Source organism: Okeania sp. SIO2F5, assembly GCF_010692685.1.
GTDB classification, from domain to species: Bacteria; Cyanobacteriota; Cyanobacteriia; order Cyanobacteriales; family Microcoleaceae; genus Okeania; species Okeania hirsuta.
Genome location: NZ_JAAHGU010000014.1, coordinates 57,672 through 110,517, shown reverse-complemented (window position 1 = coordinate 110,517; position 52,846 = coordinate 57,672). Strand labels below are relative to the sequence as shown.

The 52,846-nt window shown below is 35.9% G+C and carries 41 protein-coding genes and 2 pseudogenes (1 of these 43 running past the window's edge); 22 read left to right on the top strand and 21 right to left on the bottom strand.

Going from position 1 to position 52,846, the window contains the following annotated elements; genetic code table 11:
* Positions 1-242 precede the first annotated feature (242 nt).
* The 3 genes from F6K27_RS08580 (at position 243) to F6K27_RS08570 (ending at position 4,451) form a co-directional block, all read left to right on the top strand.
* A complete protein-coding gene (locus F6K27_RS08580) occupies positions 243-509 on the top strand; it encodes a hypothetical protein (RefSeq protein ID WP_375339671.1) in 267 nt (88 codons plus the stop codon).
* 493 nt (positions 510-1,002) lie between these two features.
* On the top strand, positions 1,003-2,796 hold the full coding sequence (gene mrdA / locus F6K27_RS08575; protein ID WP_287275302.1) for a penicillin-binding protein 2: 1,794 nt from the start codon (positions 1,003-1,005) through the stop codon (positions 2,794-2,796).
* Between the two features lie 425 nt (positions 2,797-3,221).
* Entirely contained in the window at positions 3,222-4,451 is a 1,230-nt protein-coding gene (locus F6K27_RS08570) for a bifunctional sterol desaturase/short chain dehydrogenase (RefSeq protein ID WP_287275300.1), read from the top strand.
* Positions 4,452-4,661: 210 nt separating this feature from the next.
* On the opposite strand, the gene F6K27_RS08565 is transcribed toward F6K27_RS08570, so the two are convergent.
* From F6K27_RS08565 to F6K27_RS08540, 6 genes are all read right to left on the bottom strand, one after another.
* On the bottom strand, positions 4,662-5,267 hold the full coding sequence (locus tag F6K27_RS08565; protein ID WP_287275298.1) for a Uma2 family endonuclease: 606 nt from the start codon (positions 5,265-5,267) through the stop codon (positions 4,662-4,664).
* Positions 5,268-5,434: 167 nt separating this feature from the next.
* Positions 5,435-6,355, bottom strand: coding sequence for a hypothetical protein (locus F6K27_RS08560; RefSeq protein WP_287275296.1), 921 nt, complete (start codon positions 6,353-6,355; stop codon positions 5,435-5,437).
* 237 nt (positions 6,356-6,592) lie between these two features.
* A complete protein-coding gene (locus F6K27_RS08555; RefSeq protein ID WP_287275294.1) occupies positions 6,593-7,183 on the bottom strand; it encodes a hypothetical protein in 591 nt (196 codons plus the stop codon).
* 472 nt (positions 7,184-7,655) lie between these two features.
* Positions 7,656-8,789: a type II secretion system F family protein gene (locus tag F6K27_RS08550; RefSeq protein WP_287275292.1), complete on the bottom strand. Its 1,134-nt coding sequence runs from the start codon at positions 8,787-8,789 to the stop codon at positions 7,656-7,658.
* 396 nt (positions 8,790-9,185) lie between these two features.
* Positions 9,186-10,289 carry a type IV pilus twitching motility protein PilT gene (locus F6K27_RS08545; RefSeq protein ID WP_287275290.1) on the bottom strand — a complete coding sequence of 368 codons (1,104 nt, stop codon included), beginning with the start codon at positions 10,287-10,289 and terminating at the stop codon, positions 9,186-9,188.
* Between the two features lie 60 nt (positions 10,290-10,349).
* The gene (locus F6K27_RS08540) at positions 10,350-12,521 is read right to left on the bottom strand and encodes a GspE/PulE family protein (protein ID WP_287275289.1); all 2,172 of its coding nucleotides are present in this window, start codon (positions 12,519-12,521) and stop codon (positions 10,350-10,352) included.
* Positions 12,522-13,481: 960 nt separating this feature from the next.
* Between F6K27_RS08540 and grpE the strand changes: the two genes are divergently transcribed.
* Both grpE and dnaK read left to right on the top strand, forming a co-directional pair.
* The gene (gene grpE / locus F6K27_RS08535; RefSeq protein ID WP_287275288.1) at positions 13,482-14,192 is read left to right on the top strand and encodes a nucleotide exchange factor GrpE; all 711 of its coding nucleotides are present in this window, start codon (positions 13,482-13,484) and stop codon (positions 14,190-14,192) included.
* A 628-nt stretch (positions 14,193-14,820) separates the two neighbouring features.
* A complete protein-coding gene (gene dnaK / locus F6K27_RS08530; protein ID WP_287275286.1) occupies positions 14,821-16,854 on the top strand; it encodes a molecular chaperone DnaK in 2,034 nt (677 codons plus the stop codon).
* Positions 16,855-17,543: 689 nt separating this feature from the next.
* On the opposite strand, the gene F6K27_RS08525 is transcribed toward dnaK, so the two are convergent.
* Entirely contained in the window at positions 17,544-17,765 is a 222-nt protein-coding gene (locus tag F6K27_RS08525) for a hypothetical protein (RefSeq protein ID WP_287275285.1), read from the bottom strand.
* A gap of 258 nt (positions 17,766-18,023) precedes the next feature.
* Here F6K27_RS08525 and dnaJ point away from each other — a divergent pair, with 258 nt between their 5' ends.
* The 4 genes and pseudogenes from dnaJ to F6K27_RS08505 all read left to right on the top strand — a co-directional run.
* Entirely contained in the window at positions 18,024-19,151 is a 1,128-nt protein-coding gene (gene dnaJ / locus F6K27_RS08520; protein WP_287275283.1) for a molecular chaperone DnaJ, read from the top strand.
* Between the two features lie 383 nt (positions 19,152-19,534).
* The gene (locus F6K27_RS08515) at positions 19,535-19,804 is read left to right on the top strand and encodes a sulfurtransferase TusA family protein (RefSeq protein ID WP_287275281.1); all 270 of its coding nucleotides are present in this window, start codon (positions 19,535-19,537) and stop codon (positions 19,802-19,804) included.
* Positions 19,801-20,922: a small ribosomal subunit biogenesis GTPase RsgA gene (rsgA, locus tag F6K27_RS08510; protein ID WP_287275279.1), complete on the top strand. Its 1,122-nt coding sequence runs from the start codon at positions 19,801-19,803 to the stop codon at positions 20,920-20,922. The genes F6K27_RS08515 and rsgA overlap by 4 nt, the downstream gene beginning before the upstream one ends.
* A 249-nt stretch (positions 20,923-21,171) precedes the next feature.
* Positions 21,172-21,350, top strand: a pseudogene (locus tag F6K27_RS08505) (IS1 family transposase); the annotation flags it as partial.
* Between the two features lie 558 nt (positions 21,351-21,908).
* Here F6K27_RS08505 and F6K27_RS08500 read toward each other — a convergent pair.
* A complete protein-coding gene (locus F6K27_RS08500) occupies positions 21,909-24,902 on the bottom strand; it encodes a PAS domain S-box protein (protein ID WP_287275277.1) in 2,994 nt (997 codons plus the stop codon).
* Positions 24,903-25,250: 348 nt separating this feature from the next.
* On the opposite strand from F6K27_RS08500, the gene trpD reads away from it, so the two are divergent.
* Complete coding sequence (trpD, locus tag F6K27_RS08495; RefSeq protein ID WP_287275310.1) at positions 25,251-26,318, top strand: anthranilate phosphoribosyltransferase; 1,068 nt, start codon at positions 25,251-25,253, stop codon at positions 26,316-26,318.
* Positions 26,319-26,580: 262 nt separating this feature from the next.
* Here trpD and F6K27_RS08490 read toward each other — a convergent pair whose 3' ends face one another.
* Positions 26,581-27,213, bottom strand: a complete 633-nt coding sequence (locus tag F6K27_RS08490) for a TIGR02281 family clan AA aspartic protease (protein ID WP_287275275.1) — start codon at positions 27,211-27,213, stop codon at positions 26,581-26,583.
* Between the two features lie 292 nt (positions 27,214-27,505).
* Between F6K27_RS08490 and carA the strand changes: the two genes are divergently transcribed.
* The 5 genes from carA (at position 27,506) to F6K27_RS08465 (ending at position 32,092) form a co-directional block, all read left to right on the top strand.
* Positions 27,506-28,666: a glutamine-hydrolyzing carbamoyl-phosphate synthase small subunit gene (gene carA, locus F6K27_RS08485; protein WP_287275273.1), complete on the top strand. Its 1,161-nt coding sequence runs from the start codon at positions 27,506-27,508 to the stop codon at positions 28,664-28,666.
* A gap of 159 nt (positions 28,667-28,825) precedes the next feature.
* Positions 28,826-29,203, top strand: coding sequence for an STAS domain-containing protein (locus F6K27_RS08480; RefSeq protein WP_124142647.1), 378 nt, complete (start codon positions 28,826-28,828; stop codon positions 29,201-29,203).
* Between the two features lie 259 nt (positions 29,204-29,462).
* The gene (locus F6K27_RS08475; protein WP_192901016.1) at positions 29,463-29,855 is read left to right on the top strand and encodes a Mini-ribonuclease 3; all 393 of its coding nucleotides are present in this window, start codon (positions 29,463-29,465) and stop codon (positions 29,853-29,855) included.
* A 788-nt stretch (positions 29,856-30,643) separates the two neighbouring features.
* Complete coding sequence (rlmB, locus tag F6K27_RS08470; RefSeq protein ID WP_287275271.1) at positions 30,644-31,507, top strand: 23S rRNA (guanosine(2251)-2'-O)-methyltransferase RlmB; 864 nt, start codon at positions 30,644-30,646, stop codon at positions 31,505-31,507.
* A 300-nt stretch (positions 31,508-31,807) separates the two neighbouring features.
* Positions 31,808-32,092 carry a DUF1816 domain-containing protein gene (locus tag F6K27_RS08465; RefSeq protein WP_287275269.1) on the top strand — a complete coding sequence of 95 codons (285 nt, stop codon included), beginning with the start codon at positions 31,808-31,810 and terminating at the stop codon, positions 32,090-32,092.
* Between the two features lie 464 nt (positions 32,093-32,556).
* Here the strand turns inward: F6K27_RS08465 and F6K27_RS08460 are convergent, their stop codons facing one another.
* Entirely contained in the window at positions 32,557-33,375 is an 819-nt protein-coding gene (locus F6K27_RS08460; protein WP_287275267.1) for an alpha/beta fold hydrolase, read from the bottom strand.
* A gap of 454 nt (positions 33,376-33,829) precedes the next feature.
* Between F6K27_RS08460 and F6K27_RS08455 the strand changes: the two genes are divergently transcribed.
* A complete protein-coding gene (locus tag F6K27_RS08455) occupies positions 33,830-34,402 on the top strand; it encodes a sugar O-acetyltransferase (RefSeq protein ID WP_287275266.1) in 573 nt (190 codons plus the stop codon).
* A gap of 645 nt (positions 34,403-35,047) precedes the next feature.
* On the opposite strand, the gene F6K27_RS08450 is transcribed toward F6K27_RS08455, so the two are convergent.
* Positions 35,048-35,215 (bottom strand): hypothetical protein, encoded by a 168-nt coding sequence (locus F6K27_RS08450; protein ID WP_161564282.1) that lies wholly within the window; start codon positions 35,213-35,215, stop codon positions 35,048-35,050.
* A 3-nt stretch (positions 35,216-35,218) separates the two neighbouring features.
* Positions 35,219-35,320, bottom strand: a complete 102-nt coding sequence (locus F6K27_RS08445) for a HEAT repeat domain-containing protein (RefSeq protein WP_287284230.1) — start codon at positions 35,318-35,320, stop codon at positions 35,219-35,221.
* On the opposite strand from F6K27_RS08445, the gene F6K27_RS08440 reads away from it, so the two are divergent.
* Positions 35,321-35,800: a hypothetical protein gene (locus tag F6K27_RS08440; protein WP_124142640.1), complete on the top strand. Its 480-nt coding sequence runs from the start codon at positions 35,321-35,323 to the stop codon at positions 35,798-35,800.
* Between the two features lie 525 nt (positions 35,801-36,325).
* Positions 36,326-37,600, top strand: coding sequence for a DNA cytosine methyltransferase (locus F6K27_RS08435; protein WP_287275265.1), 1,275 nt, complete (start codon positions 36,326-36,328; stop codon positions 37,598-37,600).
* 386 nt (positions 37,601-37,986) lie between these two features.
* Here the strand turns inward: F6K27_RS08435 and F6K27_RS08430 are convergent, their stop codons facing one another.
* The 6 genes and pseudogenes from F6K27_RS08430 to pgl all read right to left on the bottom strand — a co-directional run bounded on the left by F6K27_RS08430 (position 37,987) and on the right by pgl (position 44,030).
* Positions 37,987-38,403 (bottom strand): FHA domain-containing protein, encoded by a 417-nt coding sequence (locus tag F6K27_RS08430; RefSeq protein WP_287275263.1) that lies wholly within the window; start codon positions 38,401-38,403, stop codon positions 37,987-37,989.
* A 171-nt stretch (positions 38,404-38,574) separates the two neighbouring features.
* Positions 38,575-39,539, bottom strand: a pseudogene (locus F6K27_RS08425) (IS5 family transposase).
* Between the two features lie 135 nt (positions 39,540-39,674).
* Positions 39,675-40,571: a PRC-barrel domain-containing protein gene (locus F6K27_RS08420; protein ID WP_287275261.1), complete on the bottom strand. Its 897-nt coding sequence runs from the start codon at positions 40,569-40,571 to the stop codon at positions 39,675-39,677.
* Positions 40,572-41,319: 748 nt separating this feature from the next.
* Positions 41,320-41,448 (bottom strand): hypothetical protein, encoded by a 129-nt coding sequence (locus F6K27_RS08415; protein ID WP_287275259.1) that lies wholly within the window; start codon positions 41,446-41,448, stop codon positions 41,320-41,322.
* Between the two features lie 500 nt (positions 41,449-41,948).
* A complete protein-coding gene (locus F6K27_RS08410; RefSeq protein ID WP_124142636.1) occupies positions 41,949-42,755 on the bottom strand; it encodes an FHA domain-containing protein in 807 nt (268 codons plus the stop codon).
* A gap of 567 nt (positions 42,756-43,322) precedes the next feature.
* Positions 43,323-44,030: a 6-phosphogluconolactonase gene (pgl, locus tag F6K27_RS08405; RefSeq protein WP_287275257.1), complete on the bottom strand. Its 708-nt coding sequence runs from the start codon at positions 44,028-44,030 to the stop codon at positions 43,323-43,325.
* Between the two features lie 592 nt (positions 44,031-44,622).
* On the opposite strand from pgl, the gene F6K27_RS08400 reads away from it, so the two are divergent.
* A complete protein-coding gene (locus tag F6K27_RS08400; protein WP_287275255.1) occupies positions 44,623-45,759 on the top strand; it encodes a hypothetical protein in 1,137 nt (378 codons plus the stop codon).
* A 568-nt stretch (positions 45,760-46,327) separates the two neighbouring features.
* On the opposite strand, the gene F6K27_RS08395 is transcribed toward F6K27_RS08400, so the two are convergent.
* Positions 46,328-48,109 (bottom strand): hypothetical protein, encoded by a 1,782-nt coding sequence (locus F6K27_RS08395; RefSeq protein WP_287275254.1) that lies wholly within the window; start codon positions 48,107-48,109, stop codon positions 46,328-46,330.
* A gap of 331 nt (positions 48,110-48,440) precedes the next feature.
* On the opposite strand from F6K27_RS08395, the gene F6K27_RS08390 reads away from it, so the two are divergent.
* A complete protein-coding gene (locus F6K27_RS08390; protein ID WP_287275252.1) occupies positions 48,441-48,815 on the top strand; it encodes a hypothetical protein in 375 nt (124 codons plus the stop codon).
* A 379-nt stretch (positions 48,816-49,194) separates the two neighbouring features.
* Here the strand turns inward: F6K27_RS08390 and F6K27_RS08385 are convergent, their stop codons facing one another.
* Both F6K27_RS08385 and F6K27_RS08380 read right to left on the bottom strand, forming a co-directional pair.
* On the bottom strand, positions 49,195-50,373 hold the full coding sequence (locus F6K27_RS08385; protein ID WP_287275250.1) for an LptF/LptG family permease: 1,179 nt from the start codon (positions 50,371-50,373) through the stop codon (positions 49,195-49,197).
* Between the two features lie 599 nt (positions 50,374-50,972).
* Positions 50,973-51,353, bottom strand: coding sequence for a Uma2 family endonuclease (locus tag F6K27_RS08380; protein WP_287275248.1), 381 nt, complete (start codon positions 51,351-51,353; stop codon positions 50,973-50,975).
* Positions 51,354-51,548: 195 nt separating this feature from the next.
* Here F6K27_RS08380 and F6K27_RS08375 point away from each other — a divergent pair, with 195 nt between their 5' ends.
* Together F6K27_RS08375 and F6K27_RS08370 are read left to right on the top strand one after the other, a co-directional pair.
* Positions 51,549-52,025 (top strand): hypothetical protein, encoded by a 477-nt coding sequence (locus F6K27_RS08375; protein ID WP_287275247.1) that lies wholly within the window; start codon positions 51,549-51,551, stop codon positions 52,023-52,025.
* A 156-nt stretch (positions 52,026-52,181) separates the two neighbouring features.
* A protein-coding gene (locus F6K27_RS08370; protein WP_287275309.1) for a HEAT repeat domain-containing protein crosses the window boundary here: on the top strand, positions 52,182-52,846 show its start. 2,416 nt of this gene lie beyond the right edge of the window; only the first 665 of its 3,081 coding nucleotides appear in the window; it begins with the start codon at positions 52,182-52,184; the stop codon falls past the right edge of the window.

The following is a 52,846-nucleotide window of genomic DNA, read 5'->3' as shown; positions in this document are numbered from 1 at the left end:
ACTGCTCCATGGCCTCTGGAGTCAGCCAAAAAGTGAGACTCCCTCGCTGCTTTAAGGAGGCATCATACTCAGACCAGTTTTTGAGTCGATACAAGGACTTGGAGTTGGATTTAGACTTACTCTTACTCATATCTGCTGAGTGTAGTTTCGTGTACCATCTTGACTTCTTTATTTTTACCCTAAACATCATCTTTTGTGCAACAAAGCCATTCCGCCACGAAAAAATGCGGTGATTTGGCAGCATGGCAACTGTAGAGGTACTCCCCATCCTAGAGATAAAAACCTTAGACGCATTGGTATCTGTGGGCGAAAGAAGTGGAAAGGTGAAAGTGGCTAGCACAGGCGTTCTCGCTTCAGAAACTACAATGTTTAGACTCAAAGCTCTATTTGGAGGAAAGTTGAGAAGAGGATTATTTAACAACCAAGCGGTGGAGTTATTCATTCAATGCACTATACTTAACCCCATGATACATAATGGTAAACTCGAAAGTTATCAAGTAGACATCTAGTCTCCCCCTCTTGTGGGAGTAATTTGTGATTCCGGAACGGATCGCGGAGCGAATCGCAACTTTCATGCAACAAAGCCTAATACTAATGCTATCCAAATCTCATATTGCTTTCTCCTCCAAGAGCCATAGTTACTCTCAACTCTTTAGCAGAGTAAAAATATCTTTGATTCCTTCTGCTGTGTTTCCTCTAACTTTTTTGTATAGCAGAAGGAAGAAATAAGTAAGGAAAATGTTGCGTTGTCTGAGTTTTAAGCTTTTGATATGTCAAATGTAGTAATGGCTACTGCTATAACTATTCATTTTTAACTCATGGTAAAATGTAGTGAAATATACAATTAACTATAACCCGAAAAGATATAATTGAACAAATAATTAATCACAATTTTTTAAAGGTACATCTACTACTACATCTACTACTAAAAGTGGTTAATATTCCGGACAAAAAGCAGGGTGTAAAGAAAAATCAACAAGATGAAACACTTATGCAATTATAATGACTCAAGATATTGGTTTATATTCTAAATCTCCTCACCTTGCCAGAAGTGCTGGGCAACAAATTGTATCGAAACGTAGTCGCTTGGTGCAAGCATTCACAATGATGCTACTGATCACTAGCTTAATTGGCATCAATGCTTATCGTGTAGTACAACTACAATTAGTTCAGGGAAAGTATAACCGGGAACGTGCAGAAAACAACCGCATTCGTCTAGTTCCAGTGGCAGCGAGTCGTGGTACAATTTATGACCGCAAAGGTAAAATCTTAGCGGGTAACAAGCTGTCTCGCTCCGTATATTTGTGGCCTCAAGAATACTCAGCTGCAGAGTGGTCAGAACTTGCAACCGAATTAAGTTCAATTTTAGACATTTCCGCTAGCGATATTATCAACAAATTAGAAGAAGTTGGCTATGATTCACCCCTAGGAGTTAGAATCTTTTCTAATCTCGATCCCACTACCTTCATAGCATTAGCAGAAAAAACTGGTGAAACACGAGGACTAGAAGTGCGTACTGAAAATATTCGCTACTATCCTAATGGCAGTTTAGCAGCTCATCTGATTGGATATACTGGCGAAGCAACCAAAGAAGAATTGATATCTAACCCCAAATACCCAATGGGAATGATTGTTGGTAAAATGGGGATAGAAAGTTCCGCAAACTCTACATTGGAGGGAGTTTGGGGTAATCGTTTGATTGAAGTTGACGCTAAAGGTAACAAAATCCAGGAACTGGGAGCCAAAAATCCGACATCAGGCAAATCAGTCAAATTAACCTTAGATATCGATATTCAAAAAGCAGCAGAAAAAGCACTAGGAAACCGTCGGGGTGTGGCAGTTGCCATCAATCCCAAAACAGGGGAAATCTTAGCAATGGCAAGCAGACCTACATTTGACCCTAGTCTATTTACTGGTAAGATGACAACCTCAGAATGGCAACGTCTGCAAGGTGCAAGTAAGCCCTTTTTTAATCGTGCGCTCCAGGGTTATCCGCCAGGAAGTACTTTCAAAACAGTTGCTTCTGTTGCAGCACTCCAGTCTGGTAAGTATTCTCCTAACTCTAGAGTGAGAACTTATAATGCTGTCACTATTGGTGGCATCACTTTTAACGAACATAGTGGAGGTTATGGGTTAATTGGTTTTAGGGATGCTTTAGCTTACAGTAGCAATACATTTTTCTATCAAATGGCTGTGAATATTGGCCCGGAAGTAATTTCTAAGTGGGGGCGAGAGTTAGGTATTGGTGGCAGTATTGACTTAAAACTATTGGGGATAGATGGTAATCATGGTCAAATTCCCACTCCTAAAGAAAAAGAAGAGATTTATGGAGAACCTTGGCATATTGCTGATATTGTGACTATGGGTATAGGTCAAGGTTTGGTGTTGGTAACTCCTTTAGAATCATCAGTGATGGTCAGCACGATCGCTAATGGTGGGTATCGAGTAAAGCCTCATTTATTGGCATCTCAAACTGGCACTGCAGCTACTAAATCAATTAAAACTGGTCTAAAACCTTCAACTATTAATACAGTGCGCGAAGGATTAATTGATGTGGTGAGGAAGGGTACTGGTCGGAGTTTGAATGATGGTACTATTCCATTATCTGGAGGAAAGACTGGCACGGTGGAACTTCCTGGGCAGGCAGATAATGCGATGTATATTGGGTTTGCACCTGCTTATAATCCTGAAATCGCTGTAGCAATTGCAGTTGAGGAGGGTGGTTACGGTTCGGTAGGTGCGACACCAATTGCTAAAGCTATTTTTGATACTTATTTTGCTAATAAAGGAAAATAGTATAGCAGAAGGAAGAAGGAAGAGGGAAGAGGGAAGAAGGAAGAGGGAAAAATTTTACCTTGTCTGAGTTTTCAGCTTTTGATCTGTCCGTCCTCTTTCCTTAGACTCCTATAGTATTATGTCCGGCTAAATAGACATAGGCGTGATAATCAAAAATCAAAAAATTATCAATTATTTCTCCCTGTTCCCTGTTCCCTTATAACTAAATTATTGTTTTAACCAAAAGACGTAGTGCTTTTTTTATGAAAAAAAATTCTTCATTCTTCCTTCTCTGCTGACTTCTGACTCCTGACTCCTGAATCCTCCGTCGCTTTTTATAAGTATTCAACCGGACATGATATAACTTTAAGACTTCCTATCAGAAAAGCAATACTTCTAATGTTAATTTAAAGTATATTTATATAACATATTTGATAGTGAGGTTTATGGAGTTTTATCTGGTCAACCCTTGGATAGCCAACATTTGTTGGGTCCTGGGTTCTATATTATTTGTGGAACTGGTGCGAGATACTTATCATGTGGTTTCTCATATTTGGTCTCCTTTGTATAAATGGCACGGTTGGCATCATCGTGTTTTCCGCCCAGACTTGACTCCTGTCAGTACAGAGGTTTATCAAAAAGCTACTTGGTATCACGATGTCCCAGAATCTCTGGTAATGTTGACTTTTAGTCTGTTACTCTGGGCACTAACTTTTGTTTGGATACCTTCTTATCATTGGGCTACTTTAGCAGGTTCTGTTTATACTTTAAGTTTCTTGCTTCCGGCGATCGCTCGTGGTATTGGTATTCCTCATGCTGACCAACTTACAGACCTCAATCATCTTCCTGGTGCATTCTCAGAGCCTCCCACTTATTGGTTTGTTAACCGTTCTTATCATTGGCGACACCACTTCGATAATCAAAATGCTTATTTTTGCGGTACTCTGAGTCTGGTAGATAAACTTATGGGTACAGCTCTTTCTCTCAAAGGTAAAACTATTGCTGTTACAGGTGCTTCTGGCAGTTTGGGGCGATCGCTCCTCCAACACCTTCACAAAGCAGGTGCAAAAGTCATTGCCCTTACTTCTGGGAATCAAACTATTACCTTGAATATAGATGGTAAAGACTTAGAAATTGATACCATAAATTGGCAAATAAGTCAAGAAAATAATTTAGTAGATTTATTTGAAAAAGTAGATATTTTAGTCTTAAATCATGGCATTAATGTACATGGAGAAAAGACAGCAGAAGCAATCGCTAAATCTTACGAAATTAATACTTTTTCTAGTTGGCGAATGTTAGAAATATTCATCAAAACTGTAAGAACAAATTCTGATATTGCTTGTAAGGAAGTCTGGGTTAACACATCAGAAGCAGAAGTTTCTCCCGCATTTAGTCCTCTATATGAACTCACAAAAAGAACTCTTGGAGATTTAGTTACTTTACGAAAATTAGATGCTCCCTGTGTCATTCGGAAATTAATATTAGGTCCGTTTAAAAGTAATCTTAATCCCATTGGAATTATGTCTGCGGATTGGGTGGCAAAACAGATAGTAAAATTCGCAAAAGCAGATGTTAGAACAATTATTGTCACAATTAATCCTTTAACTTTTGTAGCAATTCCTATCAAAGAATTTTTAGTTTATACTTACTTTAAATTATTTACTTCTAAATAAATTTAGTAGGGGGGTTTAGTCTTCAAACTATTCTGTAAAATGTAGGGTTTTGGTCTCCAAAGCCTTCCATTCTTATGAGGAGATTTTAATATATAGACTTTAAAGCCAGCTTTTATAGTAAAATTTAATTCTCACTCAATTAGTAAAGCCTTTATCTAGAACTAAAAAGAAGCAATAGCTGATAGCTGATAGCTGACGGCTGAATGCTTACTAAGCATTTAAAATTTCTTCTGCTGTTAAAGACAATTCTGGAAAAGTCAAAGGCACAATTTTTTCATTACTTCTAAACTGAGTCATGTTATATTGACTTTCTTGATTTAAAATATAAACAAATACACTCGGAAATTTCGGCTTTCCCAAATATTTTCTCCCACCAATAGCTAAATAATAAACAATCCAATACTCTAAAATTCCCAAACTTTGATATTCCTCAAATTTATCAACATAATCATCTTCCCAATTAGTAGAAACTACTTCTACAGCTAATTGAATTGGTTCGTCTAAAGCAGCATAAGTAGCACGGTTAGCACGCCAAACATCCCGATTAATTACACTTACATCAGGTTTTCTTCCTTGTTCAATTTTATCTACAGTTAAAGTTTTAATTACTGCCGTATTTTTCACCACATAATTTAGATTCAGACGTTTAATTTCTTCCTTAAAAGAATCAGCGATAAAGTCTGCCACATCATCATGGTTTCTTGTCGCCCTCATTTCCACAATTTCTCCATTCACCAATTCATAAAACTTACCATCATCAGGATAATTCTCTATAAATTGGTCAAAAGTTAATCTTTGTTTTGTTATTGTGTTCATAGTTGACTATTTGCGTTTAAGTAAGCATTCAGCCATTAGCATTTAGCAATCAGAATTTTGTGGTACGGAATGTGGGTTATAACAGAAACTCAACTATTAAAATACCCATAAAAATTCAGGTATTTCCCAAATATAAACATTTTTAATTACCAATAAATATTGTGAATTTAACGCTTTCCATTATTTAGTAAAGATGTTAACCAATTTTTAACCAATCGCTGCCTTCTGATGATAAAGCCATACCACTTTTGCTCTTGTTCTAGCCGCTTAACTATTGCCAAATTTTGTTCAAAAAAGGGAGCGTAAGGAAGCTGCTGAATTTTTTCATATTTCTTCATTATCTTGATCATTTCCTGAGAATTATGCAAAGTATAATCTTGAAATTTCTTCTTATTTTTCTTCCAATTTCCGTCTTCCCCCACATGAAAAGTAAGATATAAATCTTTAAACTGAGCAAACTTATCTGAATTTAATAAACAGTTTATATAAAAACATTTACCAATCCAGATAGTACCAATACAAACCAAACCTAAATTGAACTTAGGATATAAACTTCTCTTAAAAACAAAACAATCGTGACCAGGATGAGGCTGCCCTTTTTCAGCATACATTAAAGGTATATCTGCGACACTTTTATATGAATCAGATATAGTCCGTCGATTAATCGCAAAAGAATCATATCCTTGTTCAATAAATTTAGCTACGTCTGTATAAAAATGAGGTTGTAAAGCAATATCTACATTTGTATAAATTAAATAATCTGCATTTGGAGAAGCTTCATACAGTCTGTCTAATATATCCTTAATTAATGGCAGTTTTCTAGGAACTGCAAATTTTCCCACATCCAGCACAGAAGTTTCCAAATTTGGAGTTTTAACAAAACCATCAGGAACTATAGATTCATCTTCAGGATACTGAGCTGAATATAAAGTCACATTAACTTTTCCTTGTGCCTGAGCTTGAGCATTTTTCATAGTCTGAAAAGTTATTGGTTGTGCCACAAATAAATCGGAAGATTCAGGTACAATCACAGGATTAATCATGTGAGCTAAGTTTAAAGTCTTTTGGTTTTCTCCAATTTTTGCCATAATTAAACTCTAATCAAATACTCATATTATTATATGTCAGTGGGTAAATTATTAAACAATAATCCTTAATTTAGCATCTGTTTTTCTGAGGTTGCACATTATGGAATGATACTACCAAAAATTAGTTTAGACTTTGACTAAAAAAAACCATTAATTAGTCATTCTAGTAATTATCAAATCCAAAGTCCTATTAATCAAAAATATAAAATCATTCATCACTGTGCAACGCCGTTTTTCTTAACCATCATTAATCCCATCATCCATCTGAGATAACATTGTCTGTATCTCAATATTCGACTCCTCAACTTCCATTTCTATCGAGTCAAAAGTAGGCTGTACAACAAAAGGTAAAGCTGCCCCATTCAATCCTCTTTTAATCCTTTCTGGAGTCTCTGAAAATAAAACAAATAAAGGATAAACTTCTTCCGCTTCTTGAGAATAGATATGTTTATAACCTTGAGGCATTTCCCATTCATATTCCTTATTTAATAAAATCTGAGTTTGTCGCCAACGACTAAGTAGATCGGAAAAGTCTTCTTGAGGTCTATAAATAAAAATAAAAATTTCTACTCCTGTCTTAACCTTCCACTCAGGGTCACACATAAAAATTCCTAAATCGCAAGGCAAAGGAACAGTTTTTCCTGACTCATCACCCTGTTTTCTTAACCGAATAATAGGTAGAGGAATCACAATTAAACTATCTTCTGGACGACGCATACTGGGAAGCATTTCTAAGTATGGTCTATGTTGTTTAAGTAGTGCAATTGTTGCTTGTGAATTACTATATTCTGCTAGTAATGCTTCGTAATCTGATTTTTTTATAACCATAATAATTTTAATATTTTCTTATATTTAATATAATGTCCGGTAGCATCCGTATTAGACCTCTCCAGAAAAGAGGGAGTAGGGAGTAGGGGAAGATAATTGATAATTTCTGTGTGATAATTGATTTGATTTTTGATGATCACGCCTATGTCTATTGTATAGCAAAGGTAGGGAACAGGGAACAGGCAAAAAAAGCTTAAGAAAGAGCAAGAAAAAAACTTAAATTCCCTGTAGATATTCACGCTAACTTTTACACAAATGATACCAACAGACATGATATAACTTATAATTTTTCTACTATTTAAAATAGAGCTAGTTTATCTATAAAATTAGGATAGGAGTAGGGAATACAAGTTGTTATAGTAGTCGAAGGAAAGGGTGCAGAAGTTCAAAAGTTTAAAACTCAGACAACGTAAGTTTTTTCCAACTTCGGTCCTTTCTTCTTCCTTCTTCCTTCTTCCTTCTTCAATTCACTCTACAAATCTTCAAATACCTTAAACATAGGTAAATACATAGAAAGCAAAATCGCACCAACCATCGCACCAATAACAACAATCATTAAAGGTTCCAACATACTTGTCAAAGATTTTACGGCTTCTTCAACTTCTTGTTCATAAAAAGCACCCACCTTCATCAACATCGCATCCAACTCACCAGTTTCCTCTCCAATAGCCATCATTTGCACTGCTAAAGAAGGAAAAACTTTCTTTTCTTGCAGAGCTAAACTAATCATTCCCCCACTTTGAATTTCTTGCCTTGCATACTCAACAGACTCAGCGATCGCCGCATTTCCTGCCACATTTCTCACAATTTCTAGAGACTTCAACATTGGTACACCGGAGCGAGTCAAAGTACCAAAAATCATACAAAAGCGAGCCACTGCCGACTTCTCAATAATATCTCCAAAAATAGGAAGTTTCAGAAATATTTTGTCAAAAAATAGCCTACCTTGCTCTGTTTTATAAACCATTGTATAAACAACGTAAATAAAAATAATTGTGCCTATTGCCGTTACTTGAGGAATAGGAGGCCAAGTTCTACAAAAAGCACTAATACCTAACATAAAAACAGTAAAAGCAGGCAACTCAGTACCAATTTCTTCAAAAATTTTGGCAAAGGTTGGTAATAGAAAAGTCGTCATACCAAAAAATACTGCCAAAGCAATAAACATAACAGTTTTTGGATAAGACATAGCAGACTTAATTTCACTCAAAGTCTTAGCATTTTTCTCCAACATTACTGCCAAACGCTCAAGCACTTCATCAAGGACACCACCCACCTCTCCAGCAGCCACCATACTCAGAAATAATTCATCAAAACAAGCAGGATGTTTCCTCATTGCTTCTGACAATTCAGTACCTTCTTCCACTTCTGCACTAATCATTTTTAGAGCATATTTAATCTTATAATTAGAGCTTTGTTCTTGTAATACTTTAAGACACCTGACCATCGGCACACCTGCATTAAACATCGCAGCAAACTGACGTGCAAAAACAGCTAAGTCCTTAACAGTAATCGTAGCAAGGGCGACGTTTAATTTTTCTTCAAATGCTTTTAATTGTTCCTCTAATCCACCTTTAGATTTTTTCCTGGCTAAATTGCTAGTCATAGTTTATTTTCCTCATTTTTTTAATCTTTAACAAACAACTATTTGCTTAGGTGGCGTGATTTTAAATTGCTTTTGAAAAAGTTTTTAATTATCATTAGCTTTACTCTGTTTCCAAATCAGACCTTAAGCGAAAAAACCTCTTTGATCAAAATAATTGGGTCGCGCAACCCTGCCTTTTAAGGCGAAATGTTTTCGGAGGCTTACTCAAATCCCCGTTACAAAAACAACTTCTGACTTCTGACTTCGTTAACTATCACCTACCACCTCTCAAGAAGTTTGTTTTTCATACGATTGTCAAAAGTACTTTGCTCAGTAGAATGGAGAAAGGAAGATTGTATGAAGTTCTTCTAATACTCCTGACTCCTCTACTACCGACAACTGATCGCCCAATAATATCTAACGACGAGCCTTAGTTTTTTCTCCCTTCACTTTAGGTTCTGGACCAATCAAAGCTTCTAACTCATCTGGCTTTACCGCTTTAGCCATCACATTAGCCCAAGTAGCCTTTCCTTCTTTATATAAATCGGCAAGAGACATTTCCATAGTCTGCATACCCAACTTTTTACCCATCTGAATTTGAGAATAAAGTTGAGCATTTTTAGATTCCCGAATTAAGTTAGCGATCGCCGGAGTATTAATCAAAATTTCCTGAGCAACACAGAGACCCCCACCAACTTTTTTCACCAAGTTTTGACTACAAATACAAACAATAGAATTAGCCAACTGCGACCTAATTTGAGGTTGTTGTTCTGGAGGAAAAACATCTAACATCCGGTCTACCGTACTAGAAGCAGAATTAGTGTGTAAAGTCCCAAATACCAAGTGACCTGTTTCTGCTGCGGTACTAGCCAAAGCAATAGTTTCCAGGTCTCGCATTTCTCCCACCAGAATAATATCCGGGTCTTGACGAAGTGCCCCTTTCAGAGCATTAGAAAAACTTTTTGTATCTTCTCCCTTTTGCCGTTGATGAAACAAACTCTTAACGTTAGGAAAAACATATTCTATAGGGTCTTCAACAGTGAGAATATGTTCAGAACGGGTACGGTTAATCAAATCTAGCAAAGCCGCCATAGTAGTTGTTTTTCCAGATCCAGTCGGCCCTGTCACTAGAAAAAGTCCCCTTGGTCGCTCAGTCATCTCCCGTAAAATCATCGGGAATCCAAGCTTATCAATATTAGGAATTTGAGAAGCCAAAGCACGCATACAAGCTGCCCAACTACCTCTCTCCCGATAAACATTTAAACGGAAACGAGCCAACCCCTTAACACCATAAGCACTGTCAAGTTCCCAATTTTGCTCCAAATGCTTACGCTGCATATTGTTGAGCATTTGGAAAATCAGATTTTGCACTTCCAGTGGGTCAAGATTTTCTCCAAACTGTGGCTGAGGCGTAAGTTGGCCAGTAATTCTAAAAAAAATAGGAGCGCGAGCTTGGATATGTATATCTGAACCGCCCTGCTCTACAAGGGACTCCAACACATCTTCAATCATAAAAGACATAATTTCAATCTCCCGAAAAACGTTGCATTTGCTATACTTAAAAAGTTAATTACTCCTCAACTACTCAAAGCGGGGTGTCATACAATATGGACAATATCGCCATTCTGCCTCTAATTCAGCATTACAAGACTTACAAACTAGATTCTGTTTAGCTTGGCGTTTCATTTCTGCCTCCAGACCAGAGTCAGTAAATGTTACCCGCTCCACCTCTTCAAAAGTGGTATAACCTTGTCGGACCAAATCCAAGCTATACTGCAATAAAGTAGTCATTCCTTCTTCAACTGCTACTTCCTTAATTTGCTCTGTAGGTGCTCTTTGAGTAATTAGAGTTTGTAGTCGCTCTGTAGACTTCATAAATTCATAAACACCTACACGACCTTTGTAACCTAGACCACCACATTTTTTACAAAGTTCGTCCCTTTCTGCCAATACCCTGCGGTCTTCAACTGGTATAGTATTTGCTCTGTAGAAAGTATAATCCTGCTCCTGAGAAGGAACTAAACCATAGCGAGTCAACTCCTTTGGTTCAGGAGTATAGGGAATTCGACATTCACTACAAACCCTACGCATTAGACGTTGTGCCAAAACACCCAACAAAGCAGCAGAGACCATAAAAGATTCAACTCCCATCTCATCAAGTCGAGCGATCGCCCCTGCTGCATCATTAGTATGTAGGGTTGTTAAAACTAAGTGTCCAGTTAATGCCGCCTCAATAGCCGTTTTTGCTGTTTCCTTATCCCGTGTTTCACCCACCAGTAGGACATCAGGGTCTTGTCGTAGAAATGCCCGGAGGATATTAGCAAAAGTTAAGTCTTTTTCTCGAATCACTTGACACTGAGTAATCCCAGGTAAAGCATATTCAATGGGGTCTTCTGCAGTACTTATATTAATACCCGGATCGTTTCGTTCTGCCAAGACAGAATATAGAGAAGTAGACTTACCAGAACCTGTTGGCCCCGTCACCAGAATTAATCCAAATGGACGACTAGCAGTTTCCCTCACTAAAGCCAAAGTATCCTGGTCTGTAATTAACTTATCCAACCCTAGTTGGGTACTAGAGCTGTCCAAAATCCGTAAAACAATCTTTTCACCATAGCGACTAGGTAAACTATTTACCCTAAAGTCAATAGTACGTCCCTTAAATACTTTACGAATACGACCATCTTGAGCTTGCCGTCGTTCAGCAATGTCTAAGTTAGCAATAATTTTGAAGCGGGAAGTAATAGCTGGGATAACTTTTTTCGGAAACCGAAAATATTCTTGCAATACCCCATCTTTACGCATCCGAATTCTGATAAATTCCTCTTGGGGTTCCACATGAATATCTGATACTCCCTCAGTCAGAGCTTTCACTAAAATTACATTAACAGCCTTAATCACAGGAGCATCTTCAGCTTCAGAGATGCTTTGTGCTATGTCCTCTACCGCATTCTCATCTTCAGCTTCTTCTAATTGCTGAGTCTCAAAAAATCCTGACTCCAGCTCTAACTCTTTTTCTTCTGCCTTTTTCGCAGCAACAGCGTCCTTTTTCGTTTGCTCGTCTAAGTAGTAGTTAATTAGGTGTTGATAATCTTCTGGAGTAATGACCAGACGCTGTAAAGTTAATCCACGATGTCTGAGAATTTTATTTTTCAGTTCATCTAAAGCTTGGAGGTTATCAGGATCGGCCATTGCTACCATCACAAAGGGTTGCTGTTTTTCATGTTCATTCAGCAAATTTGACGGCAGTGAATCTCCAGCAAACTTCTCTAATTCCTCAACGAATGTACCTTGTGAACCAATTCTTTGAGTCAAAACTTTTAACATTTGGTTTTTATCTATTTTGCCAGCTTGGACTAACTGATTTGCCAAATGAGTTTCGTGGCTAAATAGTGGTATAATTCGGTTACGACGACAAGTTTCTATCGGAATTACTGTGTCAATGAGATAACATACTTGTTGTGGTGGAATTTGAGTTATTTCTGGGTCAAAGGCAGCTACACCATAGAAAATCATTAGTTCAAATAGCTGCTGCTTTTTGTAATGCCTCAGTAATTCTGGAGGTAAAGCTTGTCCTGTTAGAGCTTGGAGCAGATCTGTCAAAGATTTACCGGTTTTACGGCTTTCAACTTGACATTTTTGGAATTGTTCAATGTTGACATAGCCTGCTTGAACCAGTTTATTCCCAAAAGGAGAAAGATTGCTAAGGGCAACTATAGCGGTGCGTGAATTCCGTGAAGAGGTTTGGGCCATGACTGATAAATTAAATTCTCCTGAATCTAAGTATTCCCTAAGTTTTTGATGAAATTTACACCAGCTTAACAAGTCGTTAACTTAGTTTACTGATTAAGTATTTCCTGTTTCCTGGTTTAATATTGTGTCTGTGAGTATTTGAATAGCTTTAGTTAAGTTAATCTAGGGATAGTCTACAATTATACAAAACTCCTAAATTAGAATTAAGGCCAGTAATTACCATGTTACTGTAAAAACCCTAGCAATTTAATTCACATAGCATAGAAATACTTTCTCTTTTGTTTGATATAGCAGCTACAATCAGCTATAGCCAGTAAAAATATCGACCAGAAAAATGTCTTGGTTAATATGAAATAATTCGGTATAATCTGAAACTAGAGTCAAGAAATCTCCAGGGACACAATGTTTACGAAAAACATCAGGCCATAGAACTAGGAAAGCCTATTATTTATTGTTGAGGTCTCAGGAACTACTTCAGAGTGACTGAGATAGTATTGCAATCTATGTTAATTTTAAAGAATATCCTAACTATTACATAATAAACTAATGTTAATGGTTGACCAGTCCAACAACCTTAACCTTTTCTAGTTTAAAATCTGTAAAAGAGTCTTTGTCTTTAGTATAACTAAGTTTTTTCCTAGTAATAACCATAATTTTATTTGTGACATAGACTTAATTAGTAATATTAGCAAATTTTTAGCAAAGAAATTGGTTAGGTATTTTGCTAAAAAATCAAGTACCCTATAATTTCTATAAACTACTATAATTGCTAATATTTGCTAATATTAAGCTTATAAGCTTGGCGCTAAAAACCTGATAACTAATAAGTTTAAAGGTGGTAATAATCATATAGCGCAGTTAAAAATCAGTGTTTCCATAGTGCTTTTTATTCTGAATAAATCAGAGGAAAAAAGCAAAATTAAAAGCAGTAACAACCGTCAGTATCCAGGAGAAAATTAAATGGTAGGAGAGATACCATCAGCAGAAACAACAAATCAAGAAATACATGAAAATATGGAAGTGGTTGAGGCAAACGCAGAATTAGACTCATCTCAAAAACTTGAAAATATTGAGGAAGTATCTGAAGATAATGGTTCTATAAATCAACAGAGCTTCGAGCAAATGTCACAGAATATAGTTCTTTTAAAAGAGGCAAATGAATCTCTGCAAACTCAGGTAGAAACTACCAAAGTTCAGCTAGAAGAGAAAGATATTCAATACAAAAGACTAGCCGCAGACTTTGAGAACTTCCGTAAACGTACACAAAAAGAAAAAGAAGAACTGGATGTACAAGTCAAGTGCTCGACAATCATCGAATTATTACCAGTAATTGACAATTTTGACCGTGCTCGTTCTCAAATTAAACCAGCTAATGATGGAGAAATGAATATCCACAAGAGCTATCAGACTGTCTATAAGCAAATGGTAGATACTCTCAAACGACTGGGAGTTTCTCCTATGCGTCCACAAGATCAAGAGTTTGACCCAAATCTACATGAGGCAGTAATGCGAGAAGCAACAACAGAATATCCAGAAGGAACTGTGACAGAAGAGTTAGTGCGGGGATATACTCTCGGAGATCGTGTCCTCCGACACGCCATGGTAAAAGTAGCCACAGCTCCAGAACCTGTAGAATCTACAGAAGAAACTCAAACTGATCCAGAAGGTTAAAGGTAAAAAATGGCAGTCCGAAAGTTCCCAGAAGATTTATCCCCTGGTAGAATAACTACACGCTGGAGAAATCCCGGTTTCAACGTCTGGTATAATTGTTGAATGCGATTAAGAATAAGGTTTGTCGCCATGACCTTTAGCTGTTTGGAGTTAAACTCCGGTAGATAGGAGACGGGAATGATATTTCCTAGCAAAGCTGTTAGCTCCGCATTTGACACCGAAAAGTAAGAAGGCAGCTAAAGCAGCGATTTATTGCTCCAGCATTTTGAGTAAAACCACTCTCAAAGCTAAAAAAAAAAGTAACCTCACAGCTAGATTTTGATCTATGCCGAGGAGTCTAGGAGTCTGTTGACAGGTTTCAACCATAAGCGGGTTTATCCCTCTATGCGGTAGCCTAACCACAAAATCCAGGGTGTTTCAACCCCTGGATATGTTAAAACACTTCCATATTTTTGTTTAATCACCACACTTAGTAAGTTGTATTCACACTATTCAAAATTAGCTAAAAGAAAATACAAGTGTAAAAATTTCAATCTAAAATCTTACCGAGATTACTTGATTTGTTCTGAATACAACTTTACTAAAAAAACTCAAAATATTTTTGACTATTTAAGAACGCCGAAGCACTATGGGAAAAGTCATTGGCATTGATTTAGGGACAACTAATAGTTGTGTGGCCGTCTTAGAAGGGGGCAAACCAATTGTAATTTCCAACTCAGAAGGTGGGCGTACAACACCAAGTATTGTGGGATTTGCGAAAGGGAACGAACGCTTAATTGGCCAACTAGCAAAGAGACAATCAGTAAACAATGCAGTAAATACAGTTTACAGTATCAAAAGGTTTATTGGGAGAAGATGGGACGATACAGAAGAAGAACGTTCCCGAGTTCCATATACCTGTGTTAAGGGTAAAGATAATACTGTAAATGTCCAGATAAGAGGTAAGAATTATACACCTCAAGAAATTTCAGCGATGATTCTGCAAAAAATGAAGCAGGATGCTGAAAAATATTTAGGAGAATCTGTTACTCAAGCAGTAATCACAGTACCCGCTTACTTTACAGATGCACAAAGACAAGCAACTAAAGATGCAGGAACAATTGCTGGTCTGGAAGTGCTGCGAATTATCAATGAACCAACTGCTGCTTCTTTATCTTATGGCTTAGATAAGCAAGACCAAGACCAGACTATTTTAGTATTCGACCTTGGTGGTGGGACTTTTGATGTTTCGATTTTACAGTTAGGAGATGGTGTATTTGAAGTTAAGGCAACCTCCGGTAATAACCATCTAGGAGGAGATGATTTTGATAATTATTTAGTCCGTTGGTTGGTAGAGGAGTTTAGAGACCGGGAAGGTACTGACTTATCGGCAGATAAAATGGCGCTACAAAGACTGCGAGAGGCAGCAGAAAAGGCTAAAATCGAACTATCTTCTGCCAAGATTACCAATATAAATTTACCATTTATCACTGCTGACGAAACAGGGCCAAAACATTTAGAGACCCAATTAACTCGTGCTAAATTTGAAAAATTAGTACAAAGTCTTACTAAAAGCACGGTTAAACCAGTGGCACAAGCTCTTAAAGATGCTGGTATGACACCAGAAAATATAGATAAAATTATTCTTGTGGGAGGGTCTACTAGAATACCAGTAGTTCAAGCAGTAATAAGTAATTATTTTAACATTAAAACTCCTGATACTTCCGTGAATCCCGATGAAGCTGTGGCATCGGGAGCAGCAATTCAAGCTGGTATTTTAGGTGGTGAAGTTAAAGAACTTTTGCTATTAGATGTGATTCCTTTATCCCTGGGGTTAGAAACTTTAGGGGGAATATATACCAAGGTAATAGAAAGGAATACTACAATTCCTACCAGTCGCTCTCAGATGTATTCTACTGCCGTGGATGGACAAACTTCTGTAGAAATTCATGTCCTTCAAGGTGAGCGGGCAATGGTGAAAGATAATAAAAGTCTAGGTAAGTTTTTACTGAAAGGAATTCCTCCAGCTCCTAGAGGGGTGCCTCAAATAGAAGTTAACTTTGATATTGATGCTAATGGAATTCTGAAAGTTAAGGCTTTAGATTTGGGCACGGGTAGAGAACAAAGTATTGAAATTAGTAATACAGGTGGTTTGAATGAAGCAGAAATTCAACGAATGCAACAAGAAGCAGAAATTTATGCAGAACAGGATATTCAACAACAAAAATTAGCAGAATTGAGAAATCAAGCAGATACTCTTCTATACAATTACGAAGCAACTATCAAAGAACATGGTGATTTTATTGATGAACAGTTAGCAACAGAACTTGAAGAAAGCTATGAACATTTCAAGCAAGTTCTCATTAACTCAAGAACTGAAAATAATTATGACCAGTTAAATCAGCACATTGAAGAATTCAGGAAAAAGCTTTTTGCTTTGGGTGAAACTTTATACGACCAAAGTGGGGGTGAAAAGATAGATTCACCAGAAAAAGGGAAGATTACTCAGCTTCCTATAGATTCAGAAATTACAGAAGAAGAAACCTCAGAAAAAGAAACTTTAGAAGAAGAAACTAATACACCAATTGATAGTAATCTTACTAAAAAGGAGGCAACTTCAGTTAAGGTTGAAAAATCAACTGAAGAACCTGAGAGTGAATTTGGAAAAAATCCATTCCTATAGCATTGAAGAAGGAAGAAGGAAGAAGAAAGAAGGTCTAATTGCTTATGGATAGTCAACTAACGGCAACTTGGTGTCCGATCGCCCTAAGTAATTTTAAGCACCCCCGTTGACGGCTTACCATCACCAACATAATTTTTTACAATCTTGAAAGCTCTATTGGTTAGTGGTTTTGATATTTGAGGAGAGTAGGTAGCTTGACTTTTAGCACTATCTATGATATTAGTAAATTAATAAATCCTTCTCCCTGCTCTTTGAAAAATAAATGTTAAGAAAGATGTGAATGGGTAAAGCATAGTTGACAGTGGGGTATTAAATCAGTCACTAATAAAAATAATGTGGTGATTAACTGGAGTAAGATTTTTATTAACAAAAAAGTCTATGTTAAAGTGTTAGAGTAGGGATAAATATGATATTGGTAAATTTAAGGTCAGATAACACGATCACTCGATATTTTTAATCTTCAGTCGCAAAAAGTCCTGCTCCATAATAATAAGGTGGCCGTTAAATTGGGAACTTAGTTGGAGTTTGATGAGAATGCGGATGAAATTTTTGATATAATAATATAAGATAATAATGTAGTACTTGCAGCTAACTCTAGCTGTAAGGTTGTATTGACTAGATTTTAGAATCCCTGGCAATTTCAGGTAAATAGTCTAATAATATTAAGATGAACACATACAAGTATCGCGTCATCTTTCTCCCAACTCTTGAGTCATCCCATAAAGTTGCCAAGTCAAGAGATAAAAAACGCAAACCTTTCCTCCTGCGTAAGTCCGCCAAATGCTAAATTGGGCATATTGTTGTTTAAAACAAACTCTTAAGTTCCAGGCTTGAAAACGAGGGGCAACCGTATATAGATGTAACTGAGGAATATACTTCCAAAACTTGTACGATCGGGCGGTAGTCTTCATCAAAATTTAGGAGGCTCAAAGCATTTTAAATGTTAGCATTGCGACCACTCAATACCGAAAGATGGGAATGGCGCTTTGGGAATTGTTCTCAAAGCATTGCGAGATACTTCCTACGCTGATGGTTCTGCCGTCACGTTGCTATGAACGGTTTTCCCGACTTTTGGTGGGAATTGCCGAGCTTGATGTATCTGTTGGGTAATTAAAAGATAAAATTTAAAAAATACACATATTAACACTAAATTCTAGGCAATCAGCTCTATGGCCAGCGATTATTATGAAATTCTAGGTGTTTCTCGTACAGCAGATAAAGAGGAACTAAAGCGTGCTTACCGTCGCTTGGCTCGTAAGTACCACCCAGACGTGAACAAAGAGCCAGGAGCAGAAGAACGCTTTAAAGAAATAAATCGTGCTTACGAAGTTCTCTCAGACCCAGAAATAAAAGCTCGTTACGACCGCTTTGGGGAAGCAGGAGTATCAGGAGCAGGAGCGCAAGGTTTCTCCACAGATTTTTCAGACAGTTTCGCTGATATATTTGAAAGCTTTTTCAGTGGATTTTCTGGAGGAATGGGGACACAAGGGCGTAGGCGTACAGGTCCAGTTAGAGGTGATGACCTACGCATAGACCTGAATCTGGATTTTCACGAAGCTGTATTTGGTGGAGATAAAGAACTAACAATCAAACATTTAGAGGTTTGTGAAACTTGCAACGGTTCGGGTGCCAAACCAGGCACAAAACCCAAAACTTGTTCTACTTGTGGAGGAACTGGTCAAGTACGCCGGGCAACAAGGACTCCTTTCGGAAGTTTTACTCAAGTTTCAGTTTGTCCTTCGTGTAATGGTACTGGGCAAACAATAGAAGAAAAGTGCCAAACCTGTAGTGGGCGTGGGCAAAATGAGGTTACAAAAAAAATAAAAATTACTATCCCAGGAGGGGTAGACAATGGTACTCAGTTACGAGTATCTAAAGAAGGAGATGCAGGTAAGATGGGTGGACCACCTGGAGACTTGTATGTCTTCTTGGGGGTCAAAAAGGACTCAGAGTTTAGAAGAGATGGAATTAATATTCTATCTGAAATAAAAATTAGTTATTTACAAGCAATTTTGGGCTGTAGTTTGGAGATAAATACAGTTGATGGCAAAGCAGAATTAATAATTCCAGCAGGTACTCAACCAAATACTGTTCTAACTTTAGAAGATAAAGGAGTACCGAAATTGGGTAATCCGGTAAGCCGTGGTGACCATCTCATTACAATAGTAATAGATATTCCCACAAAAATTACTCCTGAAGAACGTGAGTTGCTGGAAAAACTAGCAAGTATTAAGGGCGATCGTATTGGAAAAGGTGGCATAGAAGGATTTTTAGGAAACTTATTTCACCAAAAATGATCAAGAAAGGGAATAAACAAAGGCAGAAGGCAGATAGCAGAGGGCAGAAGGAACAATTGGTTAGGGTTTTATACCTCAACCAATTGTAGACACCGTGTAGACCTTGGGGTTTTATACCCTTGTTCCCTTAGGTCACGGGCAGAGAGAGGACAGGATTCAACAATTAATAATTAATTATTAATTATTAACAATTACCTCTCCTTGAAAAGAAGAGGATTGGCTCAAAGGAAAATTTTTTCTCGTTTCTCCTTTAAAGGAGAGGCTTTAATCCTTAATTATTCGGTCAGAATTCCCTTATGCCTCTTGCCCTCTGTCTTTCCTGATAATAATTGATTGGAACTATACTATTAAAAACTAAGATATTGGAGAGACAATATTAAATTATGGATTATCAACCTCAAATTCAGCAGCAAAAAATACCAGATGCCCAAATAGATTTGCGAGGTACTCCCTGTCCAATTAATTTTGTCAAGACAAAACTACACCTAGAAAAAATGATGCCTGGAGAAATTTTGGAAGTTTGGCTAGACCAAGGAGAACCAATAGAGCAAGTACCTGATAGTTTGATGATAGAAGGTTATCAAATAGAAGAAATAAGCGATCGCTCTGAATATTTTATCCTGAAGGTACGTCGTCCGGAAACGGTTGCATGAGTTGTTCAGAAGAGGGTGATATCTTAGAAGCAAATAAGGATTTGGTAGGGACAGTTGTAGCAGTCCAAGCAAATTTTTACCAAGTTAAGCTCGATACAAAAAATGATTTGGTAAAAAAAACAACAGAAAATTTTACCCAACTCCTGTGTACCCGCAGATCGCGATTGAAGAAAATAGGCCAGAAAGTAATGGTCGGCGATCGCGTGGTGATAGAAGATCCTGACTGGGCAGGTGGACGAGGAGCTGTTGCTGAGGTTTTGCCAAGAACAACAGAACTAGACCGTCCTCCTGTAGCTAATGCAAACCAGGTAATGTTAGTGTTTGCTATGGCAGAACCAGATTTAGACCCTGTTGCTTTAACGAGATTTTTAGTAAAGGCAGAGTCAACAGGTTTAGAGGTATGTTTATGTTTGAATAAGTGCGATCTTGTCACACCAGAGCAAATAAAGAAATGGCGCAATAAAATTTCTCAGTGGGGTTACAATCCATTCTTTATTAGTGTGGAAACAGATGTAGGTTTGGGGTTAGCAAAAGATAGTTCGCCTTCTCTGTGGGAAAAACTGAAAAATAAAATTACTGTAATTTCTGGTCCTTCTGGAGTTGGGAAGTCAAGTTTAATTAACTATTTGATTCCTCATATTAATTTAAGAGTAGCTGCAGTATCAGGAAAGTTGTCACGGGGACGACATACTACTCGTCACGTTGAATTATTTGAGCTACCGACTGGGGGTTTATTGGCAGATACGCCTGGTTTTAATCAACCACAGTTAGAGTGCGAACCTTTGGAGTTGGGGTATTTGTTTCCAGAAGTGCGACAGTATTTAGAAGAAGGAAGTTGTCAATTTAGTGACTGTTTGCATCGGGATGAACCTAACTGTGTAGTCAGGGGTCATTGGGATAGGTATGAATATTATTTGATGTTTTTAGAAGAGGCGATCGCGCATCAAGAAGCTTTGCAACAAAAACCTGATGTTGAGTCAAACTGGAAGGCAAAAATAAAGTCAGGTGGCGAACAAAAGTTGGAACCGAAGTTAGTTAGTAAAAAGTATCGCCGTTCTTCGAGAAGATTACAGCATCAGCAGTTACAAGATTTGTGCGAAGAATTCGATGAATTTTAGTAGCTTTGTAGGTTGGGTTGAACTTGGGAAACGCAACATCAATCTTAGGAATTCAATCTCACATCAATATGAGGAATGTTAGCGCAGTTTATGTGTAGAATAAACCCAGCATCAATCTCAGGAATAAAATCCCACATCAATATATTTTTGTTGGGTTGCGCGATCGCTTAACCCAACCTACAGTATTATAATTAATGGCGTTGGTAAATTAGGGTATAATGTTTCCCAAAACCTTATAGGTGAACTTGAATGCAATGTCCTGAATGCCAATCAACTCACGTTAACAAAAATGGAAAAAACAAAGGAAAACAGAATTACATCTGTGTTGATTGTCTCTCGACAGTTTTTAGACTGTTATCAAACACAAAGAAGCTCCAAAAGATGAGCTAAAACATGAATATCTAACTATGTACGTTAATGGTATGGGTTTGTAGGTTATATCATGTCCGGATAATTAGTTATAAAAAAAAGTTTCTCTTTACTTCTTCTTTCTTCCCTCCTGAATCCTGAATCCTGACTCCTGACTCCTTCGTCGTTTATTTATAACTGTTCAACCGGACATGATATTACTCTAAGTCTGAAATTATGCTGGGAGATGAGAGTGAAATTATTAATTCACGCTTCTTAAATTCAGAGATATTCCTGTACCATTCACTCAAAAACTTCTAACTGTTTAGCGCACGCATTCTTTCCTCATCATACCTTCATTTACCAACGCCGTATTTCGGCGTTGGTAAATTACAGGATGAAATTTGTAGGGGCAATCCCCCAATGATTAACTGAGGTGGGTTACAGAGCGCTACCCCAAAATATAAATCATCCCATCAATTACCAACGCTGAATAATATACAATCACTGGCTAATAATCGCTCAAAACATTATTGAATCCTAATAATTACTTAATCATTGAAATCTTGCATAACTATAGAATTTTTTTTCAAAATTGTATAATATCATCAAAAATTACTTCACTTTTGACCAAAACATTATACTGGCTGTGTAATCGGAATTTCCATGACAAACTCTGCTCCCTCATCAGGGGTAGAAATACAACTCAACTTTCCCTTGTGTTTTTCCACAATAATTTGATAACTAATAGACAAACCTAAACCAGTACCTTTCCCTGCCGGTTTAGTAGTAAAAAATCGCTCAAATAAATGCTTCTTAACTTCCTCATCCATACCTAAACCATTATCTATAATCTTCACTATAACTTTGTCTGATATAGCTTCTGTTTTAATTTTAATAGTAGGAGTTTTATCTTGGCAATTATCATTTTCAAAAGCCTCTTCTAAAGCATCAATAGCATTACCAATTAAATTCATAAATACCTGATTTATCATACCAACATAACATTCTACTAAAGGCAATTCTCCATACTCCTTATGAACTTTAATTTCAGGTTTTTTTCCACGCCCTTTAAAACGATTTTGGAGAATTACTAAAGTACCATTAATACCATCATGAAAACTCATCAGAGTTTTTTTCACGTCATCTTTACGAGAGAAATTACGCAGAGAACTCACAATATCACTAATTCTTTCTGTCCCTATTTGCATTGCTGATATTACCTTGGGCAAATCATGCCTCATAAAATCTAGATCTATCTCCTCAAATTCTTGTTTAATGTAATCTGGTGGATCGGAACAATATTCTTCATAAAGATTTAGTAAATTCATCATGTCTTGAACATAATGATTCAAATGGACTATATTTCCATAAACAGAAGTTATAGGATTCTTAATTTCGTGAGCAATTCCTGCTATTAATTCACCCAAGCTAGACATCTTTTCACTATTAGTTAAAGTCGTCTCCGCTTCATTCAGTTCTTGCAAAGTATTTTCTAATTTTCGCTTTTGTTGTCTTAACTCATTTCGAGATTGCTTTAGTGCTGATTCTGCATTTTTACTCTCAGTAATATCTGTAATAAAACCTTCTAAAGCTATTAATTTTCCTGACTCCGAAAATACTCCTATTCCCTGTTCCCAAACCCATTTAATTTTTCCAGTTTTAGTAGTAATTCGATAAACTACTTGATAATGCTTATTTTCCTGTACAGCAAACCGTATAGCATTCCATAAACGTTGTCGATCTTCTTGATGAATTAATTGTGATAAAAATATTTTCTGTGAACCAAAAAAATCTTTGACTCGGTAACCAGTTAATGAATAGCAACCTTCACTTACAAATTCCACACTTCGATGTAGATCGTTGCAAAAACGATAGGCCATGCCTGGCAAATTACTCACTAAAGTAGCTAATTTTCTTTGACTTTCATATAAAGCTTTTTCTGCATGTTTGCGTTCAGTAATATCTGTAATAACTGTTAACAAACAAAGTTCATTACCAATATCAATAATCTCTGCAGACAACAACCATACTCTAATTGCACCAGATTTAACTCTGAACTCGTATTCCTGATTTTTCACAACTCCTTGCTGTTGTAAGTTCTGTATAAATTCAGTTCTTGCTTCTGGATATACCCATATTTTCAACTCTTGTGCAGTCAAACCGATTATTTCTTCACGGCAATAACCCATTATCTTCAAAAAACCATCATTTACTTCGATAAACCGCCCATTCTCAAAAGTAGTAATACTGATCGGGTTGGGACTACAACGAAATGCTTTTGAGAACTTTTCCTCCGATAATCGTAACTTTGCTTCTACTTGTTGACGTTCAGATATCTCTTTCTGTAATCGCTCAACTACTTCCTGTAGTTCAATTGTTCGTTTTTCTACCCGCTTTTCTAACTCCTCATTTGCCTGCTTTAGTGTTTTTTCTTTTAACACCCGATTGCTAATATCTAAAACTACTGCTTGCCAACCATCTCTACCATCAAACTTCATAGAAGTTAAGAAAACTTCTGCCGGAAATTCAGAACCATCTAAACGTTTATATCGCCAATTAAAACGACTTATACCTCTGTGTAATGCTATTTCTAAATAACGTTGAAATTTCGTACTTGAATTTTCTTTTCCAGGCTGTTTTAGAGGGCTGAATTGCCAAGGGAGTTTTCCACACAAATCTGATTTATTACTACAGCAAAATAATTTTAAGGCAGCAGAGTTACAATCAATAAAGCCTAGTTCATTTATGAATAAAACCGCATCTTGAGTAGATTCATATAAATCGCGAAACTTTTTTTCTGAAGCTTGTATAGTAGCAATTAATCCTGTTTGGATAGCTCTAGCTTGTTTACTCTCAGTAATATCTCTTGTCACTTGAGAAAAACCCCGTAATTGTTCGTTATTATCATACAAAGCTGTGGTAATTACACTAGTCCATAATTGCGTTTTATCTTGCCTCAAACAGATATTTTCTCTCACAAATTTACCTTGTTCTTGAGCAATTTTTAATTCTTTCTCTGGTAGGTTATTTTTAATATCTTTTTGAGTATAAAAAGTCGATAAATGTCTACCAATAACTTGCTCGGATTGATATTTATAAATACGCTCTGCTCCAGAATTCCAGCTAACTATATATCCGTCAGCATCCAACATAAATAAGGCATAATCTTGAACACTTTCTATTAATAATCTTTGTCTTTCTTCGTTTTCTTGCAAAGCAACTTCTGTCTGTTTACGTCTGGTAATATCTTCAACAAATCCTTCATAATATAAAAAATTTTTCTGGCGATCACGAACTACCCAGGCATTTTCAGCAATCCAAATTATTGTACCATCTCTGCGATAAATCTGGGATTCAAATTCGGAAACTTCTCCTTTTTCTCGTAAAATATCAACAAATTCGTCACGTCGCTGAGAATCTACATAAAGTTGATTTTTAATATCTGCCAATGCAGCAATCATTTCTGTAGAAGAGTCATAACCATAGATGCGAGCTAGTGTAGCATTAGCACTAATGTAGGTTCCTTCAAGTGTTGTTTGGTAAATTCCTACAACTTTATTCTCAAATATACTGTGATATTTATCTTCCATTTGCTGTAATGTCTCTTGGCTTTTCTGAAGATTAATCATTCAAATTTCCCGTTCCAGATTGATAATTGTATGTAACTATTTTTACCTACTGAAGAAGTTTATTATTGAATTAATGTACCCTTTTAGTTATTATATATCTTGACATATTTATAACTTTTTGGCTTAAATATGCGACCATTATCTTAAAAATAAAATTACTGTAGAGAAAGTTGAAAATAAATGTCTTTGACTTTTGACTTTTTTTTGTAGACTTATGCTTGATTGTGGAAAATATTCTTTTCAAAGATACATATACAAGATAAACATAAGATAATTAGATAGTGGAAAAATGTATATTTACTTTTAGATATGACTGGTTCTATTGCTCAAAACCAACAAGGTATATCAATGATTAACTCTTCTACTAATGAATGGCCGAGTTTATTACAGCAGTTACTTGATGGCCAATCTTTATCTTCATCTCAAGCATCGAATTTAATGCAAGGATGGCTGCAAGAAGAAATTCCACCTGTTCTATCAGGAGCAATTTTAGCTGCCCTGCAAGCTAAAGGTGTATCTGCAGAAGAATTAGCAGGTATGGCAAAAGTATTACAGTCTTTATCCTTAACAAAAGAAGATGGCGATCGCTCTACTCCCATCACCAACTCCAAATATCCAGTCATTGATACTTGCGGTACTGGTGGAGATGGAGCTTCAACATTCAATATTTCTACTGCTGTTGCTTTTGTGGTAGCTGCGGCCGGAGTGCCAGTAGCTAAACATGGAAACCGTTCTGCTTCTGGTAAAGTTGGTTCTGCTGATGTATTGGAAGCATTGGGAATACGTTTGAGCGCCCCCACGGAAAAAGTAATATCTGCAGTATCTGAGGTAGGAGTAACTTTTCTGTTTGCACCAGGTTGGCATCCAGCAATGAAATCTGTAGTTCCTCTACGTCGCACTTTAAAAGTACGAACTGTGTTTAATCTTTTGGGTCCTTTAGTTAACCCTTTACGTCCTCAAGGTCAAGTTATAGGAGTGTTTAATTCTCATTTAGTAGAAACCATAGCTCAAGCTTTAGGAATATTGGAGTTAAGATCGGCGATCGTTCTCCACGGCAGAGAAAAACTAGATGAAGCTGGTTTAGGTGATATTACTGATCTGGCTATTTTATCCAATGGTGAGGTACGAATGACAACTGTCAACCCCCAAGATTTAGGATTAAATTTGGCTCCTATAACTGCTTTACAGGGCGGGGAGGTAGAAAAAAATGCTGAAATCTTACAGAATGTTCTCCAAGGTAAGGGAACTTCTGCACAGACAGATGTAGTTGCTCTCAATAGTTCTCTTGCCCTACAAGTAGCAGGTGTTGTACCACTAGAAGCTCATGCAGAAGGTATTGCTAAAGCTAAAGATATTCTCCAAAGTGGAGCCGCTTGGTTGAAGTTAGAGCAGTTGGTTAAGTTCTTAAATCATTAGATGTCTCAATAGAAGAGGGAATAGGGAGTAGGGAGTAGGGAGTAGGGGGAAATAATTGATAATTTATGTATGATAGTCCCGTGAAATTAAGCGATCAAAACAACTTTCTCCTTCTTATACCTTAAAACTCCCTCTTCTTCCCTCCTGATATAGAATCCAGTTATATAGTATATGTTGATAATTCTATAATTACTTTAACATTCAATCTCCCCTACTCCCCTACTCCCCCACTCCCCACACTCTAATACTACCAGACATGAAATTAGCTATTAGAACGTGCCCGCAACTCTACTACATCTTCCTTAATTGTCATATCATAAATACCAAAAAAGTTTTGTCCTAACAAACCCCTTTCCTTCTCTTCAGGAGCAACAGCAACTCTAAACTGGTTAATTGTTAAACCTCCAGCAGAAACAGAACCAACAATACCAACTTCTAGTTCTACACTTTTACCATCAGCTAAAGTAAAAGTTCCTTGTCCAAAAGGCACAATTTTCAAAGCTGTTGCCATTTCTTGAGTAATTAAAGTAGAAGTAGCACCAGTATCTAGAAGCATTTCATAAGTTTGATTACCATTAAAAGTCACATCAATTACAGGAGTACCACCCCGACGACTTTTAATCGGAATTTCGTATATTCCTTCTGCGGTACTCGAAGTTGATACCTCCTCTGGTAAGTCTTCTGGAAACAGACGACAAATTGAGATTGTTAAGTCCTTCCTATTTCCAACTTCATCAAGCATAAAACATCCTGGATATTCTTGAGCGATCGCTGCAGTACAAATTAATGTAGTCACTAATATTGATGGTATTTGCCAAAAGATCGTTTTCACCTGTTGTTTGTGCTTAATTAGATTTCTATCAGTAGAATTGTAGAGTGAAGAATTTTCCATCATAATTAATTACTTTTTAAGAATTTCAATTATTTGTTTATTGTTAAGTTTTAAACTTTAAGCTAATTTTATCTTATTTAATTGATGAATGTAATCTGTACTTGTGACTACTACATTTTTCGTAAACCTAATATATTCTCAATGACCTAAGTAAATATTCTGACCTAATATTTAAAGAAGCAGTCAGTAGAATCATTAGGATAATTTTTTTAACGTTTAGAATGGGATTTTAACCCAAGCTGTTAAAAGCTGATAGCTAGTTAAATTAAATACTAATTAATTGAGAGGAATTAAAATGTCAATCTCACCTCAACCTGCTCTTCTGGTACTAGCAGATGGAACTTCTTACCGTGGCTTATCTTTTGGCGCTCCAGGAACTACCATTGGAGAAGTGGTATTTAACACAGGAATGACTGGTTATCAGGAAGTTCTCACAGACCCAAGTTATCGTGGGCAAATTGTTACTTTTACCTACCCAGAATTGGGAAATACAGGAGTTAATCCTGAAGATGAAGAGTCCAATCAACCACAAATCAAAGGTGCGATCGCTCGTAATATTTGTCCACGTCCTAGTAACTGGCGCTCAACTCAATCTTTGTCAGAGTATCTTATAGAACATAAAATTCCTGGAATTTATGGTATAGATACTCGTGCTTTAACTCGAAAAATTCGGACTTTAGGAGCAATGAATGGGGCAATTTCTACAGAAATTCTAGACCCAACTGAATTGCTACAAAAAGTTCAGTCTGCCCCTAGTATGGCAGGATTGAATTTAGTTCAGGGAGTAACAACTAAAGAAGTTTATCAATGGTCTGAACCCACTAATGCAGCTTGGGAGTTTAATCCTTCTGTTTCTGGTTACAGTGGAGAAAAGTATACAGTAGTGGCCATTGACTTTGGAGTGAAAAAAAATATCCTACGACGTTTAGCTAGCTATGGTTGTCGAGTTGTAGTTGTTCCTGCTAATACGCCACCAGAAGAAATTCTCAAGCACAACCCAGATGGTATTTTCCTGTCCAACGGCCCAGGAGACCCCGCTGCTGTTAACGAAGGTATTGAGACTACTAAAGAGTTACTTAAATCATCTAAACCTGTTTTTGGTATTTGTATGGGACACCAAGTCCTCGGTCTTGCTTTAGGAGCCGACACTTTTAAATTAAAGTTTGGCCACCGTGGTCTCAATCAGCCAGCAGGTTTACAGCAAAAAGTGGAGATTACAAGTCAAAATCATGGATTTGCGATTCATCCAGATTCTTTAGCTACTGAGGTAGAAATTACACATCTTAACTTGAATGACCAAACTGTTGCCGGTTTACGACATAAATCTTTACCTTTGTTCTCAGTACAATACCACCCTGAAGCCAGCCCCGGTCCCCACGATGCTGATTACTTGTTTGAACGTTTTGTCCAGCTAATGCAAGATGAGCGGAAAGCTAAAGCCTCGAAATCAAAGTAGGATTTTGCCTGCAAATTTTGTGTATTCCTTACTTAAATTGTACAATTTTTTTTTGCATCATTTGTCTTTCAAAATAAGTGATCTTTAGGAGTAGACAAATTTTACATAAAAAAGTATAATTGACATTCGACTTATGCAAAATCAAGCTAGGAGGGTGTTATTCCTGAGCCTAAGCCATTAGCCCTGACTGTTAGCCTGAGATGCACTCATGAAGAGAGGAATAACTACCAGCTATTCCGCCTAACAGGGTTACTAGATGCCTTTTCAGAAGGTACTTTTAACAAAACGCTGAAGACAAAAATTGATCAAGGGCCAAAAAACATTATTTTGGATTTGTCCAAAATAGACTTTGTTGATAGCTCTGGGTTAGGAGCACTCGTACAACTGGTAAAGCATACCAAACAATATGAAGAAGGTACGTTGCAAATAGTTTCCAATGCCCGTGTAAATCAAACTGTTAAATTGGTTCGTTTAGAGAAATTTTTGTCTTTACGCTCTTCATTAGATGAAGCTATAGAGAATGTCAAGATCTCTTGACAAGGCCAGGCAATGACCGACTGTTTAATATAGCTATAGATGCTATCTCCCGTCAAAAATCAAAGGGCGAGACGGGAGTTGGTCAAGCCTGATTGAGATGGAAAAAACTAGAAAGATGGTGAAAACAAAATTTGGCCTGTATTGTTAAATAGAAATTAAAACTTAAGTTAAGCAAAAATTTTTCTACGGGGATATTAGAAGAAGGACAATTAATATTTTATCAAGTATAAAAGCTGGTCTAACAAGGAGAACGATCGGTTTGCAACAATTAAACCTTGTGGCACTAACACCAACAGAAATTCAAAAAACTACACCCTCAGCTTGGGCATATCTGGGGGATGCTATTTATGAATTGTATGTTCGGAGCTACTACTTAATACCAGCTAAAAGATCGCGGTCTTATCATCAACTGGTGGTAGCGCAAGTTAGAGCAGAAAGTCAAGCTCATCATTTACATAATTTAAAACCTCATCTTACTAGTTTAGAGTTAGATATTCTCAAGCGAGGACGCAACGCTGCTTTTGGGAAACCAAAAAGATTAGACCCAGAAGTTTATCAACAGGCTACCAGTTTAGAAGCTTTAATTGGTTACTTATATTTAACAGATCCTCAACGATTAAATCAATTACTAGGCTATATAAAATTAGATTAAAGAATAGAAAGAATTAAAAAGGTTAATTTAAAAGGGGTAAAAACAGAAACCCAAATCCTACCTAAATATACTCTTTCCCTACTCTTTTTCAAATTTTGGTAGTCCTGCAACGGTAATGGTATTGATTGAACTTAGGACAAATTACCTAATGATGTCAGCTGTTATTACCTCAGCTCTAATTAAAAGAAAGCGTTCGAGGGATGGCGTTTTGCTCCGCAACATGTAAAGCGGAGCGACTCTCTCTGTCAAGAGCGGGTCTCCTCGACATATCCAATCGACCAAGAGAGAGGATGTATTTTGGTTTCTTTCTCACTTCCCGTCTTCTCATCTCTCCCACTCCCCTACTCCCTGCTCTTGCGTAAAATTTGGTATTAAGATATATTTTCTGTTCCCTATCCGGTTAATGTACAACAAATAGTGATTTTCGCTCGAAAACTTAAGTAATTTGTAAATACCATTACTTTTAAAATTAGCCTTTAGAGTAGTTTTTATATTATGTTCGGTAGAACACTTATAATTAGGCTCGTAGTTTTGCTTGAGCAATAATATAAGTATTGCAAGGGCTAGAACAAAACTACAAACAAAAACTTTACTATAAGTAATTATCAGAAATTATAAGTAATTATCCGCAATTCGTAGCTCCCCCGGAGGGGGCACATAATATTACTCCCTACTCCCTGGTATCTACTCACAAATGTTAAATTAATTTTGCATAGGTATTTATATTACCTGGGGCCTTATGGCCTATGCCCCCTGTATTAAGAATAAAATTAGATTTGATATGAGCTATGCCTATAAAACCTTCAAAATTTAACTATCAAGACAAACCCCAAAAACAGAAATCAATTAAACTCAAAAGTAGGCAGTCAAGCAATGATAATTTAGAGGCCACAAGGGAAGATGACGATCTAATCTATGGACGACATACTGTACAAGCAGCCCTCAAAAGTGAGCGTTCCTTAAACCGCATCTGGGTTATTTCGCCACTAAGATACGATCCCAGGTTTCATACATTGCTCAATGAGGCTAAAACCAGAGGTACGATCATAGATGAAGTAGATGATAGACGCCTAGATCAAATTACCCATAGAAAAAATCATCAGGGTATTGCTGCTCAAATATCCCCTTACGAGTACAAAGAGCTTGACGAACTAATTTCTCAAGCTAAATCTAAAACCGAGCAACCTATATTGTTAGTAGCTGATGGTCTCAACGATCCCCATAATTTAGGAGCTATTATTCGGACGGCAGAAGCTCTGGGAATACAAGGTTTAGTTATTCCACAAAGACGAGCAGTAGGAATAACCTCGACTGTAACAAAAGTTGCTGCAGGAGCTTTGGAAAATTTTCCGGTAGCCAGAGTTATTAATCTGAGTCGTGCTTTGGAAGAATTGAAAAAAGAGGGATTCTGGATATATGGTACTGTAGCTGACAATGGGGATCTTATTCATACTGTAAAGTTTACAGGAGCTATTGTTCTAGTTATTGGTAGTGAAGCAGAGGGTTTAAGCCTTCTGATCCAAAAAAATTGTGATGCCTTAGTATCTATACCAATGTCAGGAAATACACCTAGTCTCAATGTATCAGTAGCAACTGGTATAGCCCTTTATGAGATCTATAGACAACGCTGGTCAAAAAGTTTGCGTATGTAGTGAAAAATATAATTGAAAAAATAGAAGTTGCGTAGTATAACAAAAATAGAGAGCAGAAGTATAGCTTAACATGGGTTAAACAGTCTTCTATCAGCTACATGGCTCTGACCAGCGAAATAGATTTTGAAACTCCCGGTTGACTATAATGAACACTCTTTGTAATTTGTATAGTTTAGTTATCGATTCAAATTTTTCCTGATAGTTTGTTTAGAATTTTTGCTCATAAAGTTACAAACATTGGCAGATGTGAGAATCAGTAACTTCAAAAGCAACTACTAATACAAAAATTATTAACATAGTATGAAAGAAACATTGGCAAACTTATTAAACTTTTCTGGTCTGGCTTGGTGGGTTAAAATTTTTACTACTAACCCTTGTTGCACTTATTATTTTGGACCTTTTTTTACATTTGAAGAAGCAAAAGCTGCTGAAGCTGGCTATATAGAAGATTTAAAAGACGAAAGTGCTCAGGGTATTCAGGTGTTTATTGAGCAGTATAAACCTGTGGAATTAACTATTTATAATGAATTAGAAGATGATAGTGATGAAACAGTAATAAATCCTGCTTTTAGCCCCCAAACTTAATCCTTTTAAGGAAATTATAAAATTTGAAGATAAATGGTGTTGCTGAATAATAGTATAACTTTGAAGTCACTAGTCGATAAGAGTCATAGATACTAAATAAACTACTATTTGCTTGATAGTAGATAGAAAAATAGTAAAGCTTATTAATTACTCTTGATTTACTTTAATTTAAGTCTTGATATATGTTTTCAGCAATGCCAATAAATTATAATTAGGAAATTATCAATTTTTCTGAATTTTGACTTTTAATTGACTTTTACAAGAATTTCTAATACCAATTTCATAAAATATTGCTACAGTCTCGACACGGGTAACAGGCAACAGTAAACAGGGAAAAACTGGATAAAAAAGAGGAAAAAATACTTAATTTTGACATTTTATCGATATATACAATTTTTAATTGTAGCAATAAATTACAAATTAAGATGTAACTACCTTTTTTGAATTTGGTATAATATGTTTGATTATTTTTGCTGAGGCAGTATCCATTTTTTAATATCTGTTAGTACTTGCTGAGAAATTTCCCAAGGAAAAAGATGAGCTGTGTTAGGATAGCATTGCCAATGTGCATGATTGAGATGTAGAGCTGTTTCTTGACTGGACTCAGGAGTAATATGGCAATCGCTTGCCCCAGCTAATACTAAGCAAGGACATTGAATTTGTGGCAGAGCGCTCAATCTGTTATAGTCACTTCTTAAAGCTTGATTTAATGCTCTAGTGGCAAATTTAGAAGTTTGTAAATAGGCAGAAACGGCTTCTTTTGCTAAATATCTATAGGTGGCAGGAGTGTGTTGTTGAATGAGATATCTAAATAGCGATCGCTTGCCAAAAGTATCAATATTCCATTGCCATCCAGGCATCAACCAATTTATGATCCCCGCTAAACCAGTATAAAGATTATCCTGCCAAGTAATAGGTGGATGATTACCTCTAGGTCGTGCTGCGGTACCTATTAAAATCAGACCTGCAACTTTCTCTGGGTTTTTTAGAGCTAACTCCATTGCTATAATTCCACCTAACGACCATCCTAATATAAAATATTTGGGGATTTGAAGTTGGTCTAGCAGTATTTCTAAATCTACTAAATGTTGAGTAATCTCAAAGTCTTTTTTCGTATAACTTTTGCCATAACCTCTTAAGTCAGGAGCAATAGTTTGAAAGTTTTGGCAGAGGGAGTTGGTAAAGACAGACATACATTGGCCTGAACCTGGATGTCCGTGGAGGCAAAGAATGGGAAAACCTTCTCCTTTGAGTTGAAAATGTAGTGGTAATGATGAGACCATGATTTTTTTTTCTGTAAAATTTTCTTTATATACCTTACCTTGCTTTCAAGTCTAGTTAATATAATTACAGCAGATTGCAGGTAGATGAGGTACAAATATAAATGGTAAAGTCTTTGTAGTGCGGGCATCTTGCCCGCGACTGGTGTACCTCACTAATATGAAATATGCTGTAAATTACATCCTCAGGACTTACGCAGAGACTCTACATATAGCGAGGGTGAATATCATTCGCCCCTACAAATGGTGGTTTAAAAGTCAATTTGCGTAAGTCCTGATCCTAATAACGATAATTCAGATAAAAAATTTACTAAACCCTTTTTATTTTTATCTTTTGGGTTTAATACCCCGCCGCCACTCGCGGTGTTTACAATTAGTTTGGGTTGGAGTCCCCATCAACTTTTTCCATCTTCCATCTTCCTTCTTCCTTGTTCAATCCTAAGTATTAATTTCTGTTATGGAGTCAAACCAAAATCAAATTACAGAAAAGCAAAAGATGCTAAACGGGCAATATTATAATGCCTTTGATAAAGACTTACTAAAAGATAGACAAAGAGCTAAAAGTTTATGTCAAAAATTGAATAATATTCCAGATGGCAGTCAAGAAGAAAGGGTCAAAATTATCAGAGATTTATTCCAAACCGATCAAGATTGTTGGATAGAATCTCCTTTTAAATGTGACTACGGGTATAATATCCAAATTGGAGATAATTTTTATGCCAACTTTGGTTGTGTTATTCTTGACTGCAATATTGTGAAAATTGGTAGTAATGTAAAGTTAAGTCCTAATGTACAAATTTATACTGCTACTCATCCAATAAATGTGACAGAAAGAATTGCAGGTAAAGAAATGGCTTATCCTATTGAAATAGGGGATAATGTTTGGATCGGAGGGGGTTGTATCATTCTTCCTGGTTTAAAGGTTGGAAAAAATACAGTTATTGGGGCGGGAAGCGTGGTAACGAAAGATATTCCTGAAAATGTTGTTGCAGTGGGGAACCCCTGTCGCGTAATTAAAGAAATTGAATGAATAACAAAGAGTTTTGAAGTATACACAGTATTTATCGTGATTAACTCTATTTTGAAAACTGGCGTTGCATAAATACGGGATGATTTTAATAGTTTTGTGGAATGGGCATCTTGCCCGTTCCTGATATTTTCACCGCAGGCATGATACCCACCCCACTTATATTCATCCCGCCCCTCAGCAATGCCTGAAAAATTAATGAATTACTCCATCCATCATAATATAGAATCCATTTGGTATCTTTGCACGCAGTATGTGCTTTTAGCTGCTGGAGTCAGGAAGACCGAGTCATATCATGTCCGCTGGTATCATTTATGTAAACCCAAGCGTGAATATTTACAGAAAATTTCAGTTTTTTCAGACTTTTAAGTCTTCTGTTCTAGATAAATAAAGCCTTTTTCCATCTTTCTTCTTCCCTTTTCCTTCTTCCTTACCTTTACAATACGGATGCTACCGGAGTTGATCTCATAACTCCGGAGATTCAGAAATACTATAGGGGAAAAAGGTAGAAAAATGAATGGGTAATCTTGGTCGCGTAATGGTTAAAAGAACGATAGATGCCTGGCATGGGAGCAAGATGCTCCCACTGTTCTTGTAACAAAAATAATGACAATGTACAACCAATGAAAATGCACCACCACCGAAAAATTATCCCTTTTTCTCTAAGAGTTCTACTGCTTCCCTGGGAGTAGAATTTTCTGTAGTAGACACCAACAACTGTAGCAAAGCATTAATCGCCTTCTTATTGCCAGGGTCAATTTTCCCTAAGAGTTTTGCTGCTTCCCTACGAGCATGATGATTAGAAGTAGACTCCAACAATTACAGGAAAGCATTAATTACTTTCTCATTGCCCATGCTAATTTTCCCTAAACTTTCTGCTGCTTCCCTACGAATATTAGGATCGGAAGTAGACCCGAGCAATTGCACCAAAGCATTAGTTGCTTTACTCAAGTATTTAAAAGAATAGCTGCTGAACAAATACAAAATTTACAAACTAAATTTGTACAACAAATCAGTCAAATCATAGCTTCCCCTAAAAATAATGTGCCAAAAACCCTCAATAATTTAATTAAAAATGTACAGAAATTATCATTTGTCAATAGGATGACTTTATATCTGTCAGATAAAACAGATGATACAATTATTTGGAGGTATTCATCACAGACAATTTATCATGAAAAAGACAAAAGAAAATTAGAATGTTTATTTGTGGCCAAAGAATACGAAAAAGCGATTCCATCAGCTTTTCAAGGAAAGCCAGAACTGTTAAAAGTAATCAATGACCGCACAGAATTCCAATGGTACTATATTGTTAAAAATGAAAATAACCAACCTATAGCTGTTTTAAGAGTAAATGGCAATCCTTATGAAAACTTCAGAGAATATAAGTTAGGTATTTGAAAGATATAGTAGTTTATTCTTAAGTATCACCTCTATGAGAACTCTGATAGTCTAAAAGCATTTTTACTTTTACCTGTTATACCAAGCGTGATAAATATTTGCTACAAATAAATAGGTTATTTCTTAGGAGTAAACCCACCCCTAACCCCTCCCAGGAGGGGAAGTCACCGAGTCAGGAGTTAGGAGTTAGAATAAATAGCTTTGATACCATTTATTAGGTCGGAATTTATCTTTTTAGTCCAATGGATATCTCCTATAAAGTCTTTTAATTGCCCAAATTAATTCGTAATATTCTTTTTCCAAATTGGTATTATCTTCTCTCAAAATTAAAGATATATATAAATACAGCAGATTCCATGTAAATGTGGCAAAGTAGTTTAGAGTCCAAATAATGAAAGTAATTTTTAACAAAATACTCAGGATTGGAAAAACTATATTCTTTCTTTCCTACTACCTACTACCTACTCCCTGCTCCCTACCGTACTTCATAAACCACCAAATACTCTGTAAATGTAGAGGTGTAATATGCAACGACCAATAGGTATAGATTTATTTGCAGGTGCAGGAGGTATGACTCTGGGCTTTGAACAAGCAGGATTTGATATACTTGTTTCTGTAGAATTAGACCCCATTCACTGTGCCACTCATCAATTCAATTTTCCTTTTTGGCCAATATTATGTCGTAGCATAGTTGATATTACTGGAGATGACATTAGACAGTTATCAGATATTAAAAATAAAGAAATTGATGTAATTTTTGGTGGTCCTCCTTGCCAAGGTTTTTCTCTGATGGGAAAACGTACCTTAGAGGACCCACGCAATACACTTATATCTCATTTTGTTCGATTAGTTTTAGAGTTAAAACCTAAATATTTTGTCATAGAAAATGTCAAAGGATTAACAGTAGGAAAGCACAATTTTTTTCTTGAGGAAGTTATCGATAAATTCGATAAAAATGGCTATCAAATTAACCAACCTTACCAAGTATTAAATGCTGTTAATTATGGTGTGCCACAGCATAGAGAAAGATTATTTTTAATGGGATGTAAAAAAGGTTTAATCTTACCAAATTATCCTCTAGCAATTACAAATATTTCTACCGATAAAAAATCAGAAAACTTGATCACTGTTAAGGATGCAATCGGAGATTTGCCAGAAGTAGAAAATTATCCAGAACTATTAGAAAGAGATTGGATAAAAGTAGAAAATGATTATGGTAAACCAAGCAAGTATGCTATAAAATTGCGTAATATTGAACGTTTTAATAATGACTATTCTTATAAACGTGAATACGATCAAACAATATTAACCTCTAGTTTACGCACAAGACATACAGAAAAATCAAGAGAAAGATTTAATGCTACAGCACCAGGAAAAATTGAATCAGTAAGCCACTTTTATAGACTTAATGCTGATGGTATTTGTAACACACTCAGAGCTGGAACACCAAGTAGTAAAGGGGCATATACTTCTCCAAGACCAATACACCCATTTACACCCAGATGTATCACAGTTAGGGAAGCAGCAAGATTACATTCATATCCTGATTGGTTTAGATTTCATGTAACAAAATGGCATGGTTTTAGACAAGTTGGAAATTCAGTGCCACCCCTATTAGCAAAGGCAGTAGCTCAAGAAATTATTCATGTTTTAAATATTAAACCACTTCAACCTAGAGGAAAAAAAATCAAGTTAGAAAAATGGGAAAATTTAGAGTTTAATATGTCTATGGCTGCTAAAAAATATCAGGTAGATCGACATACTATTGCGCCAAGAAGTAGAAAAAAAATAATTAGTTGATATTATATTAATTAAATTAACAAATAAACTCAGAATTTATTTATTTTCATATTCCGGCAGTCTTGTAACCGTAATAGTATTGATTAAACTTGGGACAAATTATCTAATGATTTTAGCTGCGATCGACTCAGCTCCAATTAAAAAAAACGGTGGATCTTCGGAGCTTCCCGTAGGGTGGGATGGCGAGGAGACCTGCGCCATATCCAATCTACACAAGAGAGAGGATATATTTCGGTTTCTTTCCTACTCACAGTTTTTTCCACTCCAGGTATCCCTTACTCCCCTACTCTCTGCTCCCTTTTCACTCAAATTTATTGTCCTAACCAAAGAAGGTAATTTTTAAGTATTTTTTGCACAGTTGTGTAATTAACTTCTATCACTACAAATTAATTAATATGTGTTTGTGTAAAATCCTCATTTGTCAATTCGTTATTATCAAAAACATTAAATATATCTATTTCTTTACTAGATAACTTATTCATTTGTTTTGCAAACTTAGAAGCTAATTGTTTAGTATGAATTTGCAACTTTGGCCCTGAAATGCCCAGCCGAATAATCATATTGTCTACCACTGATGTCTGAATGATTGGCTCATCATTTACATAAGTACCATTAGCACCAAAATTGACCATCATCCAACCAGATGAATTTTTCCATAATTCTGCATGATGGTGAGAAACTACTGCACTATAAATTATTACATCATTATCACTTGCTCTACCTATGTGAATTAATGATTTTGATTCAAAGCTCCAACATTGAATTGGAACTAATTGGGTTAGATGTAATAAAGCTAAATTCATTAATGGATAATGGATAATTACCTCTCCCTTTTAGGGAGAGGATTGACTAAAAGGAAAAAATTTATTTTTTTCCCTTGAAAGGGGAGGCTAACAAAGCTGAATTATTTAATTATTTAATGGCTTTGTTGCATGAAAGTGGCGATCGCAACAACCCCCCTGATTGGAAGTTAGCTAGATTTTAACTTTGTAGCTTTTGGGCTGACCTGTTTGAATCATACGGTTGGGCATGGCACATTGTATGAATAGCTCCACTGCCTGAGCATCAAATTTTCGTCGTCGCAACTTCCCTCCAAATATTACTTTGAGCCTAAACATAGTAGTTTTCCTTCGGAATGCTGCGCAAACAGATAAGGAGCGTCGATGGTAGCCACATTCACGTTTCCATTTCTGGCGTCCTACAATTCTTATTCTTCTGAGGTTTTCATCTCTGGGATGAGGTGGGCATTTACAGTTGCCATGTTGACCTATTACCGCATTTTTCCTTGGTGGAATCGTTGTCTTTGCTCCTCGTTGCCTAGCTTTCTCGTAACACTTATACTTGTCATAGGCTCCGTCTCCTGATACTTGGGCTACAACACCATCTACTCCATCTAATAGGTCAGAAAATACTTGATCATCACCCACTTCATTGGTAGTCACTACCCCACTCACGATCTCCCCTGTAGCCTCATTTACCCCTAGATGTAATTTACGCCATGTCCTGCGTTTACCTACACCATGAATCCTGGTTTTCCATTCCCCTTCACCATAGACTTTAACTCCCGTAGAATCCACTACTAGATGAATAGCTTCATGAGTTGGTATAACTGGCAGTTGAACATTCAGTTTTTGTAAGCGACGGGATATAGTGCTATGGAAAGGTAGCTGGTAAATCTAAGTTCATCAATTGAAATATAGATTCTACAAAACATAAGCGTCTATCGTCCGGCCAAACTAAACAATGATTGTATAGTCACCATAAATTCAATGGCTGTGTCACTATAGGTATTTGATGCTCCCCTACGTCCAGTTTTTGTTGGTTTACCCACTGCTCTATTACTTCATCATAATCAGCGCCAAAATGTGAGACTTCCTCTCTGTTTTAGGGAAGCATCATATTCAGACCAGTTGCTGAGTCGGTACTTGGACTTACTCATTTCTATGTTGGTCTAGGTTTGTTGTGCTACGCACTGCATATTTTTACCCTATTTGCTATCTTTATGCAACAAAGCCTTATTTAATTATTAATTCTTCGATAATCACTGATACTAATTTATTTAACTATACTAAAATTATTGATGTATTTGTAAATCATCTATACTGTTGTCTCGATCATCTTTTGAAATATTAGAGTTTTTTCTCCATTGTGACTTTACCCCATCAATTTTTTCCTTAGCTTCTGCTGTCACTTCTTGAATTTTGGTAGAAAAATCATTTGAAATTTGCTTACTTTTTCTGGACTTTTTTTCTGTAGACTTACTTTGAAATTCTTCTACTTTTTGTTTAGCTTGCTCTGTAACTACTTGTGCTTTTTCTTGAGCTTGCTCTTTAACAACTTTAGCAGTTTCTTGAAAACCTACAAATAATTTTTTTGCTTCACGTTTTGCTACATTAATATGTTCTCTAGTTTTCACTAAATCTTCTTGTAAAAAATCTTGAACCAGACCTATTTTTTGAGTAACTCCTTCAGTATAACATTGAGGATTTTCTATAGAACTATTGACTACTATTACCCGTTTATTACCAGCACTGGAAACTGCTTCTGGTGGTAATAAATAAATACTATTTAAAACACCTCGCCACCCATTAGATTTAAACAAATAATTAACTACTGCACCTGTTTTAATGTTGAGAAGGTATTCTACAATTAACCCTACCTTCTCTCCTGTATTAGTCCATACTTCATTTCCAATTATATTTACAGTATTATTGAATTTATCTAAACTCTCTTGTGCTGAGTCTCCATTAACTAGAGTAGCATCAGTGCCAATAGTCTCAATTTGTTTCCAAGCAAAAACTTTTTTCTGTTTACCAAAAATACCAGACTTACATATAAAACCTATGACTTGATGAGATTGAGTATTAAGGCACAATTGTTCTATTCTACCCTGGTCTTCAACCGTTTTTTTGTCAAGGACTAACCTCTTCAACAGTTGACTATGTTTCATTACTTCTGGTATTTTATTCATAAATTTTACTCCTAAAACATAATTTTGATAAATTTATTGAACAATTTAAGAAGGAAATTAAGAAATAAATTTAACCCCTCAATAAATGGGAGTAGACTAGCAGTTAGGGAAGGATTTTACGCTATTTAAGGCTTGTTTATGAGGGATTTACCCCGGATAATTGAGCTGTTAGAAGTAAAAAATAAATGATATTATTTGTGGTCAAAAATATAAATTAATTACTATAGTAATCTTATTTGAGTTGTGAGATATCTTAGACTTTTAAGGCACAGGAAATAGGGAATGTGAAACACCGAAGCAATAAAATTATCATTAATAATTTATAATTGCTATATATTAATAGTGTCATACCATATTATTTTTAATAACATAGAGTTATGTAATTTGAATAAACATTTGTTGCAAATCTCCCTTACCTTTTCTTACTTTTTCCTTCTATAACTAGAACTAATATAAGTAAAACAAATTTAGTATTATTCAAAGAGAATTACTTATACTTTTGATGAAAATTATATTCAACATTTAAAGTATTTTTGTACCTATTACGATCAAACAAAAGCAAGGTTACCGAATTTTATTGTCTAGTAAGTAGTCAATAAAACTAAATCACCAAACTTAATCTGAATTTATTACTCAAATCAATCATAAATTAGGTAAAATTATCTAGAAAAAGTAATCACAAAAATAAGATTATTTATTAATCAAACTATTCATCTTTTTTATCCCCAAAGATTTTTTTTTGTTTACATTAGAGAGATAAATATAGTTTGTCTAAATCATTTAGTTGACGATAATTTTCCCTTTGTTTAATACTAGATACTTCTAATTTTTTGTCAATAGATATATCAATTTTTGCTTTGGAGCCAGTAAAATTCACGATCAATAAACTTACTATAATAACCTTCAGAATCGATTGATAGTTAACCTATATAACACACTGATAAATAAATTAATAATTTCCCAATTATAATGATTATGCCTTAATTCAATATGATAACGAAAAACTATGGAACTATAAAGAACTACATTATTATTTGAAATAATGCCCAATTTTAATTATATGTATATTTCCCAAAGTCCAAAATCAGCCTAGCATATACTGAAGTGGATGTAGCAGTGTTAGCCTAATCACTTTTGCTATTGGAAATTTTAGTAGTGGTCTGTCAAGATAGTTTTGAGGGGTCACATTACCCAAAAAACATTACCTAAAAATCACATTGACAAAAATCTATACATGATTTCAAAGTTGACAGACCAGTACAACATCTTAAACAATTTTTGATAATTACAATTTTAAGTTACTTAGCTTCATGTCTTCCTAACCAGAGGAAGACCTTAAGCTGAGGATTTTAATGACCCTAAAATCTAAAAAGTGAGCTAAGAAATTTGAAATAGGAATGAAACTAAATCTCCTTTGCCCAAAGATATTCGATCTCCTGGCCTCAATTTATGTCGATTTCCTCTTGTCAAAGAAGTATTATTGACATAAGTACCATTAGAACTACCTATATCTTCAATATAATAACTATCTCCCTCTATTCTAATATCAGCATGACTACGAGAAACCACCTCAGAGTCAGGAAATCCCGAAATATCAATATCTGGTGGTACTCGGTCGTTAGGCTTACCTATGTGAATTACAGATAAATTAACTGGTAATTCAATATCTGTATCTGTTCTAATATGAATTAACTTGGCAGACTGTTTTTGTAACTGAGTCTTGGCCGGAATTGGTGTTTTTCCAGTAGGAGATGGAGAAGTTACTACAGGGTTACTAATAGGATTAATAGTTTGTGGGGGTTCCTCAGTAGGAACTGGAGTATTAATGTTGCTAGATTTTTCTAAGTTTGGTGTAGCAGACACTACTATAGGTTCTAAAGTCACTAATGGATCTGGTGGATGTAAGTCAGGTATATCTTCTGAAGGCATACCTGCATTCGTACCAGATACTGGTGATACTATAGTTGGCATTACTGCTGGATCGGTTTGAGATAAAACTTGACCTTCCTCCATACCAGTACTAGCTTTCAAATCAAAGCCACATTGACCACAAAAGGCAGCATCAACTTGAACTGTTGCCCCACAGTTAGGACAATTCGTAGTTACAGGTAAGGGAGTGTAGCAAGCTTCACATTGTGTTGCTCCATCAGGATTCTGATGATTGCAATTCGGACAGACAATCATTGATCTACTCCTCGTTATCGGCCAGACGATCGAAACACCGACATAAGAATCATAATTATATTTAACTTTCAGATTCTATAGTAATCCTAATTCTATTGTATTGTATAGCTAATTTGGGTGTTGGTGAAGAGCATGTATAATATCAATCTTAATTACTTAGGAGTCAGGAGGACCTCCTCAGGAGTCAGGAGGGAAGAAAGAAGTAAGAGCCGAAGTTGGAAGGACCGAAGGAGTGAAAAATCTTACTTTGTCTGACTTTTAAACTTTTAATTTGTCCGCGCCCTTTCCTTCGACTGCTATACAAGTATTAAGCTTTAGATAGTTAGGTTTGTAGTAGAAATATATGAAGTATTCTATTACTTTCCTTGCCTCAACCTAACACTTAACCAATGAAGGATTGAAATTTTAGGATAGGATGAATTTATATCATGTCCGGATAATTAGTTATAAAAAAACTTTCTCCTTCAACTCCAGTTCTTCCTCTTCCTTCTCCTTTCTTCTCTCCTGACTCCTCCGTAGTTATTTATTTATCACTGTTCAACCGGACATGATATTACTTTTCACTGCTTAAATATTGACACCAGTTAGTAACCAATGTAGTTCCCCTTTTGGTTGAATCAGGCGACTAGGATATTTCATTTCATCCCCATTTTCTGCAAATACTCGATCCAATGCAACTTGTTTATCTGCACCAGCAACTAGAAATATGACGCAACTAGCCTGATTAATTAGTGGAACTGTAAAAGTTAATCGCGGTTGGCCATCTTTATTCCCTACAGTAATGAGGCGATCGCTAATTTGCAAAGCATCTGTATGGGGAAATAAGGAAGCTGTATGGGCATCACCACCCATTCCCAGTAAAATCAAATCAAAACTAGGAAAATCTCCTGGTGAGACCTGAAAAAATTCTCGCAAATGAGCATCATGGCTGGAGGCATCAACTTCTGGATCTCCAGCTCCTGTAGGCATAGCATGAATATTTGTCGGTGGTATGGGCACTCGGTCTAACCAAGCTTGCCTAGCCATTTTTTGGTTACTATCTTGGTGGTCAGGAGCTACATAGCGTTCGTCCCCCCAGAAGACATGAATTTTATCCCAAGGTAGATTTTGAGTTGCTATGGACTCATAAAGGGGTTTTGGAGTATTACCACCTGCTAAAGCTATAGTACATTGGCCTCGCTGTGAAATGGCCTCTTGCATTTTAGCCAAGCAAATTTCTAAAGCTTGCTCGATTAACTCTTCTTTACTTTGTAGTAATTTAACCTGTTTGTTCATTTGAGCTGATTTGTGTTGTGCTAGAATATGCTTACCCAGAAATATAAAAATTTTTTGATGAATCTGGGCATCAAATTCATGCTACAGCGATTTTGATTTAGAAGTCAGTTTATCTCGTTACCTCAAATAATATTAGTATTTGCTCAAGGTATTTATAATGGGAAAATTTAGGTGGTAGGCAGTTTAGTAATTAACAGTTGAAAAAAAGTTCTTGAGCTATAAATCATAGTATGTGTGTTTATTGTTGCTCATCTGATGCAACTTTTTCAGATTTTGAGTTCGATTACTAAACAATGAAACAAAAGTTATTATTGGCTACAAATATTATGCTGGCCTAAAAAATTTCCTAATATAGCAATGAGCGCTGGTATATTTACAAATTGCAGGAGATGTCCAATAGCTAAAATCTTATATTATAGGCAATTTATTCCCCCTTCCGGAGCTGTTGCCTGTTGCCAGATGAGCTGTTGCCTGCGCACAGCGCTATATCTGAAAAAATTTTAGTGTATGTCTCAAAAAATAAAATTTTCTAGTTATAACGAGAAAGCAGATTAATGTTAGAGAAAAAACAATTAATAAAAAAACAAAACCTATGTCTAATCCCAAAAAATTACCCAATTCCATACGCTACTTCCGAGGCAGATTTCGTCATCTGACAAAACCTTTAGTTTGGGGGCCAATTGCTGTAGCTTCTTTAGTGCTATTATTTGTTTGGGAATTAACAGTCCATCCAGAATGGTTAACTGTTGAAGATGATTATTCAGTAACAAGCGGAAATATTATAATTGACAATTTATCTCCTGAAGAAATTTCTATTATTAGTGATATTGACAGTTCTTCAGTTTTAGTAGAAGATTTAAAAAATTATGAAAATCTTCAATTTAATTCCTCAGTAATTCCTGAGAAAATTTTACTAAACAGGTTAAAAGGAGAAAGCAAAAATGAATCGACTCCACCAAAAAACTCTACAAAACTTCAAGAAAATTTAACGAACCTTCAACCTCAAACAACAACCAATAATCTTCCTCCTCAAAATAAATTAGACAACTCTCAATTATTAACATCTCCTCTGTTACGTAGTCTCAATATATTAGACGAAAGCGATCGGGAAGAAAAAAAGGAAAAACCTGCAAATGCATTACAGAATGCTTTGGATGATTACCAGCGCTCTAAAAATCAATCCCAAGCATCTTCAAATTCTCAGTCTCAAACAAATAATTTTAACCTTTATCCTACTGAGATAAAACCTAGAGATATTAGACCTTCTCCTTTTCCTGGAATTTCAACATCCAACAGTTATCAATCTCCACAAAACAATAATTTTAATTCACCTTTACCACCCATAAATATTAATCAACCAAAACCTTATTATACAGATAGATCGGGAACGGCAAATCAAAACAATAACCCCAGCAATTCACCAGGATCTAACTATTCTCTTCAACGGCAACCTGCTAATCCAAATTTACCGCCATTACCAACAGTACCTAATGGTTTAGCTAATAATCAAAATGGAGTAAATGGGATTAATAACGGAAGAGTTTCTAACTATTATAGTAATCAAGGATATCCGCAAAATCAGCAACAGCAATATAACTATGGAGTTAATCCTAATCAGGTAAATCAAAACTTACCATCAAATCCTTCTAATAACCCTTTTTCCAGACGTAATAATAGTTTTAATCGTGGATATGGCGAACGTTGGAATAATCCTTTTAACAATAATTAGGGTTTGCTGAATAAAGTCTTTCTGGTGGGGTAGGAGACAGGAGACAGGAGACAGGAGACAGGAGAAATGGGGAATGTAGAGGAGGCAGTAGGAAGAATTATCCCTTGATTTTTCTGCCATAGTCAGTCCAAAATCCTAACTTTTTGAGCTGCCTACAACGAAAACCTTGTACTTTTTCAAGACCTAAAAAGCCTAAAAGCAATATCAGTCAATGCTTTGATATTTAATCAGCAAGCCTAATTAAATAGGAAACAGGAGACAGGAGACAGGAGACAGGAGACAGGAGAAATGGGAATGAGGGAGGAGGTAGGAGTAAGAATTGTCTCTCAATTTTTCTGCAGTAATCATCCCAAAATACTAGCTTTATGCAGCTCTTTTAACCGAAAAGCTGGTACTTTTTTTAACTCTAAAACGCTAAAACCAATATCAGTCAATACTTTTAGAGTTAATCAGCAAGCCCTAATTAAAATGGTTATACCATTTCTCTGTAACAATGCGCTTAATAATTATTGCTCAGACCCATAGTAAGGACGTTCCATGGAACGTCCCTACAAGGTCTGCGGAATGCTTACTTAATTTGAGTGAATTTCATCAACTCATTTTGAATACATGATGTTGGCAATAAAACTATTCTCTTACTTGTTAAAACAGTGCAATGTTCAATAGTAACGGATAAAGCAGGAATCATATTTTGCTCTAGTTGATAAATAATTGTCTCTGCTAAATCATACTGACGAATTAATTCTTTATCAGCTACATATCTAGGATTATAAGCTGTTTTATCGAGCAACCAAAAATCTATTCCATACTTCTGAATAAAGTTATTAACCTCTTCTGGATTAGAAGTATATTGAGCCTGAATTATATCCTTTGCTCTTTGACTAAACTGAGTGTAATATTCTGTATGGTAAGGCAAACTATATTCCTGGGCGACTAAAGTAGAACGTTGGGCAAAAGTAGGAATATTATCTGATTCTTTAGATATAGACGCAATTAATATATCTTTCGGTTGTGCTAGTAAATATTCATATAATTCTATTTCTTTGCCTTTAACGTAGGATTGGTTATCTATAGTTAGATCTTGAGAAAAAGGAATAATGCTTAATATCGCTAATAATAAAATTGTGCAACCGAGATATATTTGTTGTGGAAAAGTTAAGCCATTTTCTAGCTGAGAAATAACTTGATTAAAATAACTATCCAACCATATTGTTAAAGCAATACCAGTAGCTATTGGTATCATTACTCGCATACTATGATAAATATATCTGTTGGGAAAATGAAGCTGAAACAAAAAAGCATGAGCGAGGAAAAATAACCCCATAGATGCTAGTAAAATTTGAACTAATATTTCTACCTTTAAAGAAACCTGTTTTGCCAGAGGAAATTTTTGACTTTTTCCAAGTACAAAAGGTAAGAATAATGAGGCGATCGCTAGTGGAGGTAAAAACCCTAAAAATAATATGCCACTCCTCGGTCCTATTAGCCAAAAAATCAAAGGATTTTCGTGAAAAAAGAATGCTCTGCCATAGTTTCCATCATCATAATTAAAAATTGGTTGTAATTTAGCTTCCGCAGCAGTAATAATTGACCCGAATTCCGTAGCAGAAAACTTGTATGGTAGAAGTATAATTGCAGCAGTTATTATTGCTCCTAACCAGAGGTAATAATTTAATCGGACTGAAGTAAATTTTAACCATTTTTTATCGTAGGAAAATAGTCTAATAGTTAAGATAGTTACTGATAGTAAAACAGTGTGAGGATAAAAAATAGCTTGGAGAGCGATCGCTACTAATACAGGAAATAAAGAATTTCGGAGTAAGTAATATAAGAATGCTAAAAAAAGTGGATAAAAAAATGCTCTGGGAGTAGCAGAAACCAAGTCATCTTCCATCCATAAAGTTTGATTTAAAATGAATGAACTAAAAAAACCTACGGCAGGAATAGGTAGAATTTGTAAACTTATTCCAAAACAGTAAATTGTCGAAATTAATCCGAGAAATATAGGTAATAATTTACCTAAAAAAATGGGGTCTATACCTAAAGATGTGATGAGTGAATAAAAAGTTTTATACCCCCATGGAGCTACTGATTGAAAATAGTCAGCAATGAAATCTTGAGGAAATAATTCTGCATCTAAAAAACGACGCATCCAAAATATATGTTGTCGTGCATCATCTTGGATGAAATATTCACTTTGGAAGGATGTTTTGAGAGATTCAAGACTATAAATTAAGACAATAGCTAAACTTAAACCAAACCAAAATATCCAGCTTCGATTTATCAAATTTTTATGTAAAATAGATAAAAATCTACTAATTTTTAAGTTGGATATTAAAGGATTTGTCATATTTTATTATAGATTAGCGACGTTATAAGACATGATATGATTGGCGATTGTTGTTTAGCGTTAATAGTTTCTTCTAAAAATTAGAATAATTGTAAATTTTGAATAAAAAGTATTGCTATAACTATGCTTGGGCTTTATTTCTGTGCTAACAGAGCTGAAATTTAATTACTTATTACAACTAAGGTTTAAATTTAGATTACTTCTAACAACGAAAGTTCTCGAACACAAATAATTGTTGCTACTAATTGGTGGAACTGCAGTAATAATTGCTGCATTAATAGCAGCAATTGGTCAATACTGTAGTTAATCAAATGCTACCAAAGAGATAAAATTGCTTCAGGAATTAGGGAATAAAAGAATAGAATATACAAGCAATGGTCAACTTTGTACACCTCGTCACGAAGAACAAATAAAAGTAAAGGAAGATGGAATATTATACGCTGAATATATCGTTCCTCCTGGTCATTGTAGTACGGTTATAATCTATTTCTATGTTGATAACAAACTTAAAGGACGTGAAGAATATAAGATAGATAATTATAAATCTGTAAAAAAGGATATAGGTTTTATTACAAAAGGAAGCCATACTTTAGCATTAGAAGCAAAAGGAGTAACAGGTGGTTGTAATAAAGGAAAATTAAATTCTTGGGGAGGGGCAGTGAATCTTCACATATTACCAGACCCACCTATATTTTGCAGGTCTTAGCAAAAAGCTACAATATTTCAGATTACCTATTTCATATAAATAATAGTCTTCAGAGCAGAGTCTTTCAGTGCTACTTCTATCAATAAATGACATGAACAAAAGTCGTACCCAAGAATAATAAGATAGGTAAATGTTACTTGAATTACTCTTAATCTTCAATTACTCAAGATTTGCAGACCCTAGTTTTGAACTATCAAAATAATTGGGTCTAAAACCCTGCCTTTTAATCAGTTATTAGTTAAATCTTTTGTATTTTTTCTGGTTTGACCAAAATAATAAAAATAAAGTAATAATTGAACTTCTAAGTTCTGACTTCAGACTTAAGAAATTCCTGTTACAAAAACAACTTCTGACTTCAGACTTCTGACTTCTAAATTCCTTAACGTGAAGCTCTTGCTATAAGTAACATTGCCACTCCAAGACCTAGAAAATTTGGTAACCATCCAGCCAAAAAAGGAGTCAAAACCTCTTTTTGCCCCATTGCCCCCGTAATAAAAGAAAGTAAATAATAAGCAAAAATAATTATCACACTAATACCAAAGCTAGTACCTCTATTCGCATTTCTCTGAGGTCTAATTCCTAAAGCTGCCCCTACTAAACCCAGAACCAAACAAACAAAAGGTACAGCAAACTTTTGTTGAATTCTGACTTGAGTTTTAACAATTTTCCGATGATTTCCACTCAGTCGCATTAACTCCAAATATTCATAAGATTGAGGAATATTCATCTGTTGATAAGTACGTCTTTTACCTGCTAAATCTAAAGGTGCCGTAGAAAGTTTTAATTCTTGATGGTCAAACTTAACAATATTACGGTAAGAACCATCTGGAGATACAATATAAATAGTCCCATTAAACAAGTCCCAAATATTTTCTGCTGGATTCCAAGTTGCTGACTCAGAAGACACAATTTGGTCAACCCCATATTGGGAACGATCTACAATAGTCACCCCCCTCATATATTTACCATCAAACTTTTCGGCATAGAATAAACGAGTCAAGGTATCTTCCTTACTTCCGTCTGGTCGCTCAACTTTGCCAAATTCTGGATAGAAAATATTTTCTTCCCGAAAAGGAGGATCGTCTCGGTCTAAAGTTCTCTCTAAAGTCAGAGATGCTTGATAGTTGGCATTAGGTACAATTACTTCATTAAGGGCAAAAGTTAAACCAGTTACGGTCAGACCTAATATTACCGCAGGTATAAGCATTCGATAGACGCTAATGCCACAGCTACGCAGAGCAACTATCTCACTATTACTAGACATCTGACTGTAAACCATCAGAGTCGATAGTACCATTGCCATAGGGAATGCCCAACCAATAAACTCTGGCACTTTTAAGAAAAATACTTGAAGGGCAATAGAAATAGGTAGTCCAGATTCTGTTACTTTTCGGACTAATTCAAACATTGCCCCCGCTGTCACCCCGATAGATGAAAATAATCCTACACCAAAGAGAAATGGCCCTATTAATTCTATAATGATGTAGCGGTCCATGACTGAAATTTTGGGTTCCAGTCTTTGTAGGAAGAATAAAGATTTTGAGATACTGCGCTCCATATACTTCAGATTTAAGGTCAAGTCTACAACTACGCGGAAGTCAAAAGTCAAAAGTCAAAAGTCAAAAGTATTAATTTGTAATTGTTTTTGGATTTTGTAACCAGTTATTTCCGCTATCCTGCACTAGGTTGACTTTTTAATTCTGCCCTGATCGATAGAGATGTTTTAGGGTATTATTTAAGGTTAGCTTAATCTGAATAAAAGTGCTGAAGCTGAGAAATTGCCAAGAGGATATTGATTCTATTTAATCCCACATTCCGCACTTCAATTTGTAACATGAAAATTAGTATAAAATCCCTAGCTTGCTTAAGTATTTATACTATATAAATTATCTTCATTTACCTTGATCGGGAGTCAAATTCTCAGTTAAATATTAAGCATAAATACTTACTGAATCCTTTACTCCTATTGACCACTATAATTTTCTTCTTATTTCTTACTTCTTACTTTTGACTTTTGACTTAATTTTGTGGTGCGGAATGTGGGTTTAATTGTAGATGGGGATGAGCAACACCTACCAAGGGATCAAGATGCTCCCACTGCTGTTTCTCATAATCAAAATAATTCCAATGCACTACCATGACAATGCAGCATCACGTTTATTGTTGCTCGACAGTATCGGTTTCAAAGTTAACTCCTTCGTATAAAACTTTAACAGTGGAAGTAAATTCAATACTTGATAATATAATCGACTCTCCTTCTGTATATGCAGAATAATGCCAAATTTTTCCCTCGCCACGTTGATAAATTTCTACAGATATTGATGTTGAGTCTACTAAAACATATTCTTGCAAACTGGGAATTTGACGATAATATTTAAACTTATCGCCGCGATCGTATTTTTCTGTACTGGGGGAAAGAATTTCAATAATTACTGTAGGATGTTCGATAAAGTCGCGAGATTTTAAATCGTCGGCATTGCAAATAATAACTAGATCGGGATAAAAATAACGACTATTTTTACTCTCCTGAACTTTCACATCCGACACATTTGGTGCTTTAAAAGTAGTCCTGAATCTATAATTTTTGGAAAAGATATAATACTCATATTTTTCATCTATTCCTAAATAGATTGATAGATTGATTTTTTCAGTTTGCCCCGATTAAATAGAATCGCTTAGAATATTATCTAATAATTAACTTAATCTGAGTCTAATTTTAGGAGGCTGAAAATTATGGAACCTATTACTATTGTAATGGCGCTAGCTGCTGTATTGGGGACAAAAGCTTTGGAAAAAACTGGAGAAAATATTGGGCAGGTGGTCTGGGATAAAAGTGCTAAGTTGATGAAATATCTCAAACAAGAATCTCCCGATACTGTAACTGCTATTGAACAAGTTTCGGAGCAACCTTTGGATTATGGTCAGGCAGTTTTGTCAATGCAGGAGGCAGCAGAAAATCCTGATGTAGCTCGGACAATACAGGAGTTGGCAGTGGCAATGGAAGAAAATACTCATCCAAAATTGACTGAGGTTGTGGCAGAAATTAGAGAAGCGTTAAAGTCTCACGAGTCCCAAGATAATAAGAATGCCAAGATAGTAGCAAAAGAAGTTAAGGCAGAAACCGGTGGGATGGTGGTTGGAATGGGAGATGATGGGATAGTTGGTGGTACAGTCAAAATTAAAAAAATTGACAAACGAACTACCATTTGACTGACTTCGCCCGAACAGGGAAAAGAATTTACTCTCAAGGAATGGCAAGATATTTGTCGGGAAAGGCTGAATAATCAACTAACCAGTAATTCCCTATTTCACGATGATGAGGAGGCCAAAAAACGACGGGAACAAATTTATGTCCCATTGGCACTGGTGGAACGGAAAAAATCAGAGAAACGAGAACAAGATGGGTTATCTCCCGAACAGGGAACGAAACTTTATGAACCCGAATATGAGGAAAAGCAAAGATTTACCCACAATACTTTCTTAAAAGAGATTTTACAGCAAAAACAAGGTAAAAGTCAAGGCAAGAGAATTTCTTTAATTGGAGAACCGGGGGCGGGAAAAACTACTCTGCTACAAACTATTGCGAGTTGGATATTAGAGCAGAAATTTGGTTTGCCTGTGTGGGTTTCTTTGGCAGATTTGACTCTAGACGGGAATTTGAGGAGTCTTGAGAATTATTTGCTCAATTCTTGGTTGCCTTTTTCTCCAAATGAGCGCCAGAAGGTGCAGGAGAATTTTACCGAACAATTTAAAGCAGGGCGAGTCTGGTTGTTGTTGGATGGGGTGGATGAGATTGCTACTTCTGGCAGTCAGACTTTGCAAAATATTTCTCGTCAACTTTCGGGGTGGGTGGGTAAAGCGCGGGTGGTGTTGACTTGTCGTCTGAATGTTTGGCAAGCGGATGTTAATGCTTTGTCTGATTTTGAGACTTTTCGGTTGTTGGATTTTGATTATCCTCAGCAGGTGCATCAGTTTATTGATAATTGGTTTAATCCCTCCCACACTCCCCACACCTCCCACACCTCCCACAC

Coding starts and splice junctions, on each gene's coding strand:
- dnaJ (WP_287275283.1), top strand. CDS start 18,024: ATGGCCAGCGATTATTATGAAATTCTAGGTGTTTCTCGTACAGCAGAT.
- F6K27_RS08455 (WP_287275266.1), top strand. CDS start 33,830: ATGGAGTCAAACCAAAATCAAATTACAGAAAAGCAAAAGATGCTAAAC.
- F6K27_RS08550 (WP_287275292.1), bottom strand. CDS start 8,789: ATGACTAGCAATTTAGCCAGGAAAAAATCTAAAGGTGGATTAGAGGAA.
- F6K27_RS08570 (WP_287275300.1), top strand. CDS start 3,222: ATGGAGTTTTATCTGGTCAACCCTTGGATAGCCAACATTTGTTGGGTC.
- F6K27_RS08500 (WP_287275277.1), bottom strand. CDS start 24,902: ATGATTAATCTTCAGAAAAGCCAAGAGACATTACAGCAAATGGAAGAT.
- mrdA (WP_287275302.1), top strand. CDS start 1,003: ATGACTCAAGATATTGGTTTATATTCTAAATCTCCTCACCTTGCCAGA.
- F6K27_RS08525 (WP_287275285.1), bottom strand. CDS start 17,765: ATGAAGACTACCGCCCGATCGTACAAGTTTTGGAAGTATATTCCTCAG.
- F6K27_RS08395 (WP_287275254.1), bottom strand. CDS start 48,109: ATGACAAATCCTTTAATATCCAACTTAAAAATTAGTAGATTTTTATCT.
- F6K27_RS08580 (WP_375339671.1), top strand. CDS start 243: ATGGCAACTGTAGAGGTACTCCCCATCCTAGAGATAAAAACCTTAGAC.
- F6K27_RS08560 (WP_287275296.1), bottom strand. CDS start 6,355: ATGGCAAAAATTGGAGAAAACCAAAAGACTTTAAACTTAGCTCACATG.
- F6K27_RS08465 (WP_287275269.1), top strand. CDS start 31,808: ATGAAAGAAACATTGGCAAACTTATTAAACTTTTCTGGTCTGGCTTGG.
- grpE (WP_287275288.1), top strand. CDS start 13,482: ATGGTAGGAGAGATACCATCAGCAGAAACAACAAATCAAGAAATACAT.
- F6K27_RS08375 (WP_287275247.1), top strand. CDS start 51,549: ATGGAACCTATTACTATTGTAATGGCGCTAGCTGCTGTATTGGGGACA.
- F6K27_RS08460 (WP_287275267.1), bottom strand. CDS start 33,375: ATGGTCTCATCATTACCACTACATTTTCAACTCAAAGGAGAAGGTTTT.
- pgl (WP_287275257.1), bottom strand. CDS start 44,030: ATGAACAAACAGGTTAAATTACTACAAAGTAAAGAAGAGTTAATCGAG.
- F6K27_RS08515 (WP_287275281.1), top strand. CDS start 19,535: ATGGATTATCAACCTCAAATTCAGCAGCAAAAAATACCAGATGCCCAA.
- F6K27_RS08420 (WP_287275261.1), bottom strand. CDS start 40,571: ATGAATAAAATACCAGAAGTAATGAAACATAGTCAACTGTTGAAGAGG.
- F6K27_RS08490 (WP_287275275.1), bottom strand. CDS start 27,213: ATGATGGAAAATTCTTCACTCTACAATTCTACTGATAGAAATCTAATT.
- rlmB (WP_287275271.1), top strand. CDS start 30,644: ATGCCTATAAAACCTTCAAAATTTAACTATCAAGACAAACCCCAAAAA.
- F6K27_RS08385 (WP_287275250.1), bottom strand. CDS start 50,373: ATGGAGCGCAGTATCTCAAAATCTTTATTCTTCCTACAAAGACTGGAA.
- F6K27_RS08435 (WP_287275265.1), top strand. CDS start 36,326: ATGCAACGACCAATAGGTATAGATTTATTTGCAGGTGCAGGAGGTATG.
- F6K27_RS08410 (WP_124142636.1), bottom strand. CDS start 42,755: ATGATTGTCTGTCCGAATTGCAATCATCAGAATCCTGATGGAGCAACA.
- dnaK (WP_287275286.1), top strand. CDS start 14,821: ATGGGAAAAGTCATTGGCATTGATTTAGGGACAACTAATAGTTGTGTG.
- F6K27_RS08400 (WP_287275255.1), top strand. CDS start 44,623: ATGTCTAATCCCAAAAAATTACCCAATTCCATACGCTACTTCCGAGGC.
- carA (WP_287275273.1), top strand. CDS start 27,506: ATGTCAATCTCACCTCAACCTGCTCTTCTGGTACTAGCAGATGGAACT.
- trpD (WP_287275310.1), top strand. CDS start 25,251: ATGATTAACTCTTCTACTAATGAATGGCCGAGTTTATTACAGCAGTTA.
- F6K27_RS08565 (WP_287275298.1), bottom strand. CDS start 5,267: ATGAACACAATAACAAAACAAAGATTAACTTTTGACCAATTTATAGAG.
- F6K27_RS08540 (WP_287275289.1), bottom strand. CDS start 12,521: ATGGCCCAAACCTCTTCACGGAATTCACGCACCGCTATAGTTGCCCTT.
- rsgA (WP_287275279.1), top strand. CDS start 19,801: ATGAGTTGTTCAGAAGAGGGTGATATCTTAGAAGCAAATAAGGATTTG.
- F6K27_RS08555 (WP_287275294.1), bottom strand. CDS start 7,183: ATGGTTATAAAAAAATCAGATTACGAAGCATTACTAGCAGAATATAGT.
- F6K27_RS08545 (WP_287275290.1), bottom strand. CDS start 10,289: ATGTCTTTTATGATTGAAGATGTGTTGGAGTCCCTTGTAGAGCAGGGC.
- F6K27_RS08430 (WP_287275263.1), bottom strand. CDS start 38,403: ATGAATTTAGCTTTATTACATCTAACCCAATTAGTTCCAATTCAATGT.